Raw genomic sequence first — 52,557 nt, forward strand, 5'->3', positions numbered from 1 at the left:
AAATGAACCCTATATTAATCTTATGAAATATGCAGCTTAGGATTGTTGATAAATTAAAGTAGATATCCTTTTTTTAATCATAGAATACAGGCGGATCAGTCGATTACAGCTAGAAGTATCCAGTTGTTTCCAGGTAATAATGATTTGGTCACTTCTTGTGAATTACAGGCCTTTGTTGGGAATGAATTTGTTACGATAAAACAATTTGATTTTGATCGTCGTGATTTTCAGGGTCAAACAGGCCCATTATCCTATGGTCCATTAGCGGTTTCATTTCCTGAAGTAACTTCAAGCCAGTTTAAATTGATTTTTAAGGATATTCAAGCTTTAAATGCAGTCGATGTTTTGGCGGCAAAGCCTTCAGGTTTAGCAGAGATACGCATATCAGGAGCGGTGGTTTTGGATAATTATCTAGATAAAACACTTGGTAGGATGCATCCTACCCCATGGCCTAATGCTGAATCTTATGTTTGGCAGGCGCAACCTGAACTACACAACACACAATTGGTCATAGCCGACGACGGAGTGCTGGATATTTCTGAATATATGGATGAAAACGGAAATCTCGTTTGGGATGCTCCTGAAGGGGATTGGACTGTAATGCGATTTGGAATGACCCCAACAGGAGTGAAAAATGATCCGGCGGCACCAAGGGGTAAAGGATATGAAGTGGACAAGGCGAATCGTGAATTAGCGCGTTTCCATTTTGAAAATTTTATTGGAGAGTTTTTAAAACGAATTCCTGAGGAAAGTAAAAGTGCCTTCAAATATGTGATTGCAGACAGTTTTGAAAAAGGATCACAAAACTGGACAGATGGATTTGCTCGAAAATTTGAAGAACGCTATGGTTATGACCCGAAAAAATACCTGCCAGTATTCTCAGGTAGAGTTGTGGGTAGTGTGGCAGCATCTGAACGTTTTCTTTGGGATCTTCGCCGAGCAGTTGCTGATGATGTAGCTTATGAATATGTAGGCGGTTTACGGGAAATAGCGAATGAAAATGGTCTGAAATTGTGGTTGGAAAATTACGGCCATTGGGGCTTTCCTTCCGAGTTCTTAATGTATGGTGGACAATCGGATATGGTCAGTGGAGAATTTTGGAATGAGGGTACCTTGGGTAATATTGAATGTAAAGCTGCTTCTTCGGCAGCACATATCTATGGTAAGAAAACTACTTCAGCTGAAAGTTTTACAGCCGGACAAAGATCATTCGTAAGGCATCCAGCTATGTTGAAGAGGCGTGGTGATTGGGCTATGACGGAAGGAATAAACCATCATGTGCTTCATTTGTATATTCATCAACCAGATAATGATAAAGCGCCAGGAGTGAATGCATGGTTTAGCACTGAGTTCAATAGACATAATACCTGGTTCGAACAAGGAAAAGCCTATTTTGATTATTTAAGAAGATCTCAACATCTGTTACAACAAGGAAATTATTCTGCTGATGTGTGTTATTTTATTGGAGAAGATGCCCCTATTATGACTGGTGCTACTAACCCACCTCTACCAGATGGATATTCCTTTGATTATATTAATGCGGAGGTCATATTAAGCAGAATGACTGTCAAAGAGGGAAGGTTTGTATTGCCAGATGGAATGAATTATGGTATGATGGTGTTGCCTCCTATGGAAACTATGCGCCCAGAATTATTGGCTAAGTTAGAACAATTAGTATTGGAAGGAGGTAGGATTTATGGACAAGCGCCAAAAACATCTCCTAGTTTACAGAATTATCCTCAGAGTGATGAAAAGGTTAGTACTTTGGCATCAAAATTATGGGCAGGAGATTCGAAAATTAAGACCTACGGTAAAGGGGCTGTGATCGTAGATATTCCTTTACAAGAAGCATTAAATGCCTTCGGCATCCATAAGGATGTTGAGGTTAGTGATGACGTCTTGTGGACGCACCGAGAACAAGAAGGTCTTGAGATTTACTTTTTGACCAATCAAAGCGGAAAGGATATTGAAGTAAATCCTTCGTTTAGAGTAGATGGATTAAAACCGCAGCTTTGGGATGCTGTGACCGGTGAAATTAAAGCGATTTCAGAATATTCAGTCGTGAATGGAAGAACTATTATTCCTCTAAAAATGGAAATAGATAGAAGTTGGTTTATTGTATTTAGTAACAATTCAAGTGATTTAATCAAAAAGGGTAGTATTTCAAATATACCTGAATATTATGTAGCCCAAACTATTGATGCCTCCTGGGAGATTGATTTTGAAGCTAAGAATATTGCTCCAAAAACGATTGTGACAACCGAATTGATGGACTGGTCCAAAAGTGAAGAAGAGTGGTTGAAGTATTATTCAGGAAGAGCTAATTATACAACCAGTTTTAATTACCAAATACCTGACGATAAAGAGATATTCTTGGATTTAGGTGACGTAGGGGTAATGGCAACTGTCATGCTGAATGGGGAAAATGTGGGTACTTCATGGATGCCACCATATCGCTTAAATATAACCGAGGTTGTGCAAGAAGGAAAAAATAAGCTGGAAGTAAAAGTAGTTAATGTTTGGCGCAACCGATTAACTGGAGATAAGAGATTGCCGTTAGAGAAACGTACAACCTCAGTGTTGATAGATCAAATTACGCCAGAAGAGGAAATGATATCTTCTGGGTTGATAGGGCCTGTAACTATTAAGACTACTGCAAATTAGAAAGGAGGGGGTAAATTAAACTCTGTCTGAATTAAGTATAATTAATACTATTCAGACGGCATTATGACACGCGAAGAACAAAAAGAACTGAAGAAAAGACTCTTGCCCAATTTATATCGGGCAAGAGTCTTTTCGGCAAGGATAGCGCCTTTGCACCTATGCTCAAGAATTTCATTAAGAAAGCTCTAGAGGCCTAATTTGATGGTCATTTGAACGCATCTGAGAACTCCATTGGTAACAAACGCAACGGTAAGGGCAAGAAAATGATCAAGAGCGGCTTCGGTACTTTCGAGATCGATACCCCTCATGACCTATTAAGCAGTTTTAGTCGGATTACCGTTAGAATCATCCCAGATGTGAAAGACTGGCAGAACCGGCCCTTGGAGTCGGTCTATTGCATCGTATGGTTTGATGCCATGCATTATAAGATCAAAGTGGATGGAAAGATAGTGCACAGAGCTCTTTACAATATTTTAGGGATCAACAAGGAGGGATATCGGGAAGTCTAGGGAATATGCATCTCCGAGAGCGAAGGTGCTGACTTTTGGCTACAAGTACTCACTGATTTCAACCAGCATGGACTAGAGGATATACGGTTTGCTTGTAAGGATAACTTCAAAAGCTTTATTAAAGTTATTGATGCATTTATCCGAAAACCCAGGTATAACTGTGTAGCAATATCTTATAGAAGTAGGCATATGAAAATTCACATATTCTTATCCCTTAGAAGCACTGGTCTATAGCACACTTTAAATAGTGGAATACCATACTAGGACATTTAGCTCTACGGAAGAGTTTTGGCCTTTATTAATGACAAAAGAAACAGCATAATTAGTAATAAATATATAACAAGATTAATCTTGTTATATAGGAGCAAACCAACTAAGCATAAAAAAATATCAATTAGTTATTTAATTTAAACACATTTACGAATGAGCAACAGTCCTATTTTTGATAAACCTATTTTCTTATTCGAAAAAATTGCTATCTACTTATATATAAATTTATTATCATTGACATAATAAATATGCGGAAATGATTCCAAAGGATTTGAAAGGTTTTTTTAGTAAGTTCGAGCCTATTAATACAGCCTCAGGTTATTTCAAGCGCCCTATCGACCGACTATTAATTCTTAACTAAAGGAGCTCAGGTCACTGCGGTAAGCAACCTACATTGTAGGTGCGGGTATATTCGATCCAACCACGGGGTCAAGGAGGGGCGACTTTATGTTTGCAAGGAATGTGGGAAGAGTTTCAGCGAGATAACTAGCAGGTTCTGGTTCAACGTCAATAATATAGAAGTGCGTTTGAAAGTATTCATGGATATTATTAATGGTGTAGCTATCTGAATATAAAATTATTTGAATAGGCTCTTTACCCTGTATAGGTAGAAGACCACATGCGATTTTATGTCATTGATTATTTCCATGGCTGTAAGTCTAATACGACATGGACGAAATGCAAGAATATCGTACTGAACAATATGTTAATTGGGTCATTGCGGAAATTGTAGAATGCTAGGTGTTTGAATGGCAAGATTGGTGAGTTTATTGTTAACTTATAAATTATATTAATAATGGAAATGTTTAAGTATATTGAGATTGATGAAAATTCGCGTATACCCAAATATAGGCAGATAGTAGAATCCATCATCAATAATATATCACATGGACACCTGAAAATAGACGATAAAATACCTTCAATAAATAGTTTTAGCGAGGAGTATATCCTTTCTCGGGACACAGTTGAAAAGGCTTACCAAATTCTTAAAGATAGAAATATCATCACCTCAGTAAGAGGGAAAGGATATTATGTAACAAGAACAAAATTAATATCAAAAGTCAATATTCTGTTCCTTGTCAATAAATTGAGCACTTATAAAATGCTTATTTACAATTCATTTATTAACAATATAGGTGGTAATTCCCATACCGATCTTCACATTTATCATTGCGACAATTCATTGTTCCTAAATTTAATCGAAAAGAATATCAATGCATACGATTTCTATGTTATTATGCCACATTTTAAGACGGAAGGTCTTAATCATGTTAGCTATACCGAGGAAGCAATCAAGGCTCTGAATAGGATTCCCAAGGATAAGCTTGTTATCATGGATAACAACGATCTTAAACTTGAAGGACATGTCTCTGAGATATACCAAGATTTTGAAAACGATATCTATAATGCTCTAAAAGAGGGATTGGATAAGATATCTAGATATAAAAAGCTGATATTAGTATATCCACACAAATCGGTTTATCCATACCCAAAAAAAATTTTATATGGTTTTAGAAAATTCTGCGTGGCATACAATATTGATTTCGAAATACTGGATGAAATCATAGATGATATTGTTTTAAAAAAAGGGGATTTGTTTATCACTATAGAAGAAGCGGATCTTGTGAATTTAATCAATCAAATTCGTGAAAAGGAATTTATAAAGGGTACGGAAATTGGGGTGATATCATATAACGACACGCCTTTAAAGGAATTGCTGGGAATTACTGTTATTTCAACGGATTTCAAGGTGATGGGGGAGTCGGCTGCAAGGATGATCTTAAATAAGGAGAAAGGGAAAATTAAAAACCCCTTTAATTTTATCGATCGGAACTCCTTGTAAATTGTAAAAAAGGATAATGCCAAGTTGTATTGTTTTATCGTTGACTCTGGTAGTATAGGCAATCTGAAAATCCAATTCTTTTACATTTTAAAGCAAGTATCTATTCCTAATTGCGATTGACAACGAGATAAATAATTGCAAATTGTTTTGCATTTATCTAACCCCTCAAAAATATGTAAGGTAAAAAGGTGGCGAAGGTATTATATTGAGTAAAAAAAACATTGATCTTAGTAATAGAGCGCATCAAATAAATGGTTTTCAGATTGTTGATTCGAGTTTTAATCTGTTACCAGTATTTTATAAAGAGTGAAACATCGAAAACAAGCCCATGGTTCATGAATCAGAGTTTTAATTTAATTTTTAAATTCAAGATACAATGCATCAAGAATTTTATTTCAGTACACTTTTACATTTTCATTGAGTATTTCGGTTCGTTTTGTGCCACTGGCTTTAAATCAATGGGCTGCTTTGCTTCATTAAGCTTTTGGCCATAATCGAAGCATCGGTGATCAGCCAATAGCATTCTGCAACATTGGCAAGATATTTTATTCCTTCGGTATATCTGGTATCTGTCAATGGGATATGGTATAGCATTTCCGAACCGTGAAAATGTTTCAATCCACTTAAAATTTCAATGATTTGCGCTCTCATTGTGATTTTGTTTTAGAGGATAATAATGAAGAAAAGGACGCAACTTTCTGCAGATACGCCCTCTTTAATACATTCTAACCGGCATCATTGCCGTTATTGGTTCCCAACAAAAGGATTTCCCTTGCTTCTACTTCGGTGATGTACCGTTGGTTTCCGTCGTTCGTTGTGTATGTACGGGTCTTTAATTTCCCTACTACACCAATTTCCTGCCCTTTACCGGCATATTTCTCTATGATCTCGGCGGTCTTTCCCCAGGCCACGATAGAATGCCATTCTGTATTCTGGGTTTTCTCACCTTTTACATTTTTGAAAAATTCATTGGTGGCGAGCGAAAAACGGGCTGCTTTTCTCCCGTTTTCCAAAATGGTTACTTTTGGGTCCTCCCCAAGGTTTCCGATTAACTGAACATGATTTCTGATAGTACTCATAATACAAGATTTAAAAATTAATAATTGTCTACCCGAACCTCGTCAGAATGAACTGTCGGACCGGCCTTCGGATGGTTTACGTTTATATTTTTTTAATTGATTTACTTATTATATCCGGAGCGTTTTCCTTTTTCTGTCTTTTTAACTTTGGTTCTGCGATTTTGTTGATGATTTCGTAAGATTTCATAAGAATCTTTTTAGATTTACTTCCCATAGAGCGGTTGCTGTTACCTTTTTTTGTTGCTTTCGGAAGTTCAATATTCAGGCTAGGTTAGGCGTATAAAAAGTGGAACGTAGGGAAACGGTTTATGCCGCTGCCCTAGAATGAATGTTGTTGTTTTGCTGTCAAAAAAAGGTGGGGTCAGTGGAGGTTCGGGAAGTGTGTGTAAAAGCTCTGTGAAGTAGGAAAACTTTGGAAGCGGGACCAAATGCAAAAATGATTTTCTGATTTGGCGGACTCCGTTTCCAGTTTCGTCTTAAAGAGAAGTGTGCTTCCCAGCAGAGCGGGAAGGGCTAACGAAACGGAAAGAAGAAATAGGGGACGGTGTCCAAGACCATTCTAGAGAAGCTCTTTGTCCGTAATGGAGGGTAACGCAATGAAGTGGCAATGTGTTGAACGGGAGAAGAAAATAGATTGTTATTCTGAGTAGGATTATAAGCTGAATTACTTTTAATGATAGTTGAGATTTAAGGGGTTATTTATGAGCTATTTTTGATAAATTAATTATTTTTAGATTATTCCTCCGTTTCGCGAAATTATAATTTCAAGGAATGGCACAATCAATGATCTAATCTGGCAATAGAAGATCCATAAAGTGGAAGTAACATTGATCTCCATACGTAGAAAAGATTTGGACGTCAATTTTTTTAAGGTAAGAAATGGTAACTTAAATGTATCTCTTATTATTTCTATGTAGGAGATTATTCTAATCGATAAATTAATGAGTCGCTATATCTTATGGTTTGGCCCCTATAATACAAGTGTATTTTTTATTGACAAATACATATTTGACTTTTGGGCTCGATTGTAGATTATTAATTTAAACAAATAGTTTATTAGGATAATTCCATTTAATTTTCGCTACAAAAACGCTTCCATCACTTCCGTATTTTTCAACACCTTCTGGTTGCATCCATTCTGAAACTGTAACCCAAGTTTCATTTTGAGACACGTCAGTTATACCAAAATTACCTAATCGTGCACCTCGTTCTGGAACAAGAATCCTCTCTGTAGATCTAATTACACATAAATTTTCTGAATCAACCTCGCCAATAAATAACGGTGCCCTATTACGGAATACATGATCGTTACCTGCGCCTTTGCGTGTATATGCTAAAAATAAGGCTTTGCTATGTGTTATCCAATGTTGTTGTGTATTGTAACTTCCAAGTTCAGTTCCATCATCAAATTTCCATGGTCGATATTGGTCAAAATGCAATCCATCTTTACTTCGCGCTACATAAGCTTTTTTATCATTTCGCATTGTTAAAAAATAATCATCTTTGAATTTTGTCAAAGAAGGTTCTCCTAATCCTCGGGTTTCATCATTTAATTCTAATTCTGTTCCATGTGAAAGATAAATTAATTTTTTCCCATCAAAAGAACATCTACTAACAATAACTCGCGAATTTTTTCCTTCAGGATTAAAATAAATAGGCAGTAGAATTTCACCATTTTTTAAGTCATAGCGTTGAACAGAACCTGCTCCGGAATTATAAAATTTTACTTTATCTGGCATTTCTAATTTTCGCCAATCACTCCATTTTCCCTGGCGTATGTCATAAACTGAGTATCCTGTGCTTCGTGGTCTAGGATTTGTTACTTTCCAATTTGGCGTATATGCAACAGTATGTCCCAAGCCTAATAAAGTTTTTGTAGCAGAATGCCATTTTAATGAGAAATCACTTAAGGCTACAGGGCGCTCAACACCATCTATTAATTCGATACGGGGCGCTAAAGTTTTTAACTTTTGTGGCTTTGTCCAGTTTTTAGCGAGGTTATTTGTATTCAATCCATACATTCCATAGAAAACGTCACTTCCTTCTAGATTTAATTTGTTCATGGTCATTACTACCTTCGGCATACTATTTTCACCTGCACCTGGTACAATTCCAGCCCTTGGATGACACCAGCAACTTTTTCCATCAAACAATTTTGTGGGAACCTGTAAGTCTATGAGATAACCTAAATTCTCTTTTTTAAAGTTGTAATGCGACGGAATAAAAGCTATGGTAATCCCACCAATCAAAGTTGATTTCAGGAAATTCCGTCGGTTTAAATCACAACCCTCGATTCTTTTACCCATATTTTATAAAATTTTTCAAAATCTCAACTAATTTTAATGATTCGTTTATTAAAGTAAATTAGAAAATAAATATGGAAAAGAAAATTTAAATGATTTTAGTTAAAAATCTACATCTTAATTTCTATAAATTTTTCATTTAGATTGAGCTCCGTTTTTATATGATTATTGATCTGAAGTTTTTTATAAAAATTACTATTGATAAATTTCGTCGTTATATATGTTTCTCTTTGGCTATTAGATTGTGATAATGTTTAGCAATTCCAATTACATTTCTGAAATAAGTTTTGTTACTTTATGTAAATTTTAAATTCATATATTGAGAGTTAGGATATAGCTTTGTGCAAATTAAATATGGGTATAGGTATGAATTTTACTTAAAATGAGTTAATTTCTAAGTTCTATTTTATACAAGTTTGAGACTTGTAAGTAACCGATGACCGATATAAGAATAATTATTTCAATTATATTTGAATTTAAAGATGTTATTAAAGCATTTGATTCAATACTTATAATTGTAAAGAATGAATGCGCTTTTAATACCAACTTTTTTAAAATTTTAGGGCGCTAAACTATTTATTAATGTTAAGTGTTTTCACATATCCCTTATAAAGGAGTCTTAGCAAAATGAACTAATCTGCCAATGGATATTAAGATAATATCTTATTGCAAATGAATTAAATTAATGAATATAAATCTAATACACATTATTTAATGTAGTTTGTTTACTTAAGGGTATGAAAGGTTGTTTTTAATATATTTAATCATATGGTTCTCCAATTTTTAAATTGAAGTATAGATTTAGATGTTTACCCACTTCAAATTTCGTTTATTATTTGGAAGGTGGATTTAATATTAGATTAACGAAACGAATCTAATATATCAGATTTAAGGTTTATAGAAGATGAATAAAACTGTATTAGTAACTGGAAGTACAAGTGGAATTGGCTTAGTAATCGCTAGTCAATTCGCTAAGGAAGGCTATCAAGTAATGTTTCATGGTTTAGAAGCTAATGGTAATGAGATTGCAAATGAAGTAGGAGAAAGGTATAATGTAAAGGTGGCATTTTCTAGTTCCAATTTACTTAGATCAGAAGACGTGGAAGGCTTAATAGAGGAAACGATAAGTATTTTTGGATACTTACATGTTTTAGTCAATAATGCAGGTATTCAATATGTGTCACCAATAGAAGACTTTCCTAATTCAAAGTATAAAAACATTATAGCTATCAATATGAATGCTGTTTTTTATGCGTCAAAAGCAGTTTGGAGTCAAATGAAACGACAGCAATTTGGAAGAATAATTAATATTTCCTCAGTTCATGGTTTGAGAGCATCAGAATTTAAATCTGCTTATGTTGCAGCAAAGCATGGGGTTATTGGAATGACTAAGGTATTGGCATTAGAAGGTGCACCATATAATATTACTTGTAACGCAATTTGTCCAGGTTATGTAAAAACTCCTTTGGTTGAAAGTCAAATTGATGACCAAGCAAAAGTACACAAAATGACAAAGGAAGATGTGATAGAGAAAGTAATGCTTAAAAAACAAGCAGTCAAACAGTTTGTATCTGTTGAGGCGATTGCAGAAATGGCTATTTTATTGGCCAAAGATACTTCAACGACTATTACAGGTACATCGTTTGCTTTGGATGGAGGTTGGAGTGCTCAGTAAACCATTCCATATGACACGTATTTCGTCTGTTTGTTATCCGTTTTAGGGTATTAAAAGAATAACGACAAATTTGCTACTAATATTAACACCTCTAGTTTATGAATGTTATATGCTACCCTTAAATATACAGTATAATGCTCCGCATTAGTCATTATTACGGCCTAGAACAAAGTTTTTATTAATTGCTTACGGCATTATCCTTCACTATTTTCACATATATAAATATATTCTCCTGTTAGCAATAGTAATATTGCACTAAAAGCATTTAATTATCGATAATGATGTTGAAGGTGACGCTTCAAATATCAAAATTAACTCAATGAAGTTTAGACTTTGATCTAGGTTTACATAAGTAGTCTTTTTGGAATTTCTAAATTACAACTTCTTTTTCTTTCTTGGTTTTTAGAGCTTTACTTTTTTTCCTAAATCAATCTTGAACTACGCAAAAAAGATTGAGAAATGGATTTTTTATATTAAAGTTTTATACGGTTAAAATATTTTCAATTATATAATATATAATTGAAAAAATATACATATATTGCAGTACACTTGTCCTACAAGTGAACGTGTGACATGCAGCTAGTGATTATTTTTGATTAACCTTAGTATGAATAAAATTTTCTAAGCAGGTTTGTGAAATAAAATATATTAAATAGGAAATACGACTAAATGAAATTAATCAAGAACCAAATATTTATGAAAAACCTAGTCTTTAGCTTGATAATCTTAACTTCAATTATAACCCATGCACAAGAAATTGAAGCAATTTCGAATGCAGATTTAATTTCTATAGAAAAAGTTTGGGGTATAGAACAGAGTGGGAAACCACATAATGCATTTACTGATTTAATCCGTTTCAAAGATTATTGGTATCTCGGGTTTCGTGAAGCACTTAAACATCATGGAGGTTTGGAAGGTAAGGGGCGATTAAGGGTTATTCGTTCAAAAGATGGCGAGAATTGGGAGTCCTGTGGAATATTCGAAATATCAGAAGGAGATTTGCGTGATGCTAAACTTTCAATAACAGATGATAATCAATTGATGCTAAATTCTGCAATTCAAGTTTACAATCCAAATCCCTATAAGCATAAAAATTTCGCTTGGTTTAGTAATAATGGTGAAGATTGGGGGGACCCCATACAGATTGCTGAAAACAATGTATGGATCTGGAGTGTCACCTGGCATAATGGAGTAGCATATGGTGTTGGCTATCACACTGTTGGTCCTACATCCAAGACTCGATTATACAGAAGCGAAGATGGTATTAATTGGGAGACTCATGTGTCAGAATTTTATAAAGGTAATGAATCATCTATTGTGTTCAAGCCTAACGGTACGGCAATATGTCTTATGCGTACTGGTAATGCTATTGGTATGTCAGAACCACCATACAAAGAATGGAACTGGAAACCGACTATCAATCTTGGAGGACCTAAGATTATAATGCTAGACGATGGGCGGTTCATTGCTGGTGGTAGAACACAATGGGGGACTATGGTACTTTTTGAGATAGATCCTGAAACTGGCGAATCAACAGAGTTAATTAAACTGCCAGCAAATGGAGATAGTAGTTACCCAGGAATGGTGTATCATGAAGGTATTTTGTGGGTTAGCTACTATACAAGCAGTGATAATGCGAGTGAAGGAGGGCGTTATTTGATGCCAACCGAGATTAGGCTAGCTAAGGTGAAATTGTAATAGATTAGAGTGTTTCACTTAATTTGAGTTATGATTTCAAGGTGGATTTATATAAAAAACACTGAAATAATATAGATTAGAAAGGGTAAAAATATATTACTTAACATCAGGAGCGAACCTTGTTGGTGTTACTGTAAGTAACCTTGGTAAAATAAAGGAAATTTGAAGGTTGGCAAGATCAATTTGTCTTTACGAATGACGATGGTCAAGAAATCACAAATATCCTTCTTTATTAAATAATAATATTTAATAGTTCATTGCTGTTGAAAAAATCATTGTTACGTATGAATGCAAAATTTTAAAAGTTCTAAAATGAGAAAAAGTATTTTGGTTTTTATTGCAATGTTAAATTTATTGTGTTCACAATCTATTTTTGCTGAGGTTAAACTTCCTGCTATTGTTTCATCAAATATGGTTTTGCAACGGAATTCTACAATTGATTTATGGGGGTGGGCAGATGTAGGTGAGAAAGTTTCTATTAGTGCTTCTTGGTTAGAGGATACATTAGAGATTGTTACTGATTACAAAGGAGAGTGGCGAGTTATGGTTGAAACGACCGGTAGTAAAAAAAAACAGTCTCTAGTAATAGAAAGTAAAGTATCACATATTGTTTTAGATAATATATTATTTGGTGAAGTTTGGTTGTGCTCTGGCCAATCTAATATGGCACAGCCCCTAAATGGTTATCCTGGTCAACCTACCTTTGGTGCGTCATTAGCTCTTGTAAACTCGTTGAATCCTAATTTGCGTCTATTTCAATTAGATAGAGTTGGTTCCAAAAAACCGTTAAAGGATATTGAAAAGTATAGTACTTGGTTGCAAGCTAGTCCCGAAAATGTATTGGATTTTAGTGCAATTGCCTATTTCTTTGGTAGACAGTTGCAAGATTTTTTGGATGTTCCTGTAGGTATTATACATGCTTCATGGGGTGGAAGTAAGGTAGAAGCTTGGGTTAGCAAGGAAGTAATTAGCAATTATAGAAATTTTAATCTTGAAAAAACAGATATCACAGATAATACTCATAAAATTCCCACCGCTTTATTCAATGGAATGATAAATCCGTTAATTCCCTATACAATTAAAGGTGTCTTGTGGTATCAGGGGGAATCTGATAGAACGGAGCCAGAGAATTATAAGATGTTATTTCCAGCTATGGTGAAAGATTGGCGTGAGCGGTGGGGACTTGGTGATTTTCCATTTTATTACGTTCAAATTTCTCCTTATAAATATGGTGATAGAAGTGCATTTCAGACTGTTGATAATTCTGCTTTTTTTCGTGAAGCTCAATTACAATGTTTGGACTCCATTAATAATTCGGGTGTAGTTATTACAATGGATCTTGGTGAGGAAAACTTCATCCATCCTCCAAAGAAGAAAGAAGTTGCTGATAGGTTATTGTTTATTGCACTTAATCAAACCTATGGGTATAAAACTATAGATGGAGCTGCTCCTATTTTTAAATCTCAGAGGATAAGGGATGGGGGATTAGTTTTGGAGTTTAAAAATGCTGAAACTGGACTTTATTCATATGAAAAGCTAGACGGATTTGAGATTGCTGGAGATGATAAGATCTTCTATCCTGCCAATGCAACAATTGTAAAGGGCAAAGAAGTATTTGTAAAGAGTGACAAGGTAACTAATCCTATCGCAGTAAGATATGCTTGGCGAAACTGGGTTGTTGGAACTTTATATGACAATAATCTCTTGCCAGCGTCATCTTTTAGGACAGACAATTGGAAAGAAGCTAGACGAGTTGGAGAATAATCTTATAGTCTTTTTTTATTATAGATAAATCTTCTGATACTTTCTATATTTAATATGAATAAGAAATGATTATGAAGCTAAGTTATGGATTGAGGGACCATTCGATATTTTTTTTAAAATAATTATTAGATATTTTGTTCCTCTTTTAACCATTACACTAAGTTATTATTTAGAATATTAGAGAAAATGGGTAAAGTATGTTTTAGCTTCTTTATTTTTATTCATGTATTGATTACTGGTCATGCACAGTTCAATGACCGTGAGATTTCGGAGAAGTCAGAAAGAATAGATTCTATCCTCACGTTGGAGCAACAGTTGGAATTATTGGTATCTCATTCTGAAATCTTAAGATATCGTAGACTACGAGAAGAAAAAGCAGATGATCCCTACCGCCCATTATATCATTTCTCCACTCCTGAGGGGGCGTTAAATGATCCAAATGGTTTTACCTTTTGGAACGGGTACTATCATTTATTTTATCAATTATGGGGAATCGGTAGAGGCGGTATGGAATGGGCTCATGCTTATAGTAAAGATCTTGTTCATTGGAAGGATTTGCCAATGGCCATAAAGATAGATAGTGGGCAAATATATAGCGGACAGGCTTTGGCGGAAGATAATCGGGTAATAGCGATGTATCATAATACAGCAGGCGGTAACTATTTGGCAATCGGAAATGACCCGCTACTACTGCAAATGAAAAAATATTCAAAAAAACCTGTTATTGCTGAAGGAATTGTTTCAGGGGAGGGATTTCAACCCCCATTTGATCCAAATATATGGAAACAAAATGATGGTTATTATTATTCAATCAGTGGAACAAAAAAGAATGGAAAGCTTGGTGTGGATGGTTTTCCTGTAACCGATTTATTCCGTTCAAAAGATTTGCTTCAGTGGGAATACATTGGCCTGCTAATAGAAGATGAAGACTGGGTTAATATGGGCCTGGGCCCTGGAAACGATGCTGCCGTACCAAATTTTCATCCTATTCAGACTAGAAATAAAACAGAGGAAGTTATTAATAATGAACAAGAGTATTGGATGTTTAACTTTTTTAGTCATGGGCATGGAGGTCGTGCTTTGATTGGAGTTTACGATAGTAAAAAAGTGCGTTTTCATCCGAAAAAATTTTATCAAATGAATTTTGGTCCGGTTTACAAAGGAACATTACACGCTCCCTCAGCTTTTGTAGATTCAATAGGACGATTAATTGTAATTTACAATATTAGAGAAAGCCTAACGACAGCTAGAGAAGCAATTTCTTCTCAGTCGGGTAAATTATGGTATGGTATTATGTCTCTAGTTAGACATTATTGGCTTTCGGAAGACGGAAATTTACGGATGGAGCCTGTAGGAGATTATCAATCCTTGCGATATGATCATAAGAAAATTACGAATATTAACCTTAATAAGGATGAAGAAATTGTTCTTGAAAATTTCTCTGGGAATTCACTCGAAATTAGAGCTGTTATTAATCCGATGCAGGCGGAAAGAGTCGGCATTGAAGTTTTACGTTCACCAGATGGAGTGGAAACTACGTTAATAATATATGATCCAAAGGAGAAGACAATAACTTTGGATGTTTCACATGGTTCTAATCACGATAAAGTACCTCTTCGTGAACCTGAAAAAGGGCCTTTAGTTTTGAAAAACGATGAATTATTGGAGCTACAGATATTTATAGATCGTAGTGTAGTAGAGGTGTTTGCTAACAAGCAGCAATGTCTTATAGCGAGAGTTTATCCTATAGGGAAGAATAGTAATACCATTTCTATCTTTTCTAAAGGTGGTAAAGCTAAATTACAATCTCTAAATGCTTGGAAGATGAAAAGCATTTGGGAAGATTTGGAATAGAGACATATTGTTTAAAGTCCAACTTTATGTGTGCTAAATTTATTTATGTTCACAAGGATGGAAAAGTGCGGGTAATAATTTTGTAATATTATTTTAAAAAAAATGTTTGTTTATTAATAAATATATACATATGTTTACAGTATACTTGTAGGACAAGCGGATAGGTATATGTTTGATATATAAATAATAGGTTTAAAAACATAATAAATTTTATGGAATTATCCGCTTGGAAATAATACTCATCGTAAACATTATAGCTCTGAATAACTTACCAAATGTTAATTATATAGATTCAACCATGAAAATCAATCAATTATGACAAAAAAACCAAGAAAAACTAGTGTATTCATTTGGCCCTATAATAGTTGGTCAATGTTATTGGCCGTGCTATTTGTCAATGCAACAATTGCTAACAGTAGTTTTCATGACGCCAAAAAATTAACAAAGAGATCTGATATAAACCATTTTGTATCGGATGAAGAGTTGGTGAGTCAAGATGTTATGGTTAGTGGTAATGTCGTTGACGAAAATGGACAGCCAATTCCTGGAGTAAATGTTGTAAATAAAGTTACATTAAAGGGTGCTATTACGGATTTTGATGGTAACTTTTCCATAAGTGTTGGGGCTGGGGATGTGGTTCTTAGCTTTAGTTTTCTTGGGTTTAAAACTCAAGATGTAATAGTAGATGGTCAAACAGTGATAAATGTTGTGCTGGTAGAAAGTGCAACCAATTTAGATGAAGTGCTTCTTGTTGGTTATGGTACACAATCAAGGAGTCAAGTGACTACAGCAATATCTAAATTGGATACTAAAGTTATGGAAAATGCGGTATTTGCAAATGCTGCCTCTGCCTTACAAGGTTCAATGCCAGGGGTAAGGGTACAAAGTCTATCCGGGCAGCCTGGTGTAGCTCCCAGGATAATAGTTAGAGGTGGTACTTCTATTAATAATCCTAATGGGGCAAAACCTTTGTATGTGGTAGATGGAGTGCAGCGCACAAATATGGATAATATCGCTGCCGACGATATTGAGTCGGTTCAAGTTCTTAAAGATGCTGCATCTACTTCTATTTACGGTGCATTAGGCTCCAATGGAGTGGTGCTTATCAAAACAAAATCGGGGAAAGCAGGTAGGCTGGCGGTAAGTTACCGTACTAATTCTGGAATATCAGAGGTGGGAAGAAGGTATGAATTGGCAAATGCTCGTGATTACTTAACTCTTTCAAGATTAGGAATGTTATCTCGTTCTGGACAACCAGATAATTTATTTCGGCTCGATTTAGCTGATGCCTATGGAACTGGGAATGATTTAACGAAAGCTACAGCGCATACTACACAGTACCTGACTTCTGAAAATGAACATAAACTAAATGAAGGTTGGGATAGTATGCCGGATCCGGTTGATCCTACTAGAACTCTTATATTTAAAGATACAGATTGGCAAGATGTTATGTTTAGGACTGGTATGATTACCGATCATCATCTTTCTGTCTCTGGGGGTACTGAAGTTGCTAGAGTGAACGCAAGCGTTGGGTATTTACAGCAGGAGGGGACTGCAATTACATCTGATTTTAATAGGTTTACTACTAATTTAAATGGGAATTTAAAAATTAATGATAAGTTGGATGTTTTTGCTAATATGGCTTTTGCTAGAACAGTGTCTAATCATCTTTCTAGTTTTTCGAATTCATTCGCAAGAGCTATGACTCTTCCTCCGACAACAAAATTTAGATTTGAAGATGGGAGCATGGCCCCAGGTGTTGCGACAAGTGAGGCTAATCCTGCTTATCTTTTGAATTTAGAGCAAAATGAAAATGTAATGGAGAATCTAACCTTAGTTGGAGGTTTTCATTATGAAATATTGCCTGGATTAACCTTTGATCCACAGGTTTCGCTCTATAGTACCACTGCGAATAATGCTTTTTTTAGACCGTCATTTATGAGTGGTCCTAATAGTTTAAATACAACTCGTACATCTGTTGCGTGGAACAATAGAACGCGGAATACTCAAGCTGATGCCGTTTTTAATTATAAAGCGAATGTTAATTCTAAACATAATTTTGGTTCTACTTTAGGGTATTCTTATGTTAAAAGAACCAACTATGCTTTAAGGGCGGATGGTTCTGGAGCTGCTACGGATAATATTCCAACTTTAAATGCTTCTTCTGAGCCTGTTAATGTTAGTAGTTCAGTTAGTAACCGGGTAATAATGGGGTACTTTGGAAGATTAAATTATAATTACGAAAACAAATATTTTTTATCCGTAAATGCTAGATATGATGGTGCTTCTAATTTAGGAGCTGAGAATAAATGGGGGATATTTCCGGGTGTCTCGTTGGGGTGGAATCTGCATGAAATGAAATTTTGGGATGTATTCCCAGACGATATGTTTAGTTTGAAATTAAGAACTAGCTACGGAGTTAATGGAAATATAGGTAATCTAAGTGATTATGCGGCACAAGGTCAATATAGTGTTGGAAGTAGGTATTTTGGTAGTTCTGCGTTGCGATTAAGTGAATTGCCGAATGATGATTTGCAATGGGAAGAATCTAAAACCTTTGACATAGGTGGTGATATTGGACTTTTCAATAGAAGGGTAAATATAATTGTAGATTATTACAGAAGGGTAACAGACAATCTGATTACGAATCTTGTCTTGCCTCCTTCCACTGGTGTTGGTGGTGTGCGAACAAATTTGGGATCTTTAGAAAATAAAGGATTTGAAATTGAATTAACTACGCAACTATTATCAAATGCCTCAAAACTACAATGGAGTTTATCCTTTAATGCAGCGCACGTTAGAAGTACTGTGTTGAGTTTACCAGATAATGGGACAGAAAATAACCGGATTGGTGGTTTTCTTGTATGGGACGATGCTTCTGGTGATTATAAGTGGAAAGGGGGGATACAAGAAGGCGGTAGAATAGGCGATTACTATGTGTATAAACATTTAGGAGTTTATGCTACAGATGAAGAGGCTCAAGCGCCTGGGGAGCCTGTTGATCAGCTTGTATCTACTCCTTCGAAGATGAAATTCGGTGGAGATAGTAAATGGCAGGATACTGATGGTAACGGCTTAATAGATTCTAGAGATAGAGTTTATGGAGGTAATATTTTTCCAGAATGGACAGGTGGTTTTACTAATTCATTTGAATATAAGGGTTTAAGTCTTACTGCTCGGTTTGATTTTACAACTGGTCATTCTATACATAACTATGCAGGGCAATTTATGGATGGTGGATGGAAGACAAATGTTAATATGACGCAACGTATGGTGGATGAGTCTTGGAAAAAACAGGGTGATATTGCGACAAGACCAGTATATGGCTGGGAGAGTGAAAGGTCACAAAGGAATTTATTTGGAATTAATGATGGGTTGAGAAGGAACACCTTGTATACTCAATCCGGGAGTTTCTTAGCCTTTAGAGAAATGACCATTGCATATAATTTTCAATCTGTTTTTTTGGAAAAATTAGATATTAGTAGTTTAAGATTGAATCTAACTGGAACTAACCTTGGTTATTTTACGGATTATGAGGGGCTAAATCCTGAAGACGGTGGACAGGATAATGGGCGCTACCCAAATCCAACAAACTTTACCTTAGGTTTAAATGTTACATTTTAACTTATAAATAAAAAACATGAAAAATTTATTTCTTTTAATAGTTTTATTCACTGCGTCTTCGGTAATTATTTCTTGCTCCAGTGAATTAGATCAAGAACCTATAAGTATAATTTCAAATAATTCATTTTGGAAAACTAAAGATGATGCTGAAGGTGCCATTTTAGGGGCGTATGTAGATTTGAGGACGACAGCTAATACTGATTTATATATATTGGGTGAGGGTAGAAGTGATATCCTCGGAATTGGGCTTGCGGGTGATGGAGGCTATCGAAAATATTATGAAAATACTGTGAATGCAGATGATGCTGGGCCTTCTTGGAGGAATTTTTATAAAATCATTAATAGTAGTAATTTAATTCTGAAATATGTCCCTGATATTGATTTTTCTGGAGATGAGAATGCTAAAAGTCGGATTTTAGCTGAAGCTTATACTATGAGGGCATTTACCTACTTTGTTATGGTAAGAACTTGGGGAGATTTAATAATTCATACAGAGCCAATAGAATCTTCTAATCCTAATTTAACAAATATAGAAAGGTCATCAAAGCAAGAAGTTTTTAATTTAATTAAATCAGATTTGGAAATGGCGATACAGCTCTTTCCTGATAATGAGATTCCAAGTGGTCGAAATAGATGGTCTAAAGTAGGGGCTAAAGCATTAAAAGGAGATGTATTTTTATGGACAGGAAAAATGCTCAATGGGGGAGAGGAAGATTTCAAAATAGCGCTGAATGCGTTCAACGACGTGGCTAACACAGGTGGCTTAGAACTATTGCCTAATTTTTCTGATGTACATGATTTTGATAATAAGGGGAATAGTGAAATTATAATGTCAGTTCGTTATGATGAGCATGAAAGTGGCTCTAATTACATTAGGGATATGTATATTATGGATATGCAAATTCCTACGGGTATAGATTCAGAAACAAGAGAAAAAATAGGTCAAGGCGGAGGTAACGCAATTGTTGTCCCCACGAAATACATAGCCGATAAATTTTTATTAGATGACTCTAGAAGAAGTGCCACATTTTTAGAAATCTTTTCGCAAGGTAAGTTATCCACTATAATAGCGAAAAAAAACTCAGGTGTTGTTATAAATGGTAATCGACAATTTATAAATGATGTTGTTCTTTATAGGTTAGCCGATATTTTTCTTATGAGAGCCGAAACACTGAATGCACTAAATATGGATCCTTCAGATGACATTAACAGAATTAGAAAGCGCGCTTATGGAGACAGTTATACCGATCATATTTTTATAAATAGAACCCAGTCATTAAATGATGAAGAAATTTTAAGCGAAAGACTCTTTGAACTTATGTTGGAAGGAAAAAGATGGTGGGATTTAGTACGATTTAACAAGGTTTTTGAATTGGTGCCAAGCTTACAAGGAAAGAGTGATGATAAATATTTATTGTGGCCAATTGATAATGAGATTTTGAGTTTGGAACCTAAAGTTAATCAGAATCCAGGTTGGGGATTCTAATAATACTCAGAAGGGTTGTTTGTTTTGAGTTGGTTAAATTGGAGCACAGGTTGTCCAACCTGTGCTTTTACCTACATTATAAATTAACTGGAATTTAGATTTATTAAGTAAAATACTTATATAAATATTGTAATTTTGTTATTAACTTGTACTACAAGTGTATATGTTTATAGTTGTTTTTAACTATAGATAATCACTTGATGATGTTACGAACGATTAATAAATAACTAAAATACAAATTCATGGGAATTTCTGAAAAAGAGAATTTTAAGTCAGTAACCAGAGTAAAGAATTTAAGTGGACAAATAGAGGAGCAACTTATCATCGCTATTAATAAGGGCGTTTACTCCAGTGGAGAATTGTTGCCTAGCGAAAATAAACTAACTGAGATTTTTGATGTGAGTAGAGGAGTAGTTAGGGAAGCATTGTTAATGTTATCTGCTAAAGGCATAATTGAAATAAAAAAAGGAAAAGGTGCAGTGGTTTTAACCCCTTCTGTAAAATCACTTTTTGAACCGCTTACTGCACTTATCAATTATAAATGTGGAAATCGTGGGTTTGAAAGTTCTCAACAAGTCAGAAAAAGTATTGAGCCTTTTATAGCTGGACTTGCAGCAGAAAATAGGACTGCTAAAGATTTGAAACATATGCAACAATGTATTGATAATATGGAGAAATATTCGAACAATAAGGAAAAGCTAACTTTTTATGATGTTGAATTTCATAAATCTATTTCTCAGGCGAGTGGAAATCCAATGTTTTTAATCATTATGGAACCTATATATAACTTTATAAGGACGTACCATTTTTCAGAATTTGAAAGCACTTCTACTTATAGTGTCACACGTGAGTTCCATAATATGATTTTTAATGCGATTAAGAGTGGGGATAAGGAGAAAGCCTGTAATGCCATGTTAAGCCATTTAGAGGTAGGAGAGAAAAAATGATTTAAACCATTTAAAAATAGACCCTGAAAAAAATTAATAAATAAAAAATGATGAGAAAAAGTAGAGTTCTTAAAAAACTAAGATCGGGTGGGGTCGTTAGTTGTTTGAAAGTTAATCTTGATGCTCAAGCAACTGAGATAGCTGGAATAAGCGGTTTTGATTGCGTTTGGATTGATCGTGAACATTTAGCAGACGACTGGTCATCCTTAAGGTCACATATTTGGGCCGCTAAATCTAATGATATGGACATTGTTGTTCGTACGACTCGTGGTTGTTACAGTAATTATATTAAACCTTTAGAATTGGATGCTAGCGGTGTCATGATTCCACACGTCATGAATTTAGAGGATGCTAAATCAATAGTTAAGATGACTAGGTTTCAGCCTTTAGGTCTGCGTGCAGTTGATGGAGGTAATGCAGATGGCAAGTACACTATGCTAGATCCAAATGAGTATGTTAAGCAGGCCAATAATGAAAGATTTGTGATTTTACAAATAGAAGACCCTGAGCCTCTTGAAGACCTTGAGGAGATAGCGAAATTAGAGGGGATTGATATGCTCTTTTTCGGTCCTGGGGATTTTAGCCATGCGATTGGGGATTTAGGGAATTGGGAAAATCCTAGAATAATTGAAGCACGTAAAAATATAGCGGAAGTATGTATTAGAAATAACAAATTTGCGGGAACAGTAGGAAGCATCAATAATTTAGAGGAATTAATTGGTTTAGGATATAAATTTATTTCTCTTGGAGCCGATGTTGTGGGTCATGCTAACTATTGTAGACAGATTATAAACGATTTTTCTAATAAAACTTAGAAAGTAAAGCATTTCAATAATTTGAATTGATATAAGAACTTAGATAGTTAATTTAAATAATATAAAAATGAGTAAAGATTGGTGGAAAAAAGAAGCTAACGGAATACCGCAAATAATTACGGAGTTACCTGGCTCTAAGTCTAAAAAAATGCACGATAACACTAGTAAATATGTGCGTGGACTTTCTTCACAAGTAAAGTTATTTCCGGTAGCCTTTAAAGAAGGGTCGGGAATTACGTTAACTGATGTTGATAATAATAGGTATCTAGATTTTTCATCTGGGATTTATGTGGCCTCTCTAGGTCACTGCCATCCAAAAATATCTGAGGCTATTTCTAAATGGGCAAATAAATTAATGAATTGCCATGATTTTGCTACACCGGTTAAAGAGAAGTTACTCGAGAAAATGTCTGATGTGCTGCCTAAAGGACTTAATTCTATTCAGTTGTATAGTGATGGGACTACGGCGGTAGAAGCAGGGATAAGAGCTGCTAGGGCGATTGGAAATAAACATGAATTTATTTCCTGTTATAGAGATTTTCATGGTAAGACGATGGGAGCTGTTAATTTGGCTCAAATGATTAGAGGAGATGTTTTTAGTTACGGGCCTACGAGATCTGCTGGTTATTACATGGTTCCGCGTCCTGATCCATATCGTCCTGTTTTTAAAAAGCCAGATGGTACAATAGATACTGACGCTTATATTGATTTTTATAGACAATTTATTCAAGAAGCTACAGTAGGAAATGTTGCTGCATTTGTTTTAGAACCTGCTCAAGGTTGGGGAGGGTCTATTTTCCCACCAGAAGACTTTTTCCCAAAACTCCAACAATTATGCAGTGAAAAAGGAATTCTGTTTTTTGCGGATGAAGTTTTGACCGGTATGGGTAGAACAGGAGAATGGCTATGCATGAATCATTGGGATGTGGTTCCAGATATTGTAACATTGGGCAAATCATTTGGTAATGGTTTTCCGGTTACTGCTATGGTGGTTAAGGAGGAGCACGCAGATGCCATCGACAGAATTTCGGCATCTTCTAGTTACGGAGGTAATCCAATGGCCTGTGCTGCAGCATTAGCTTCGATTGAGGTTATTGAGGAAGAGAATATCTTAGAGAATGTACGAGAGGTTGGTTCCTATTTCATGCAAAGGATGAAAAAGATGAAAGAAAACCATCCTATTATTGGGGATGTTAAAGGAAAAGGATTTTTACTAGGAATGGAATTGGTTAAGGATAAAACCACAAAAGAACCATTTGATGAGGCTGGTAAATTGGTCTATCAAAAAGCATTTGCGAAGGGGCTTGCATGGATTCCTGCTGGTCATATTTTAAGAATGTCCCCACCTCTTATTATGGATAAAAAATATGCGGATATGGGATTAGATATTATAGAAGAGTCTATTACAGAAGTTGAAAAAGAATTTGGTTACAGATGAAAAAATATCGTTTAAATAGGTTATTTAATGAAAAATCAAATCGTTGTCTAAATGTGGCAATTGATCATGGTTTCTTTAATGAAATTGGATTTTTACAAAGTATAGAGAATTTGCAATTAGCTGTTGAAACTGTTACGATGGCTGGACCTGATGCTATTCAACTTACTGCAGGTCAATCCCATTATTTACAATCGATGCCGGGTAAAAATAAACCCACCTTGGTTATGAGAACAGATATAGCCAATGTATATGGTAAAGAATTACCTAGTCATTTATTTAGTAGAATGATTGAAGATCCAGTAGAGCAAGCAATTAATCAGGATGCAGCGTGTGTTGTCGTTAACCTTTTTCAGATTCCTGGGCAACCCATTGTAACCGACCATTGTATTCAAAATATACTGAAAATTAAGCCACTTTGTGAACGTTTTTCAATGCCACTGATGCTAGAGCCGTTGGTGTTTCAGCCAAATGAAATAGCTGGAGGCTATATGGTTGACGGTGATCCAAACAAGGTTCTCCCTTTGGTGCGTCAAGCTGTGGAACTAGGAGCTGATATTATTAAAGCAGACCCGACTACAAATGTCGATGATTATCACAAGGTAGTTGAAATTGCTGGTAAAATTCCAGTGATGGTAAGAGGAGGCGGAAAAGTATCCGATAAGGAGATCCTCACAAGAACAAAGGCGATGATTGAGCAAGGGGTCGCGGGAATAGTGTACGGTAGGAATATTATACAACATGAAGACCCAGAAGCTATAACAAAGGCTCTTATGGGTATTGTTCATGATGATCTTACAGTAGATGAAGCTTTGAAATTTTTAAATAAATAAATCAGAGAGTTGAAAGAGGAAGTTTTTATAGTATTGGATATTGGCACTAGCAATATAAAATGTGGGTGTCTTAATTCTGCTCAGCATATTTTGATTGAGAAACAGGAGAAATTTCCTATGATTCATAATGAAAATACATATGAGATCGATGTTGTTTTACTATTTGAAACTGTCAAAACTTTAATTCATAATTGTCTTTCAAACAAACTCTTGCAAAAAAGAAAAGTTGCAGCTTTACTTATTACTAGTCAAGCAAATACATTTGTTCCAGTTACTAATAATTTTATACCATTACGTAACGGAATCGTTTGGTTGGATGAACGAGCGAAGGATGAAGCTGAGTATTTAAAAGAGCAATTACCCGAATTTTCAAAATACTCAGGCTTTGGAGAACCTTTAGCCGCTTTATTTGTTTCAAAACTATTATGGTTGAAGAAAAATGAACCAGCTGTTTTTAAAAATGCGAAATATTTTCCTTTGATCAATGAATATGTGGTTTATCAACTTACAGATAAATTCTATACGGACAGTACAAGTTTTGGGATGAGTGGAATGTATGATTACGTAATAAAAGATATAAATAGTAAGCTGTTACAGATTATGGGACTTACTAAAGATAATTTCCCGCAAATTAAAAAGTCTGTAGAAAGTAGTGCGCTGATTTCAAACGAAATTTCAAAGGATTGGGAAATATCATACAGGTTTCCTGTTTATTTCTGTGGAAATGATCAATGTGCTTCTGCCTCAGGGGCCGGTTTGAAAGGTGCAGGTGATATATCAATAAATTTTGGTTCTGCGCTTGTCATATTTTCTATAACTAAAGAATTTTCCAATAATTTAGAATTGCATCAAATAGCGGGTAAATTCCCAATATCTAATGACTATTTTTTACTTAGCTATGAACCTGATTTTGGTATTATTGTTAGGGAATTAAAGGAAAAAATGTTTGAAGCAGGCTCCTATGATCAACTTTTTCAGACCTATTTAGATTATCCAGATATAGAAGAGAGAATACCCAATATTTCAGTTAATGATCTGGAGTTCAATACCCATAGCGAAGCTCATCAATTATGTGCTGGTATAATCAAATATTATATTAATCAATTTAATAAGCATCTAACTAGCATAGCTCAAAAGGTGAGTATAAATAAGGTTTATTTATCAGGAGCAATGACACAGTCAAACGTGTTACTTAAAATTATAAAAAAAGAAGTTAAACATATGATAATCATTAACAATCAAGAAAATGCTGGATTAGTTGGTGCTTTGAATATTTATTTATTAGAAAAATGAAAAACTTAGATTTTAATTACGAGCCTTCGAAGCATGTTCCTTTTAGAGATGAAAAAATACTGGAAAGGGTGAGGAACATTAAACGGGAGGATATTACAAATCATAAAAATCCAGATTTTAAGATTCATGTAGTTCCTGATGCGGATATGGGAGTTATAATGCTTTTTGATATTTTTCATCGAATAAAGACTGCTTCAGATGCTAACGAACCAATAGTGTTAATAATGCCAAATCCATGGCCTCATTTCAGAATGTTGGCACATATGCTCAATAAGTTTAAAGTGGACTGTAGTAAATTGTATACGTTTAATATGGATGAGTATGCAGATCAAGATGGAAACATTGCTCCTGAAAGCTGGAAGTATGGTTTCGGTTACGCGTTTAAAAAATACTTTTATTCAAACTTAGATAAAAAACTTCGTCCTGATGAGAAGCAATTACACACTTTTACCAATAAGAATATCAATGATTACGGTAAAATGATTTCAGATCTTGGCGAGGCTGACATGGTCTATAGTGGCCCAGGTTGGACAGGTCATTTGGCTTTTATTGAGCCAGACGCACCAGAATTTAAAGCTGATTCAATGGCGGAATGGATGGAAATGGATGCTCGAATTGTTACACTCAGCCCATTTACACTAGCTCAAAATTCTCTCCATGGAAGTTTTGGAATGAGTGGTGACTTAGCTATTGTTCCTCCAAAGGCTGCGACTATTGGGCCTGCTCAGGTAGTAAGGGCGAAAAATAGGATGCAATTCTGTGGAATAGGTATACATGGTACCACTACCTCTTGGCAAAGATTGATAACTCGCCTTGTTTTACATGGAGATCCATCTCCATTAGTTCCTGAATCTGTACATCAACTTTTACGAACAGATTCTTATGTTACAGAAACAATAGCGATGAATATTGAATCAGATTTTGAAAAAGGATATTAATGAACACCGATACAATTAAACGAGGTTTATATAAAACCGAGGCTGTTATTGACATTCATACCCACGTTGGTATTGCTCCCAAGTTTTACTATCAGTTTGGGTATCCCTATGCACTTTCCGTAGAGGACCTTGTGATCCGTATGAACCAGCTTGGCATTGATTATTCCGTAACATTTCCTTTTGTGGATTCTGCTTTTTACGTTAAAGATAGTAGCTCACCAAAGATTAAAACGACGAAACAATTTTGTGATTTTCCATTTGAATTAGAAAACCGGAATTTATTAAATGAAGTAAATGAAATATTTCCTGAGTATACAAATAAAATACTTCCTTTTTTAATGTTCGACCCTTCCAGAGAAACTGAGAAACAGGCTGATTTTATGGAAGAAATTTCAGAGAAATATCCTGTTTTTGGAATTAAAACGGCAACCACTTATATACAATCTTATGTAAATGACCTAGAAACCATAGGAAAGCCAATTTTAGAGTTTGCGCGTAAAAAAAATTTACCCATTATTTTTCATTCCTCAGTTCATCCTGAGGATCCTTGGGCCTCGGCATCTGATATTGTGAATTTAGCAGAAAAACATCCTGATATTCGTTTTTGTATAGCTCATTGCGCTCGTTTTCTAGAACCAGTCTTGGAAAAAGCTGCAACTTTAGATAACTGTTATGTGGATTATTCAGCTTTTGTAATTCACTGTAAACTAGCAGTGGAAAACTCACCAAGTATTGCTGCCAAAAACCATCGGTTTAAAGCTAATTATAATGATCCACTCTCTGTGATGGTTAAAATGGCGGAAACTTTTTCTAACACAATGCTTTGGGGAAGTGATACACCTTTTAATTATTGGATTCAAAAGTATTATACAGGTGATGGTAAATTAGTAGAAAGTAGATTAGACTGTGAGTATAGGGAAGAAACGGACATCTTACATAAATTACCCAAGGCCTTAAAAACCAATATTAGCTACAAAAATAATTTACAATTTTTATTTGGAGAACAAGTATGAAAAAGTTATATGCAGGAGCAGCCATAATCGACGTAACACCACAAAAACCAATGTTTTTACACGGTTACCCACATGTGGAGCGAACAAGTGAGGGTACTAATGATCCCTTATACGCCTCTGCTCTAATAATAGATAATGGAGAGAACCTAATTGGACTTTGTGCAGTAGACGTAATTTTTATAAGCAAGGAAATTACAAAAAGGGTTAGAGAGCTAGTTCAAAGGTCAATAAGTATAAATGGTGATAACCTTATGATATGTGCTTCCCATACACATTCAGGCCCTTTAATTGTAGCTGATATTTATTATGACCCAATAGTGCCAGAGGTTGACTCTGAGTACATCACCTATTTGGTGAATAAACTTGCGCAGGTTTTTATAGAAGCATATAATAGAATCAGACGATGTAAAATTGCTATCACGTCAGCCGATAGTACTGGTGTAGGAGGAAATCGACATGATATTGATGGAGCTATAGACCCTGAAGTACCTATAATAGTTGTAAAAGATTATGAAACCGATAATATTTTCGCGTTATCAATTATTCATTGTATGCATCCAACAATTTTGCATGAAGACTCAAAGCTGTATTCAGCAGACTTCCCAGGATATACAAGAGAGTTTATAAATAAAAAATTAGGGAAGGATGTGGTTTTGTTATACCAGACAGGACCTTCTGGTAATCAATCTCCGAGACATTTTATTAATTCAAATACTTTTGATGAGGCGAAACGACTTGGATTTATGTTAGGAAAACGAATTGCAGAAAGTGTTTCGCAACTTAGTGATTCGGAATTTAAGGACTGGCATTCGCAAAATATTCGGAAGTCCTTTTTAGACCTACCTAGAAAAAAATTTATGCCTCTTGAGGATGCTGAAAAAAAGGTTGATTCTGTTAAGAACAAATTAGACTTAATGCGGCTTAATAATGAATCAGCAACAGAAATTAGAACAGTTGAATGTGATTGGTTTGGTGCAGAAGAAAATTTAAAACTTACTAAACTATTAGTTAATGGAGAACTTGAAAAAGCGTATAAAACCATTTTGCCAATAGAAATTAATTGTATTACACTAGGTGGAGTTCACTTTGTTTTTCTTCCGGGAGAGTTATTTGTGGAATACTCTTTAAAAATAAAGGAGAAATTATCAGAGAAGGTCTTTGTGTGCAGTTTATCTAATGGTGTCTTAGGAGGTTATATTGTTTCAGAAGAAGCAGAAAAGGAAGGTGGATATGAAGCATGCAATAGTGTTTTTTCTGCTGAGGGAGGGGAGTTAATTGTTGAATTAGTTCATGAAATGTTGAGTTAAACCTATTGAATAATAATTACTTTAAGTGCTATGATAATAACCACATTAGATTGGATAATAATAATTGGATATGCTGTTGGAATGTTACTATTGGGTTTTTATTTCTCAAGTAAAAATAAGAGTTCGGATGATTATATGCTTGGTGGAAGAAATATGTCTCCTTGGAAGGTAGGCCTTTCACTTTTTGCTACAATGTTTAGTGCCGTATCTTACTTATCAATGCCGGGAGAAATGATTAAATATGGACCAATGATTTGGTCATCCTTATTTGCCTTACCTTTTATATATTTCATAGTGGCTTATTATTTTATTCCTTATATAATGAAGCTCAAAATATCAAGCGCCTATGAATTATTAGAAACAAAGTTAGATATTCGAAGCAGAATAATCGCAGCCGTTTATTTCTTAACAATGCGTATCGTTTGGATGGCGGTTATTATTTATATGGTTTCTGAAAAGGTAATTATTCCAATTATGGGTTGGCCAGAGGAGACCGCTTTATTTGTAAGTATTATTATGGGGGTGGTAACTGTAATTTATACTTCTTACGGTGGTTTAAAAAGTGTTGTTTTCGGAGATGTTGTGCAAACATTTATTTTATTTGGAGGATCAATTGTTGCTATCGTTCTAATTGTGAGTGATCTTGGGGGTGTTTCGAATATCATACCAAAAGAATGGCCAGACCAATGGGCTGAATTAAAATTTTTTGATGCGCAGGCACGTTTAAGTTTTTTACCTGTTGTCTTAACAACTTTTGGATGGTATGTCTGTACGGCAGGTTCAGACCAAATGGCCATTCAACGATATCTGGCGACTAAGAATGTTAAAACAGCTAGGAGAATGTATTTACATTCTATTTTGGCCAATGCGCTTGTGACTTTGCTATTAGCTGTTCTAGGAATTGCATTATTTGCATATTTCAAGATGAACCCTGATTTGCTTTCAAATGGAAATTCTATTGTCGATGATGCAGATTTACTATTTCCAAAATTTATCGTAATAGGATTGCCATCTGGATTTTCAGGTCTTGTTTTAGCAGGACTACTTGCAGCTTCTATGTCAAGTTTATCTTCTGGTATTAATTCCTCAGCCATGTCCATTATCAATGATTTCATTTTAAGGTTTAGTAAGAAAGTTATAGTAGAAAGGAATCAGGTAAAGATGGCGAAATATATATCTTTCGGAATTGGCTTTATAATTGTTTTATTGAGTTTGGTTGTAGGTAACATTAAAGGGAATTTGTTGGAAATTACATACAAGACAATCAATCTATTGGTAGCCCCATTATTTGTACCCTTTTTTATGGCCATGTTTGTTAAAAGACCAAATCCTACAGCTACTTTTATTGGAACATTATTAAGTGGCTTAGCTGCAGTTTTAATTAGTTTTTCACAGGAACTTTATGGAGAAACAATTTCCTTTCTTTGGATAATTCCAGGTTCATTTATAGTAGGGATAGTAAGTAGTTTTATTTTGAGCTTATGGGGGAGAAATAAATAAAACATGAAGACTTTCAGCTCGAGATTTCTTCTTAATTATTCTTTGTAATAAACATGTAGAGCGTCAATATTTAAATAACCATAACCAACAATTTAAAATTAAACATTATGAAACCAAAAAGTCTTTTTTTCTTGTTTTTTTATCCCTGGCTTAGTTTTGCTCAAACGAACAGTAGTAATAATTTGGATTCAATCCAGGTAACTAAAATTTATGATACAAAGGAGTACAGTGCTTTTACAGATCTTCTAAGATTCAACAATGCTTTTTATTGCTCTTTTAGGGTCGGAGCTAAACATGCAGGTTACGAAGACTATGGAAAGGTAAGAATTATTAAATCTTTGGACGGTAATAACTGGGAAAGCATTGCAGAATTAAACATAAAGAACCTGGATTTGCGTGACCCCAAACTTTCGGTTACTCCAGACGGACGGATTATGGTAATAATGGCAGGAGCCCGTTTTAATTCGGATAATTTAGTAAATGATTTGTATCCAATGGTATCCTTTTCCAATCAGAGAGGTGAGGACTTTGAGGATCCAACAAAAGTAGTCTTAGATCCAAATATTAATCCATCGAAGGATTGGTTATGGAGAGTAACCTGGAATAACAATGTTGGTTATGGCATAAATTATCAATTAAAAGAAAATAGCAGAGATTGGTCAAAACTTGATAAGGACGCGTGGCTATTATATTTACTTAAATCTAATGACGGAAAATCTTTTGAGAGCGTCTCGCAATTAGATATTGACCATTTACCCAATGAATCTACCATTCGCTTTGATAAGAATGGAACCATGTATGTGTTAGTCCGTCGTGAATCAGCAGGCAAGTTAGGGGTTTTAGCAAAAAGCAGCTATCCATATACCAACTGGAGTTATACCAATTTGGATTTTAGGTTAGGTGGACCAAACTTTTTGTTTTTGAATGATAATAATTTAGTAATCGGAACAAGAAATTATATCAAAAAAGCATCTACATCCCTTTTGGTAACAAATTTGGATGGAAAGGTTTTAAAAAAAATTGAGTTGCCGAGTGGAGGTGACACTAGTTATCCTGGAATGTTAGTTCATGATGAAAAATTATGGGTATCCTATTATTCCAATCACGAAGGAAACTCTAGTATTTACTTGGCTCAAGTTCCACTAAACAAATTAAAATAATTCCAAATTGATTATATAATGGGACTACTTAACTTAAGTGGAAAGAGTATATGGGTCATTGGAGGAGCTGGCTTTCTTGGACAATCAACTGTAAGAATGCTTTTAGAATCAGGTGCAAATGTTTTATGTGCCGATCTAGGAAATAAGGCTGTCGAATTTGGATCTTCAATAGAAGCTATTGATCAATTCAAGCCAGTTTCATTAGATGTAAGGGATGAAAAGGAAATAGATTTATTTATTGTCGAAAATATTCAAAAATATGGCATTCCAGATGGCTTGGTAATTTTAACTTTTGGTTCTTCTGGGAAAACTTTGGAAGAAATTTCAGGTGAAGAATTTGATATTGTAAATCATATAGGTCTAACATCTACATTTTTACTAGCCAGAGGTATCGGGAAAGAGATGGAAAAGCCAGGAAAAGGAAGTGTTGTTCTTTTTTCAAGCATGTATGGAATGGTATCTCCCAATCCTAGTAATTATAAAAAGCCTATGGTGGTTAATCCGATAGAATATGGAGTTGGAAAAGCTGGTATTGTTCAAATGACCCGATATCTTGCAGTGTTCTATGCAAAAAATGGAATTCGTTTCAACTGTATTTCTCCTGGACCATTTCCGAATCCTTCCGTTCAAAAAGAATTTCCTGATTTTATTGAAAAATTAAAACTAAATGTACCCATGGGAAGAATTGGACAACCAAAAGAGGTTGCAGGTGCAGTAACATTTCTATTATCAGATTTAGCTTCTTTTATTACCGGACAAAACCTAGTAGTCGATGGAGGTTGGGTATGTTGGTAAAACGGAAGATGTAGAGTTGTTTGGATACTTTACATAAGAATGGAAATCGTCATAGATATGTTTCTTATTATTATTTAAATTAATGATGTGAGAACCCACAATCTGAAAATTTAATATAAACTGTTATTAAATAAGGTAAGTAAGAGTCTAGTATAAAGTATTTCACTTTAACCGTGTTAACTATATGTCTTAACGAAAGTCACGTAAGGGCTCCTCTTTATGTATAGAGGAAGGCAAATTTTAGCCTAATGCTAATTTGAAATTAATTCAGATATTGAAAGTGAGTAAAATAACGCCAGTATGATTTCCTTTTATAATAAGATGATTAGTGAAGCATGCTTTGGAGAATTTAGAAATATAATTTATAAATACAATATTATCAATGAAAACAAGAGAACTAGGTAAAACTGGTATTATGGTATCAGAAGTCGCTTTTGGAGGTGTTGAAATAGGGATGCCATATGGGATTGGAATTAAAAGTCAAGCCGATATGCTTTCTCATGAAGAAGCAATTCACCTATTGCATGAAGCCATAGATAGAGGGATTAATTTTTTTGATACAGCCCGTATGTATGGTGCTAGTGAAGAGATTATGGGACAGGCTTTTCGATCAAAAAGAAATGAAGTGGTGATTAGTTCCAAATGCTGTAAACTACGCGATAAATCAGGAATTCTACCTTCATCACATGAACTAAAAAGAATAATTGAAAAGTCATTAGAGGAGAGCCTTATGGCCTTGCAAACCAATTATATTGATGTGTTTATGTTGCATCAGGCTGATCTTGAAATTTTAGATAATGATGAGATTGCTCAAACCTTTCTAAAGTTAAAAGAAGAAGGAGTGATCCGCGCCACTGGAGTTTCTACTTATTCTGTTGAAGAGACAAAAAAATCAATTGAAAGTGGTAATTGGGATGTTGTACAATTGCCATATAACTTAATGGATCAATCACAAGAAGTTAACTTTTCATTGGCAGAAAAGAATAAAGTTGGGATTATGGTCCGGTCCGTTCTATTTAAAGGAATTTTGAGCAACAAAGGAAGGTCACTGCATTCAAAGTTAAAAGATGTTGAAAAACACATTCAATCATATAAAGAACTTTGGAGTCAGCTTGGTTGTGATCTGGCCGCATTAGCTTTGAAATTCGCATTGTCATCTGAGCAAATATCCTCAGTACTTGTGGGCATGGATCGATTAGAATATTTAGAAAATTCTTTAAGTGTAGCAAATGGCAAGTACTTAAATAAAGCTCAATTGAAAAGAGCGAAAGAACTTCAATATTCTAATATTGAGTTTTTGGATCTGGTTAAGTGGGAAAGAAAAGGGTGGTTAACATAACTATTACTTTGATAAAAATTCAAAGAGAATGTAGTGTAGTAACAATTAATTAAAAATGTAATTATTATGAGACGTAAATTAATGAAATTTAGTTTGTTAGGATTTATCTTGATGCTTTCCGTGCAATGTGTAGATAGGAATTCTAGCAAAACCAACTCAGAAGCAAAGTCAGAAAGCGCATTAATGGCATTAAATGAAAATGCTCAATTTTTAGGAGATAGTACAGTAGGTTTACGTAAAATTAAGGACATTGTCATTTATTCAGATTCTTTATTTTACTCAACATTTCCATCTGTAATAACTCGACCTGACGGAGAGGTATTAGTGTCATTTAGGCGTGCACCTGATCGTAAAATATTTGGAGAATCTGGATCGAACCATGTTGATCCAAATAGTTATTTGGTAATGGTTAGATCAAATGATAATGGGGAAACATGGACAAAGACCCCTGAATTAATTTACTCTCACCCTTTTGGAGGTTCTCAAGATCCATGTCTGTTGCAATTGCAAGACGGAACAATTCTTTGTGCAAGTTATGGTTGGGCTTTTCTTAGACCGGAAGGTATGGCTAATTTAAAAGAGCCTTCTTTCGTTAGTTCGGATGCTACTTTTTTAGGGGGCTACCTGGTTCGTTCCTCTGACGGTGGAAATACATGGGGGGATGTTATTTACCCACCACATATAGAGCCAGAAGTTCTTAATAATGCATTTGGTAATCCGGTGCCGGCATATAATAGAGGAGCATTATATGAGGCAAAGGATGGTAGAATTTTATGGATAGTTGCTGCTCATGATACTCCCACTAAAACCTCAAATCATCTTATTGTCTCTAAAGATAAAGGATTAACTTGGGATTACGTTTCTCCTGTAGCGGTTGACAGCAGTGTTTCTTTTAATGAAGCCTCAATCATTGAAACTCCTAAAGGCGATCTTGTAGGATTTTTAAGAACAGCGGGCTTTGGAGATCAAGCAGTTATTTCTCGTTCAACAGATGGTGGAAAAACGTTTAAATGGGAATCCATGGGTTTTCAGGGTCATCCATTAAATGCATTGAGGCTAAAGGATAATAGAGTCCTATTAACTTACGGATATCGTCATAAACCATATGGGATTCGAGCCCGTATATTAAATCCAGAATGTACAGATTTTGCCACAGCTCCAGAGTTCGTACTTCGAGAAGATGGTGGTACAACAGATATCGGTTATTCATGGCCAACCCAATTAGATGACGGTCGTATTTTAGTCGTTTATTATTTTAATCAAGATAATGGCACTCGTCATATTGCAGGGACTATTTTAGATATACAGAACAAAATAAAGTAGGTACTTATGAGGTGTGTCAACATTACTAAGTACATAGCACTACTATTAGGGGGTATACTTTTTTTATGTTGTGGAGAATATAAAAAACATACTGTTTCGGAATCTATAAGGGAAGAAGCTAAAATAAAGCTGCAATATGCTTTAGAAAATTCCTCAAAGTGGGAAAAGGTTCATGCTGCGGAGTACATTCTAAATCTTGATTATTCTAATAACGTGTATGATCTTTTTCTTGAGGAAGAGAAGCAAAATAGGAATGAACCTTATTATCGTATAGGGGTGTGGCGTGTATTAAATCAGGCAGCGATATCTTTGGAAGAAAAAACCCAATGGTTAGATTCAATTTCAAGAGTGTATAAAGGATATTCTTCTTTAGATAGAATTCACGCTGCTGAATCTTTGGCCAAATTGAGGGTATCTCCATATACTATTTCTACTGACATTACAGATTCAATTCTGGGTGGTGATCACAATCCAATGTGGGCTTATACATATTGGGGTACAGCCTACACTTCAGAAAAAGATATGGATTTAGTGATAAATAATTTACTTGAAATAATCCTACAATCAAAGGAAACAGTTTTAATCAAGAAAATAGCTTTATATGCATTACTTAAAATGAAAAATTTAAGTGTTGACAATTGGGATTTATTGATTTCTAAAACACTGAACGAACCTAAGAGTTCACCATTATATACAAGTTTGCTAACCTGTACACTGGCAAATACACCAAAAGATTCTTTGATGTCCTCTCGTGTAATTAAATGTAGGGAAAAGTTGAGAAGACAAATAGACTCATTAGATAACGATGAGATTTATTCATTATTGGCTGTATATGAAGATATTGCAACTGAGGAGGATTTGTCTTTTCTAATTGCGAAAATGAATAAGGGAAATGATTTAGGCAATACGGAAAATGTAATGGCAGCTGCCAACGCAATATTAAAAATTGACAAGAAAAGATGAAAGATTTTGACTAAAGTTTAAAGTTATGATAAAATTAGGAATAATTGGGATGAGTGAAGGAAATGCTCACCCTTACTCTTGGTCAGCCATAATTAATGGCCACTTCAATGCAGAGGAAATTGATAGAGTGGGTTATCCAGCTGTTTCCAACTATTTAAAGGCTAACGATGATACTTTGGGGATCATTGGTGCAAGGGTTACCTGTATTTGGACGCAAGATATAAAGGTTTCAGAAAGTATTGCTAAAACTGCAAAAATTGAGACCATAGCAATTAGTTTGGAAGAAATGGTAAGATTGGTGGATGCTGTAATATTGGCACGAGACGATGCAGAACACCATGTTGATATGGCAAAACCTTTTATTGATGCTGGGATTCCAATTTTTATCGATAAACCACTCGCAATAACAAGAGAAGATTTGAAATATTTTTCAGACCAAGTTGCTATGGGTAAGTTTATAATGTCTTGCTCATCTATGCGATATGCTAACGAATGCAGAATTGTTAAACAGGAAATATCTGCATTAGGAAAGTTGGAGTTAGTTACAGCAGTAGGCAAAAAGGATTGGAATAAATATGGTGTACATCTACTTGAAGGTCTATTTTCATTGTTGAATGATCCGAAGCCAGTTTCTGTAAAACATGTAGGAAAATCTGGAAAAGATATTGTCTATATTGAATTTCAAGGTGGACTTTTGGCAACTGTTCACCTTTTTATGGACATATCCCCAACCTTTCAAGTCTCCTTATTTGGACAAAAGGAATGGAGGATAGTGGATATTAAAAATTCGTATTCTATGTTCCGGGACAATATGATAGAATTTGTCCGGTCTGTAGAGCAGGGTAAGCCTAGGCTCCTTTTCGTAAAAACAGATATGATTATTAAAACGCTGATTGGTGCTGTTGAAAGCTTAGAAAAAGGAGGCGAAACAATTTATTTAACATGATAGGCTTTCTTTTATAGAATTAAATGAAGAGAGTATAGAAATACTTTATTCAAAGATGGATAATTACTATAGTAAGGCAATATGTTACTATTAGAAACAAATAATTCTAAATAGATGAATGTAAAAGATTTATTAAACTTAAAGGGGAAAATTATCGCAGTGTCAGGTGGTGCTGGATTTTATGGTAAAAGTATAGTGGAAGGGCTGGCCGAAGCTGGAGGAACTGTTATAATAGCTTCACGAAATTTAAAAAATGGACAGGATGTTGCTAACGCATTTCGTTTAAAAGGACTTGATGTACATTCTATGCAGGTTGACCAGGGGGATCATAAATCCGTATTGTCACTTAAAAATAACATTTATGATACATTTGGGAAGTTGGATGTATTCGTAAACAACGCTGTTGCTCGTCCAATGAAAAAATATGATGATCCGATGCAGAATTTTTCAGAATCTATGCGCATTAATGCAACTGGGATGATGGATATTGTGCGTGAAATGTGTGATCTTATTGGGGAAAGTGGAGGAGGAAGTGTAATCAATATTAGTTCTATGATGGGTATGTATGGTCCTGATCTTTCCAATTATGAGGGAACCGATATGGGAAATCCTCCCCCTGATTATTTCTTTCATAGGGCAGGAATAATTAACCTTACCCGATACCTTGCAAGAGTTTTGGGTAAAAAGAATGTAAGGGTAAATTGTGTAAGTCCAGGTGGGCTATTCAATAATCAACCAGAACGATTTTTGGAAAATTATTGTAAAAAGGTTCCAGTTGGACGGATGGCAAACAATGATGATATTAAAGGTATTATGGTACTACTAGCTTCGGATGCAGGTGCCTATATTAATGGAGAAAATATATTGATGGATGGTGGGATGAATGCTTGAACAAATTTAATTAATTCAAATGAAATTATAAAAGTTGGAATTTACAATGACATTACTGAAGCAGGATTATAAAATAATCGTATCCAAGCTTGAAGGCTTTATTCCAGATGAAATATTTGATATTCATGCTCATCCCTTTAATCCAGCACATTTTGCTTCGGATGCCTGGCCTTTTTTGCATGATGTTGGTGTTTTGGGCTGTAATGAACATCGGAGCGCATTGTTACGATATATGCCGACTAAGACCATTCATGGGCTCTATTTTGGAATGCCTCATAGAACTGCAAACCGAGATGAAATGAATAGATGGGTTAGAGAAGAAACCCAATTGAATGGTACATCTTTAAGTCGAGCATTAAAGGTAGTATCTCCTGTAGACGATCCAAAGAAAACTTTAATAGAACTCCGGGATGGCCTTTTTTGCGGTTTGAAAGTCTATCATGTTTATGCTGAACGACTAGATTCAATGAACGCATCTATAACGGAATACGCACCTGAGTGGATGTGGGAAATATTAAATGAAACGAATGGAATCCTACTACTTCACTTGGTTCTTGATAAAGCAATAGCGGATATCGGTAATCAGAAGGAAATAATTCGGTTATGTGCTACTTATCCAAATGTAAGAGTTGTTCTTGCCCATGTTGCCAGAAGCTTTAATTATAGAAATGCTCGGAATGGTTTATGTTCTATGTCAGAAATTAACAATGTTGTTGTAGATACATCTGCTGTATGCGAAACGGAGTCTTTTAGGGCAGTATTTAAAGCTTTAGGGGCGCGTCGTATTCTTTGGGGTTCAGATTTTGCTATAAGTGAGATGCGTGGTCGATGTGTCTCTACAGGCTCGACGTTTTCTTGGCTTCATCCTGAGATCATAGGTTCTGATTCTAAGACTTCTAATAAAACTGATATGACCTTAGTAGGTATTGAGTCACTGTTGTGCTTGCAAGAGATGTGTGAAGATGAAGGGTTGACAGCTGAGGACGTAAAGGATATTTTCTTAAATAATGCACTACGCTTACTTAGCCCACATCTTCCTCCTCCAGTAATTCCTACTGAAATGGATGGCCCAGGGTTATGGGAAAGTGCGCGATCAGTGATTTCAGGTGGTACTGGATTGCTGTCTAAACGCTCAGAAGGATTTGATTCTAATTCTTGGCCTTCCTTTTACTCGCGTTGCTCTGGTTGTGAGGTATGGGATACGTCAGGGCGGAAATATATTGATTATGTAGGAGCTATTGGTGCTGTTCTACTTGGTTATGCTGATCCAGAGGTAAATGCGGCAGTCAGTCGCCGAATATCTCTAGGCTCATATTGTTCATTAGTAAATCCACAGGAAGTTAATTTAGCTGAAATACTCCTTAAGTTGCACCCATGGGCTGGTAAGGTACGTTATGCCCGTACAGGAGGTGAGGCAATGGCTATAGCAGTGCGTATTGCAAGAGCATCTACTGGTAAAAGTGGTATAGCTTTTTGCGGTTATCATGGTTGGAGTGATTGGTACTTTGCTGCAAATTTAGGTAACGATAAGGCGTTAGATGGACATTTACTACCAGGTTTAGACCCAAGAGGTGTGCCTCGAGAATTAACTGGTACTTCGGTACCTTTTAAATATAACGATTTAAATTCATTGGATAATGCACTTAAAAAGCTGAATGGAAATTTTGCCGCAATAGTCATGGAGCCAATGCGCTCACAATTGCCTAATAAAAATTTTATAGAGGAGGTAGCCAAAAAATGTAGCGCTGCAGGCGGGGTTTTAATTATCGATGAGATTACGAGTGGTTTGCGTTATGGCTTTCCAGGAGCACTTTCAAAAATTGGGATTGTTCCAGATATTGTTGTCTATGCGAAGGCTATGAGTAATGGTTATCCATTTGCAGCAATTATCGGTCGCGAAGAAGTTATGCGTAAATCCAATAATAGCTTTATTTCGTCAAGTTATTGGACGGATGGTATTGGAACAGCTGCAGCTCTAGCAGTTATTGAAAAAGTTCAACGCCTAAATGTTCAGGAAGAAGTTTGGAAAAGAGGTCAAAATTTTCAAATTTCTTTGCGAGCTGTTACTGATCGTTATCCATCCTGTAAAATTGCTATTGGAGGTATGCCTGCCACACCTACACTTAACTTCCAACTGGGAGACAAAACAAATGATGCCAAAACTTTATATGTCAGAAAAATGCTTGGTCACGGTTTCCTAGTATCATCTACCTTTTATTTAATGTATGCCCATAAGGAGGAGCATCATAATAAATTGATTGTTGCACTTGATATTGTCTTGAAAGAAATTGAGGAAATCATTAAAAGTGGACGGCTTAAGGAAATGGCAGGAAATAATCGGAACCAATTAGGATTTGCACGTTTGACTTAATTTAAGTTAAAACATTTTAATTTGAATGAAGAATATAGGAAAAATAGCATTTTCTAAATAAAAATTAATTTAGAATGTTTATGGTAGGTGATATTATCAGACGCTTTCCTGAGACAAAAAATTAATAGTCCACTTTTATTATGATAAAAGTAATTGGTGATAAAAGAAATAGGACTGTAGATATTTAAAAATTATTCATTAATTAGAATATAAACTAAGTAAAATAGGAAATGGAAAAACTTGCCATTATAGGATGTGGAACCATGGGACATACGATTGCATTAAGTGCAGTTATTTCTGGGATACAAGTAAAAATGTATGGTGTAAACGATGAGGATATAGAAGGAGGAAAAGCGGGTATTCTCAAAAACCTTAAAACTTTGTCCAATCATGGTTTTATTGATAGAGATAAGATTTTGCTATTAAGTAGTAAAATTATCACAACTTCCTCAATAAATGAAGTCATAAAGGATGCTACTTATGTGATAGAAGCTATTCCTGAAAATTTAAACTTGAAAATGAATCTTTTTAAAGATTTGGATAATCTTTGTGATGAAGACGTAATTTTAGCAAGCAATACATCTGGGTTAAGTCCTAACTCCATTGCATCTTTAACAAAATATTCTCATAGAGTAATTGTAACTCACTTTTGGAATCCCGCACATCTTGTTACTTTAGCCCCACATAAGTTCGGAGTGATATTTTAAATTTCAAATTTATACATTTGAGATATGAAATATAAGAAATGGACCTTAGCGCAGAAGTTGGAGATATTATCCAGTTCCGAAGAAATAGGTATTGTAGAAACCTGCCGTAAATATGGGGTCAGTACTGGCACTTTTTATTCATGGAAGAAGAAGTTCGACCAGAAAGGGGAAGCAGGTTTAAAAGTGCCCTATGACACTAAAAGCAAGGAACTGAAAGAAGCAGAAGAGGAAAATCGTGTGCTTCGTAAGTTACTTGGTGATAAGGAAATTGAACTGGAAGTGCAACGGGAACTTCTAAAAAAAAAGTTTGGGACATCCGATCCAAGAAAGATTTAGTGGATAGGATGCACGCCAAACACAAAATCAGCAAGACCAAACTAATAGATATGGTGGGAATGGTTCATAGCAGTTACTATAGAAAGCCCACCAATGGCAAGAAGGGGAATAAACCAAGCAAGTTTACCTATCACAGCAAAAAAGGCCCGGTTAGCCAGGATAGTGTTATTGAGTCGGTAAAATCAATATTAAAACATCCATTTATTGATTGTGGATATCGGTTAATGACTTCATACCTAAAGCGGGATGGCTATACTATAAACCACAAAAAGCTTTATAGAATAATGAAAGAAGCAAACCTATTAAAACTAGAAGACCGGATAGATAGAAGTGGTTCGGGACGCAAGTTTGTTAAGTTTAGAAAAGTAAATACCTCTAGACCTTTTGAATGTCTGGAGATGGATATAAAGATGGTTTGGATTCCTAACGCCGGTAAAAACGCTTATTTGCTATCTGTAATAGATGTACACACCCGTAGGATCTTAGCCGACTTTTTTTCCTATTCCATTAAACAGAAACAGGTTATAGAATTGCTTTCCCAATTGATTATGGACTACCAATACCCTGATAATATTGTAATAAGGAGTGATAACGGGAGCCAGTTTATAGCCAAAAACGTGAGGGAATACCTTGAGTTAATAGGCGTGAGCCAAGAATTTACCCACATTGCAACACCGGAGGAAAATGCTCATATAGAAGCTTATCACGGAATTTTAAAGAAGGAAGTTTTTAATCGATATGAATATAGAACCTTTGGTGAAATAGAGAGAATCTTAAAAGAATACGTAGTGTTTTATAACAATGAAAGGCTACACGGACTCTTGGGAAGAATTACCCCCATGGAAAAATGGAACACTGAAAAACATAAAATTGTAACTGAAAAATTAACCGCTTAAATTAATCAACGAAATTTAAAAGAATACTCTTGTTATATAGGGGTCAAACCACTTGTTCCGCTTGTGGAAGTGGTTAGAGGGAAGGAAACTAATGATAAAACTGTTCGTCGAACATTTGATTTATTAAAAAAGATGAAAAAGAAGCCTATTGAAGTGAAAAAGGAAATCCCTGGTTTTGTCGCCAATCGACTTCAATTTGCTTTGTTCCGAGAGGCTTTATTTTTACATCAGGAGGGTGTAGCTACAATGGAAGATATCGATAAAGCTGTAGTTTATAGCATAGGGAGAAGATTATGTGTTACAGGACCATTGGTCTCAGCGGATATGGGAGGACTGGATGTGTTTTCTTCGATATCAGATTATTTGTTTAGTGATCTATGTAATTCTAGTGAATCTTTTTCTTTATTAAAGGAAATGGTTCGTGATGATAAATTGGGGAGTAAATCTGGACAAGGTTTCTATAATTGGGATAAGTCATTTACTGAAAAAATACATAATAAAAGAGATAAAGAATTAATTCGATTATTAAAACTTGATTCAGAATACTAGTTTAGGTATGAATTGTGACAACTCCATTTATGTTTTCTTATTCATATATACCTACTCAAAGATTTTATATATAGCTTAGTTTTATAGCTGAAATAGTGCTTATCCTTCCCCGACACCTATGTTGATTTTCCTAAACAATTCATGATAAACAGTAAAAAGAAGAATTTGACTAAAGCAAAAGAGCACTTGCTTCATCTATAACTGAACTATCAAGTTCTTTTAAATAAGCTTGGGTGATAGCCATATTCTGATGTCCTAAAGACTCACTAATAATATCCGTAGCAACCCCTTTCTGCTTTAAGCTATTGGCGAAACTATGCCTAGCGACATAGCTGGTCAAGGTTTTTTCAATATTGCAAATTGAGGCAATCTCTTTTAAATCCTTGTTATATTTGGCTAATGTTTTCTTCTTGCGATTTTCAATTTGAATCGGGGTCATATTATCACGTAAGAGTAGGGGGAATACATACTTGGTTCCATTTGAATTGTCTTGAAAATAATTTAAAATATCCCTAACTGGTGGCAGTATGGTAATATTGAAACTACCTTTAGTTTTGGACCTTACATAAAACAGTTTATCGCCTTTTATTTGTGACCATTCCAAACTCATTTGGTCTGCAAAATTCATTCCACGTGTATAGAAACTGAAGACAAAATATTTATGACTATTGATAAGGTGAGGATATTTGGAAATGTCCATTTTAATTATTTTCGTTACCTCTTCAAAATCTAGGGCTCTTTTAATAGGCTTGCTCTTTAGCTTAGATATTTTGTATTTTTTAAAAGGATATATTGCTGGCGTAATTATATCTCTAGTGATAGCTATGTTGAACAACGTCCTTAACGATCTCATGCGTATACTGATTCCTCCATCAGTACCATGACAGGATCTTAAATAGCCTTCAAACTTTGACAGAAATGTTACATGAATATCTGAAAATTCCAATTTTGAATTTTTTGTATATCGCTTTAATGCTTTAAACGCTTCACCATGAATCCTTGCACTTCCCGTTCTACCAGAAGTGTTTAATTCTTCCATTATTTCCTGCCAAAAACCAAATACATCTTTCTTATGGGGATTTGAAGTTATTCTAAAAGCATTTTCGAAATCTTTTAGAGTGAAATGCTCATTTTTAATTTTTAATTCAGAATAAACCGTATAGGCCCTATCCTTCATCTTAAGTAGTACTCTATTTTGCTGAAGGTACTTGGAGTTATTCTTGAAAAGTCCCAAATTATCATCCCAATTACTTGAACTGCTATTATAAAGTGTAGTAAAATATTTTGATTTCCTATCTTTAGTGACACGTAAGCATATGGGAAATGTACCATCTAATAGTGGCTTTCTTCTAAGAACCAATCGTATAGTTGCCATAATAATAGTTTATCGGGTACAACATAGGTACAACATTTTGTCTAATAAAGGTACAATAATTACAATTAGAAGAAAAGCATTATTTTGTAAATACATGAAAATCAGCTAATAAGAAGCTAAAAGTAGATATATGAAAAATAAAAATCTGTGCCTGGGGGGCGTGGGGTCGCAGGTTCAAATCCTGTCATCCCGACTTAACTATTTTATATAGTTGCATTTAGCTGTTAATCGACTGATTAGCAGCTTTTTGCGTTTTTAGGAGTATCATAAGAAATCACATGAAACCACCTAAAAACGACTTCAACGTGTTGAATACGGGATTTTATAAACCTCCTAAATGTCGTATCTTGAAGTAGCTTCTGAGGGTATTTACTACGTGTTTTTACTTTCTAATTTCACTAATCTAAATGCTACTTAATATGTTAGAATATAGCAAGTTATACATTTTGTTCTTCACTAGAAAGCACAAGAAAAAAAGCGATACATTAAAATTATATGCTCGGTTGACAGTTGGAAAAACACGGTGTGAATTCAGTTTAAATCGGGATTTAACAGCCAGTTTATGGGACAATAACCGGAAAAGAGGAAAGGGATTTTCTAAATATGTGCTGTCTCTGAACAAATATTTAGATCAGATTTTCGCGGGATTGTATGAGGCGCATCGCCAACTTTTAGATGAAGGCAAGGTTATTTCTTCTGCCTTGGTAAAGGCCAGGTATTATGGAGAAGAGGAGGATGAGGGAAAAACCTTGCTTGATTTGATTACCTATCATAACTCCACTATGCATACATCCCTAAAGCCGGGGACTATGAAAAATTATTATAGTACGGAGCGATGCATAAAAAAATTCCTTGAGGACGAATATCAGATGGAAGACATTCCCCTTAAAAAGCTCAATTATCGTTTTATTGTAGATTTTGAGCAGTATGTAAGGGAATATAAACCCGCTACCCGCATGGGCTGCGCCAATAATGGAGCCATGAAGCATATGGAGCGTTTAAAAAAGATGTCTAGGTTGGGGGTCCGATTAGAATGGATGGACAAGGATCCTTTCATCAATTTTAAACTTAAATTTAATAAAACAGAACGACAGTTTTTGACCGAGCGGGAGATAAAACTTATCCAAGAAATCACTTTCAGGGAGTCTAGATATGAAAACATTAAGGACCTATTCATTTTTGCCTGTTATACGGGACTCTCCTATATTGATGTAAAGGAATTGAAGGCAGATCATTTAGTGATTGGTCGTGACGGAGGAGACTGGTTATTCACCAAAAGGGAAAAGACCGATGAACCTTTAAAAATCCCCTTGCTGCCCATAGCAAAGGGAATTATAGAAAAGTATAAGGACAACGAGGATATTAAGGCTAAAGGTAGATTACTCCCTGTTTACAGCAATCAAATTATCAATCAGACTTTAAAAGATATAGCTGAGGCTTGTGGTATTCGAAAAAATTTGACATTTCACGTTGCTCGGCACACTTTTGCTACTGCAATAACACTGTCCAATGGTGTACCCATTGAAACAGTTTCTAAACTATTAGGGCATTCTAAATTGTCTACTACTCAGATTTATGCAAGGGTTTTAGAAAAGAAGATAGGGGAGGATATGCATAATTTGATGATACGGTTACAGGAGAGGTAAGGATTTATGGCTATAGGAAAGGAATAAATGTAAGTAGCTTGCGGTAGGATAATTAACCCCAAATCTTACCCAAGAACTTTGTGCCTGGTTCCTGTCCGATTTTTGTAGTGTTCGGGCAGATAAGCGTATAGCAAAAATCGGATAGGGCGCACTTGCTTAAGTAAATTGGAGAGGTTTTATATTTTATCCATGGCAATTAATTGTGCGCTGGCAAAGATAAAGGCATGAGGTGTTTTTCTACGCTCCATGCTTTTATGAGCGATCCTGAGGAGGTTTAAAAATTCAGCGGTTTTTCAACTTCCACAAGGACTGGATTCGTTTTTCGGGATCATCCAATAGCGCTATCCTAGTGCAATTCTTTTTCTATTTTTATTTTAAGTATTTCAAAATCTGCAGGGGTCATATCCAATTGTAATCTCGGCTTCCCAAAACTGCTCTTTACCAAGTGTAACTTTTTGAGCACTATATAAAACTCCTCCCTGTTTTGCCTTAGGTCTCGTTTAAGGTTGGTATTTTCCTTTTCCATAACAAGGGCCTGCTCCACCTTTTTAAAGAACATATCCCTTTCCGGATCACTATCCTGACCGTATAGTAACAATGGAGCTTGTTCTTGTTTCTTTTTGGGCGAGTGCTCAAATAAAAGTTCTAGCATTGCCTTGGTTGGGAGTATCCCTTGTTTTTCAATATTTTTCATCATGGCCGCCATCGCATTAAACCTTTTTTTGATCAGGTTAGTTATGGTCCTCCCATTGGGTCCAAGGGATTCCTTTGGGGAAATCTCGTTATAGAGGAAAAAGTCCAGCATAGCCTGTAGCGCCTCCGTATGCGTCTTAAAAAACTTCCTCGAAAAGGCTTGGAAATCCTTGACTGTTTCTTTCTTAAAGCGTATACTTTGAAATGACTTCATAATTTTCTGTTTTGTCGCAAATTCTTCCTAAAAGGTTGGGGTTTACAGGGTGTTTGTCGCAAATTAATAAAATTGGAAAAATCATTATTTTTATAAACGCTTAATAATCACCATGTTGGTGGTTAGAATATATATGTAACGCGGCTCTGCCCGTTACCCTCTTGCTATACCATTGTTTTTGTTTCATCTCGGTTTAGAATACCTTTGTTAGAACCAAAACATTGAACCTATTGAAATTTCCTTTTTTTTCTCAAGCTATTTTCTTCGGCTAGGGCCATCCAACTTTAACTGGTTGAACATTCTGATAAACCGATCCGAGATCTGTGTTCCGTAGCGGTTCTCTATTTGAGCAAAACTCAAGTTGGTCGTTATGTGGGTCTTTGTCCCCAAACGTTCAAAGTTCCGATAGCGGTTTAAAAGTATCCTGACAAATACTTCTTCCTTTCCGTATTGGTATACATTGTTTCCCACCGTTTCAGTACCTAGGTCATCGAAGAGAAAAGTCCCCTTAGAATAATATTCTATAATCTCGTCCTTGTTTCTTACGGCATTATATTTCGCTACTACCTCTTGCGCTGCAATGATGGGAAACCACAATTCTGGAATTCGATATTGTTGAGACATGTTCTGGATGATCTTAAAGCTCGTTGTCTTGCCGGTTCCGTAAGAACCAAAAACCAACAACCCTTTTCTAAGCGATATGTTCTCCAAAATTTCAAATTGGGGGTCACCATTCCAATACTTACAGAAATGCCTTAAGAAGTTCTTATTTGTAGCGTCTACCTCGAAATTGATCTCCAAAGGGGCGTAAAACTCTACTGCCGACTTAAAAAAAACTTTTTTAAAAAGCGCTGGGTTGCAAAGCTGTTTGCGCACTGTTTGATGTTCCGAAATTTGATTTAGCCATCCCTTTTCCATATCGTCTATTCTAAGATTGGACTTCTATTTTCTTTTTCTTCTTTTAAAAAGGTAAATTGTTTTATCCTTTGTTTTGTAACTGGTTTATTATGGTAGACATTTTTATCTATGCAGCCTGGACTATACTGTCTACGCTGTTCCGACGCTTTTGTCCTGTCAGCCTTGCCATTATAAATGTTGAAACGCAACAAACTTTTCAGATAACGCTTCCTACCGTCAAAGGCCGTTTCCTCTATCCATCCCAATTTCTTTAGTTCGGTTACGTACCTAGAGACTTGCCGTTCTGAAATATGCAGAAAAGATGCAATGTGCTTGTTGGACATATAGCATTCCTTATCATTTTCGGTAAAGCTATGTATCTCCAGGAATAAAATTTTTGCATACCAGTTCACCTCAGAGTTCAAGTAGATCGATTTCGGAATCCAGATTCCTTTAAAATTTCTATCTAATTTTTCCGTAGCCATAGGCTTCAATTATTTCCTGTTCCTCAACAAGGACCTATTAAATTGCTCCTCCAAGGTTTCATCCGAAACATCGGGTTCCCCCAATAGCCAACTATCTATCGTATCCTTGTTAAAGAATTTCTGACGTATATGGGGGTTGTTGCCCATAGGGATGAGTTTTAGCTGGGTAAGTTTGTAGATTTTGCTCTTGGACAGGCCTGTGTACAGTGCCAAATCTTCCACGTTCATTGTTTTCTTGTTGTGTGCAAGTAGCCCCTTGATTTCCGTTAAGAGATCCACCACTTTTTCTTGTTCTTCCATGATATATGCTTTATGGTTTCCTTCAAATTAGAGAAGCAAATGGCACTGAAAATCAATCGAGAAAATTTTAACTTATAAAAACACTGTTTTTTGTGGGATTGACAACGATTCTTAGAAAAAGGCTAGAATATCGCAACACGCAATTTTCTTATGACCCTATTTGATGGAAGAGTGGGGGATTAAGTAAAGTAGGATTTTAGCATTCTCGTTGTTTTAGTATTTATCAATAAACATATTCTTATCTGGTACACCTCGTACTTTTCTTTCTATTTTATTAATAAACCAACTTTTAAAGATTTACAGTTTTTTAATTCTAACTGGTCAATGCTTGCAAGTATTATTGAGTCAGTTATTTCTCACTACCTGTATTACGGAAAATGACTACTAAATTCATTTTTAGCTTTAGGTTATAATTTAATTTTGCTAAAAACCAATGACTTTAAATTTATAAAGCAGTTTAATAGAAAGAGATTATAAATTTATAGTGTTTTAGTTGATTTTTATAAATCAAATCATACCTACTTAATTTTGGTTCTGGTAAGATTTTGTAAGTCGATTAAAAGATGAATTGGAATAAGGTGAGCTAATAGTTTATCATTTATCCTGAATCTTCTTATTGGTATAGAAGTCTAGTATTCTGTATGAAAAATTATAGTGATTAATCATTAATACGTGTTCAATTTACGATAAAAATAAATTCATGCTATTAACGAATTAAGTTCATAAAAGAAATCAATTATAATAGTAAATTTTCATGAATGTTAATTAACAAATACCATCCATTACTTAATAATCAACTTAATAAAATTAATTCGAAAGGGTTGAGCTATGCAAGTATTTTATCTTTTTTAAAAGATGTTAATCAGACCTATATAAAATTTGATAATGAAATCAACACTTTTGAACATAATTTGGAAGATAGCTTTAAAGAGCTTTCCATAGCCAATAAAAAATTAAAACAGGAAAGAGATGTAACCAAATCTAAATTAGAGACTATAATTGATAATGTAGAAGGGATTATTTTTGAGACAGATTTGGAAGGTAATTTCGTATTTTTAAATAATGCATGGACAAATTATTCCGGATTCTCTATTAAGTCCTCCATAGGTAAAAGTTTCAAGGATTTTCTTAGAAAAAATTCAATAGAGTTAAATGGAGAGGGAGCCAAATTATGGAATAAAGAAAAAATGCAAATTAAATTTGTATTTAAGCATGAGAAAGAAAATGATTTTATATGGTTTGAGGTAAAAGCTAAGCTAGTTACTGATGATAAGGGGGATGCAAAAGGATTTATAGGAACAATTATAGATATTACAAATCTAAAAACTACGGAGATTGAACTAAAGAGAGCAAGCGAAACAAAGGATATGTTCTTATCTACTATGTCTCATGAGATTAGAACACCATTAAGCGCAGTTATAGGTTTAACAGACATTCTATTTTCAGAAGAATATTTACCTCACCAAATGGAGAATCTTAAAGCTTTGAAATATTCGAGTGAACACCTATTAGGATTGATGAATGATTTATTGGATTTTAATAAAATTAAATCTGGCCAACTTAAAATTATTGAAAAGGATTTTAGTCTACAATCATTTCTGGAGAATATTAGAGTTCAGTTTTCGATAGAAGCACAAAAAAAAGGAATCGAATTTAGTATCGTAGAGGAGAATAATGTTCCAAATATTATAAAAGGGGATAAATTAAGACTTTCTCAAATAATAAAAAACCTATTAAGTAATTCTTTAAAGTTTACTGAAAAGGGAATAATTATATTAAGGGTTATAAATATAGGTATTAATAGTAATGAAATTTCTCTCCAATTTAACGTTGAAGACACGGGAATAGGAATTTCCAAAAGTCAGCAAAAGACCATTTTTGATAGTTTTGTGCAAGCTGACCCTGAAACTAGTGTTCGGTATGGAGGTACTGGTTTAGGTCTTTCTATAAGTAAAAAGTTATTAAAGATGCAGGGGAGTGATTTATTTGTAGAAAGTGATTTGGGCAAGGGTGCTACTTTTTCTTTTATTATCACCTATAAATTATGTAATCGGCTTAATATATATAATCCTGAAAAAATTATACAATTGCCAATATACACCCCTCTAAATATAAATGTTTTAGTAGCTGAAGATAATAGAGTGAATATGCTGATATTAAAACGATATTTTATTAAATGGCAGGTAAATTACACCATAGCTGAAAACGGTGAAGAGGTATTAAAGTTGTTATCTAGTCCAAATAATGATTATGATTGTATTTTGATGGATTTACAAATGCCTATTTTAAATGGTTATGAAACAACTAAGATTATAAGAAATTTGACAGATCCAGAAAAATCCTTTACTCCTATAATAGCTTTAACAGCATTTAGTCCTACGGAATTAAAAAAGGAAATGGAACATTATAAATTTAACGGTTTAATAAGCAAACCATTTAATCCAAAGGAATTGTATACGGTATTAAAATCATATTCCAAGGAACTTTGTCACATGTAAGGGATTTCAACCCCATTAAATGATATTCATTAAATTTTATTTCTAGTGTGTTGAGATAAAGAGATGTCATTATTTAAAATGACACGACCTAATGTTAAAAGATTATTAGAGAAGAGAGCTTTATACTTTAATTAATTCAATTCTGAAATTTACTCTCATTAAATTTTAAGCATTATTAATTGTAAATAGAATATAGATTAATTACATCCATACTCTAAACCTGATTTATAGTGTTCCGGCTAGTTTATTAATCTAGGTATTATATTCATATAATATTCGCTTCAATGGACCTTATTATTCCCATTCGAAAACATGAATCATTTTGCTAAGATTTACGTATGTTTTGTTAAACAATTAAATGACAGGATCTAAACTTGATATATCCTATACTTTTAATTTAATCCATTTTTATTAATAGTACTTGAGTAGTATAATAGTTTAACAAAGAATATTAACTTTGTTATTTGACTATTATTTACTAAAAGGCTTGCTATTATCAATACTCTCACGATTACTTTAATGTTTTTTTTCTGCCTGCAATGTAATTTATTGCTAGCATCCGATAGTATAGAACCAAAGAATGAGTTGTCTCATATCAATGCATTAACAGATAAAACAGCAAAGAGTCATATTATTGAAGCTCAAATTTTGATTGATTTGGGAGAATATGATAAAAGTATAACATATTTAAATGTAATAGCTGAACGTTACAAAGGTAATAGTAAGGAGGTGAAAGCTCGCATATTAGGTGGTTTAGCGAGAAATGCCTTTATGCTGGAGCTGTATGAAAAGGCTGTAAAACTTTGGGAAGAAGCTATTGAAGTTATCGATGATGCAGATAAATACCCATATCTCTTAGCTGTTTTTCGGAATAATATAGCTTCGGCTTATTTAAATCTAGGAAACACTGATGATGCACATCGCTATTTACTTAAGTCTATAGACGGTTATCCCTTGAGTCAAACTTATCAAATGCTTTCTAAGCTTGTTTGTATGCATCCCACCAAACACATATTGTTAACTTAATTTCCTGCATCTAGCTTTGCCCATAAATTAGTATATAATGAGCAAGGAAGAGAAAATGTTTGCCCTTATCGAGGAATTTGAGGACAGTTCCCTTAACGGTAGAGAATTTTGCAAGGAAAAGGGCCTTTTGCCCTCCACCTTCTATTACTGGAAGAAAAAGAAAGCACAAGAGGAGACATCCGTGAGCGGGGGATTTGTTGCCATCCATCCTAAATCGGAAATAACGGGAAACTTAGAATTGATTTACCCTAATGGGGTCCGGCTACGATTGGACACCTCACAACTTCCATTGATCAG

At 34.8% G+C, this 52,557-nt stretch carries 41 protein-coding genes and 1 pseudogene; 34 read left to right on the forward strand and 8 right to left on the reverse strand.

The window, feature by feature from the left end:
* Positions 1-123: 123 nt before the first annotated feature.
* The 3 genes and pseudogenes from H344_RS20155 to H344_RS0112060 all read left to right on the forward strand — a co-directional run bounded on the left by H344_RS20155 (position 124) and on the right by H344_RS0112060 (position 5,286).
* Entirely contained in the window at positions 124-2,664 is a 2,541-nt protein-coding gene (locus H344_RS20155; RefSeq protein ID WP_051254290.1) for a glycosyl hydrolase, read from the forward strand.
* 263 nt (positions 2,665-2,927) lie between these two features.
* Positions 2,928-3,407: pseudogene (locus tag H344_RS22130) on the forward strand (transposase).
* Between the two features lie 838 nt (positions 3,408-4,245).
* Positions 4,246-5,286, forward strand: coding sequence for a GntR family transcriptional regulator (locus H344_RS0112060; RefSeq protein ID WP_034256545.1), 1,041 nt, complete (start codon positions 4,246-4,248; stop codon positions 5,284-5,286).
* A 450-nt stretch (positions 5,287-5,736) separates the two neighbouring features.
* Here H344_RS0112060 and H344_RS20165 read toward each other — a convergent pair whose 3' ends face one another.
* The 3 genes from H344_RS20165 to H344_RS0112075 all read right to left on the reverse strand — a co-directional run bounded on the left by H344_RS20165 (position 5,737) and on the right by H344_RS0112075 (position 8,671).
* Positions 5,737-5,937: a DUF6876 family protein gene (locus H344_RS20165; protein ID WP_051254291.1), complete on the reverse strand. Its 201-nt coding sequence runs from the start codon at positions 5,935-5,937 to the stop codon at positions 5,737-5,739.
* Between the two features lie 74 nt (positions 5,938-6,011).
* A complete protein-coding gene (locus H344_RS0112070; protein ID WP_026810562.1) occupies positions 6,012-6,365 on the reverse strand; it encodes a single-stranded DNA-binding protein in 354 nt (117 codons plus the stop codon).
* Between the two features lie 1,040 nt (positions 6,366-7,405).
* On the reverse strand, positions 7,406-8,671 hold the full coding sequence (locus H344_RS0112075) for an exo-alpha-sialidase (RefSeq protein WP_051254292.1): 1,266 nt from the start codon (positions 8,669-8,671) through the stop codon (positions 7,406-7,408).
* A 901-nt stretch (positions 8,672-9,572) separates the two neighbouring features.
* On the opposite strand from H344_RS0112075, the gene H344_RS0112085 reads away from it, so the two are divergent.
* The 27 genes from H344_RS0112085 (at position 9,573) to H344_RS20205 (ending at position 43,126) form a co-directional block, all read left to right on the forward strand.
* A complete protein-coding gene (locus H344_RS0112085; protein ID WP_026810564.1) occupies positions 9,573-10,343 on the forward strand; it encodes a 3-hydroxybutyrate dehydrogenase in 771 nt (256 codons plus the stop codon).
* A gap of 696 nt (positions 10,344-11,039) precedes the next feature.
* The gene (locus H344_RS20170; RefSeq protein ID WP_157378258.1) at positions 11,040-12,041 is read left to right on the forward strand and encodes a sialidase family protein; all 1,002 of its coding nucleotides are present in this window, start codon (positions 11,040-11,042) and stop codon (positions 12,039-12,041) included.
* A gap of 312 nt (positions 12,042-12,353) precedes the next feature.
* Positions 12,354-13,805: a sialate O-acetylesterase gene (locus H344_RS0112095; protein WP_026810565.1), complete on the forward strand. Its 1,452-nt coding sequence runs from the start codon at positions 12,354-12,356 to the stop codon at positions 13,803-13,805.
* A gap of 186 nt (positions 13,806-13,991) precedes the next feature.
* The gene (locus tag H344_RS20175) at positions 13,992-15,659 is read left to right on the forward strand and encodes a glycoside hydrolase family 32 protein (RefSeq protein ID WP_051254295.1); all 1,668 of its coding nucleotides are present in this window, start codon (positions 13,992-13,994) and stop codon (positions 15,657-15,659) included.
* 315 nt (positions 15,660-15,974) lie between these two features.
* Positions 15,975-19,283 (forward strand): SusC/RagA family TonB-linked outer membrane protein, encoded by a 3,309-nt coding sequence (locus H344_RS0112105; protein WP_205667170.1) that lies wholly within the window; start codon positions 15,975-15,977, stop codon positions 19,281-19,283.
* Between the two features lie 16 nt (positions 19,284-19,299).
* Entirely contained in the window at positions 19,300-20,769 is a 1,470-nt protein-coding gene (locus H344_RS0112110) for a RagB/SusD family nutrient uptake outer membrane protein (protein ID WP_034256534.1), read from the forward strand.
* 242 nt (positions 20,770-21,011) lie between these two features.
* Positions 21,012-21,716 (forward strand): FadR/GntR family transcriptional regulator, encoded by a 705-nt coding sequence (locus H344_RS21085; RefSeq protein WP_026810568.1) that lies wholly within the window; start codon positions 21,012-21,014, stop codon positions 21,714-21,716.
* Between the two features lie 47 nt (positions 21,717-21,763).
* The gene (locus H344_RS20185; RefSeq protein ID WP_034256535.1) at positions 21,764-22,531 is read left to right on the forward strand and encodes an HpcH/HpaI aldolase family protein; all 768 of its coding nucleotides are present in this window, start codon (positions 21,764-21,766) and stop codon (positions 22,529-22,531) included.
* Between the two features lie 67 nt (positions 22,532-22,598).
* The gene (locus tag H344_RS0112125) at positions 22,599-23,969 is read left to right on the forward strand and encodes an aspartate aminotransferase family protein (protein ID WP_026810569.1); all 1,371 of its coding nucleotides are present in this window, start codon (positions 22,599-22,601) and stop codon (positions 23,967-23,969) included.
* Positions 23,966-24,799 carry a class I fructose-bisphosphate aldolase gene (locus H344_RS0112130; protein ID WP_026810570.1) on the forward strand — a complete coding sequence of 278 codons (834 nt, stop codon included), beginning with the start codon at positions 23,966-23,968 and terminating at the stop codon, positions 24,797-24,799. Before H344_RS0112125 ends, H344_RS0112130 begins: the two co-directional genes overlap by 4 nt.
* Positions 24,800-24,808: 9 nt before the next feature.
* The gene (locus tag H344_RS0112135) at positions 24,809-26,092 is read left to right on the forward strand and encodes a xylulokinase (RefSeq protein WP_026810571.1); all 1,284 of its coding nucleotides are present in this window, start codon (positions 24,809-24,811) and stop codon (positions 26,090-26,092) included.
* Positions 26,089-27,030, forward strand: coding sequence for a 6-phosphogluconolactonase (locus H344_RS0112140; protein ID WP_034256536.1), 942 nt, complete (start codon positions 26,089-26,091; stop codon positions 27,028-27,030). The genes H344_RS0112135 and H344_RS0112140 overlap by 4 nt, the downstream gene beginning before the upstream one ends.
* Positions 27,030-28,043 (forward strand): amidohydrolase family protein, encoded by a 1,014-nt coding sequence (locus H344_RS0112145; protein ID WP_026810573.1) that lies wholly within the window; start codon positions 27,030-27,032, stop codon positions 28,041-28,043. The genes H344_RS0112140 and H344_RS0112145 overlap by 1 nt, the downstream gene beginning before the upstream one ends.
* Positions 28,040-29,350, forward strand: coding sequence for a neutral/alkaline non-lysosomal ceramidase N-terminal domain-containing protein (locus H344_RS0112150; protein WP_026810574.1), 1,311 nt, complete (start codon positions 28,040-28,042; stop codon positions 29,348-29,350). Before H344_RS0112145 ends, H344_RS0112150 begins: the two co-directional genes overlap by 4 nt.
* A 30-nt stretch (positions 29,351-29,380) precedes the next feature.
* Entirely contained in the window at positions 29,381-30,850 is a 1,470-nt protein-coding gene (locus H344_RS20190) for a sodium:solute symporter family transporter (RefSeq protein ID WP_051254296.1), read from the forward strand.
* Positions 30,851-30,957: 107 nt separating this feature from the next.
* Positions 30,958-32,010 (forward strand): hypothetical protein, encoded by a 1,053-nt coding sequence (locus tag H344_RS0112160; protein WP_034256538.1) that lies wholly within the window; start codon positions 30,958-30,960, stop codon positions 32,008-32,010.
* A gap of 18 nt (positions 32,011-32,028) precedes the next feature.
* Positions 32,029-32,805 carry an SDR family oxidoreductase gene (locus H344_RS0112165; RefSeq protein WP_051254297.1) on the forward strand — a complete coding sequence of 259 codons (777 nt, stop codon included), beginning with the start codon at positions 32,029-32,031 and terminating at the stop codon, positions 32,803-32,805.
* Positions 32,806-33,187: 382 nt separating this feature from the next.
* Entirely contained in the window at positions 33,188-34,144 is a 957-nt protein-coding gene (locus tag H344_RS0112170) for an aldo/keto reductase (RefSeq protein ID WP_026810577.1), read from the forward strand.
* A 66-nt stretch (positions 34,145-34,210) separates the two neighbouring features.
* Entirely contained in the window at positions 34,211-35,467 is a 1,257-nt protein-coding gene (locus tag H344_RS0112175; RefSeq protein ID WP_034256540.1) for a sialidase family protein, read from the forward strand.
* Positions 35,468-35,473: 6 nt separating this feature from the next.
* Entirely contained in the window at positions 35,474-36,430 is a 957-nt protein-coding gene (locus H344_RS0112180; protein ID WP_026810579.1) for a hypothetical protein, read from the forward strand.
* Positions 36,431-36,455: 25 nt separating this feature from the next.
* On the forward strand, positions 36,456-37,376 hold the full coding sequence (locus tag H344_RS0112185; RefSeq protein WP_026810580.1) for a Gfo/Idh/MocA family oxidoreductase: 921 nt from the start codon (positions 36,456-36,458) through the stop codon (positions 37,374-37,376).
* Positions 37,377-37,490: 114 nt separating this feature from the next.
* Complete coding sequence (locus H344_RS0112190; protein ID WP_026810581.1) at positions 37,491-38,267, forward strand: SDR family oxidoreductase; 777 nt, start codon at positions 37,491-37,493, stop codon at positions 38,265-38,267.
* 46 nt (positions 38,268-38,313) lie between these two features.
* Positions 38,314-40,638, forward strand: a complete 2,325-nt coding sequence (locus H344_RS21090) for an aminotransferase class III-fold pyridoxal phosphate-dependent enzyme (protein ID WP_051254298.1) — start codon at positions 38,314-38,316, stop codon at positions 40,636-40,638.
* Positions 40,639-40,868: 230 nt separating this feature from the next.
* On the forward strand, positions 40,869-41,345 hold the full coding sequence (locus H344_RS20200; protein WP_051254299.1) for a 3-hydroxyacyl-CoA dehydrogenase family protein: 477 nt from the start codon (positions 40,869-40,871) through the stop codon (positions 41,343-41,345).
* A gap of 24 nt (positions 41,346-41,369) precedes the next feature.
* Entirely contained in the window at positions 41,370-41,681 is a 312-nt protein-coding gene (locus tag H344_RS0112205; protein WP_026810582.1) for a transposase, read from the forward strand.
* An 8-nt stretch (positions 41,682-41,689) separates the two neighbouring features.
* A complete protein-coding gene (locus H344_RS0112210) occupies positions 41,690-42,577 on the forward strand; it encodes an IS3 family transposase (RefSeq protein WP_157378260.1) in 888 nt (295 codons plus the stop codon).
* Between the two features lie 36 nt (positions 42,578-42,613).
* A complete protein-coding gene (locus tag H344_RS20205; protein WP_262482284.1) occupies positions 42,614-43,126 on the forward strand; it encodes a 3-hydroxyacyl-CoA dehydrogenase family protein in 513 nt (170 codons plus the stop codon).
* Positions 43,127-43,295: 169 nt separating this feature from the next.
* Here H344_RS20205 and H344_RS0112220 read toward each other — a convergent pair whose 3' ends face one another.
* On the reverse strand, positions 43,296-44,501 hold the full coding sequence (locus tag H344_RS0112220) for a site-specific integrase (RefSeq protein ID WP_026810584.1): 1,206 nt from the start codon (positions 44,499-44,501) through the stop codon (positions 43,296-43,298).
* 419 nt (positions 44,502-44,920) lie between these two features.
* Between H344_RS0112220 and H344_RS0112225 the strand changes: the two genes are divergently transcribed.
* On the forward strand, positions 44,921-46,147 hold the full coding sequence (locus H344_RS0112225) for a site-specific integrase (RefSeq protein ID WP_026810585.1): 1,227 nt from the start codon (positions 44,921-44,923) through the stop codon (positions 46,145-46,147).
* A 346-nt stretch (positions 46,148-46,493) separates the two neighbouring features.
* On the opposite strand, the gene H344_RS22360 is transcribed toward H344_RS0112225, so the two are convergent.
* The 4 genes from H344_RS22360 to H344_RS20220 all read right to left on the reverse strand — a co-directional run bounded on the left by H344_RS22360 (position 46,494) and on the right by H344_RS20220 (position 48,736).
* Positions 46,494-47,054 (reverse strand): BfmA/BtgA family mobilization protein, encoded by a 561-nt coding sequence (locus tag H344_RS22360; protein ID WP_205667174.1) that lies wholly within the window; start codon positions 47,052-47,054, stop codon positions 46,494-46,496.
* Between the two features lie 255 nt (positions 47,055-47,309).
* Positions 47,310-47,972, reverse strand: a complete 663-nt coding sequence (locus tag H344_RS0112235) for a P-loop NTPase family protein (protein ID WP_026810586.1) — start codon at positions 47,970-47,972, stop codon at positions 47,310-47,312.
* Positions 47,973-47,977: 5 nt separating this feature from the next.
* Positions 47,978-48,436: a helix-turn-helix domain-containing protein gene (locus H344_RS21095; protein WP_051254301.1), complete on the reverse strand. Its 459-nt coding sequence runs from the start codon at positions 48,434-48,436 to the stop codon at positions 47,978-47,980.
* Between the two features lie 9 nt (positions 48,437-48,445).
* Complete coding sequence (locus tag H344_RS20220; protein WP_034256542.1) at positions 48,446-48,736, reverse strand: helix-turn-helix transcriptional regulator; 291 nt, start codon at positions 48,734-48,736, stop codon at positions 48,446-48,448.
* 758 nt (positions 48,737-49,494) lie between these two features.
* Between H344_RS20220 and H344_RS20225 the strand changes: the two genes are divergently transcribed.
* The 3 genes from H344_RS20225 to tnpA all read left to right on the forward strand — a co-directional run.
* The gene (locus H344_RS20225) at positions 49,495-51,234 is read left to right on the forward strand and encodes an ATP-binding protein (protein WP_051254302.1); all 1,740 of its coding nucleotides are present in this window, start codon (positions 49,495-49,497) and stop codon (positions 51,232-51,234) included.
* Between the two features lie 585 nt (positions 51,235-51,819).
* Complete coding sequence (locus tag H344_RS0112255; RefSeq protein ID WP_169514967.1) at positions 51,820-52,260, forward strand: tetratricopeptide repeat protein; 441 nt, start codon at positions 51,820-51,822, stop codon at positions 52,258-52,260.
* Between the two features lie 37 nt (positions 52,261-52,297).
* On the forward strand, positions 52,298-52,557 hold a 260-nt coding region (gene tnpA / locus H344_RS0112260; RefSeq protein WP_034256543.1), incomplete at its 3' end, for an IS66 family insertion sequence element accessory protein TnpA.

Source organism: Arenibacter latericius DSM 15913, from assembly GCF_000424985.1.
GTDB classification, from domain to species: Bacteria; Bacteroidota; Bacteroidia; order Flavobacteriales; family Flavobacteriaceae; genus Arenibacter; species Arenibacter latericius.

Coding starts and splice junctions, on each gene's coding strand:
- H344_RS0112170 (WP_026810577.1), top strand. CDS start 33,188: ATGAAAACAAGAGAACTAGGTAAAACTGGTATTATGGTATCAGAAGTC.
- H344_RS20200 (WP_051254299.1), top strand. CDS start 40,869: ATGGAAAAACTTGCCATTATAGGATGTGGAACCATGGGACATACGATT.
- H344_RS20175 (WP_051254295.1), top strand. CDS start 13,992: ATGGGTAAAGTATGTTTTAGCTTCTTTATTTTTATTCATGTATTGATT.
- H344_RS0112075 (WP_051254292.1), bottom strand. CDS start 8,671: ATGGGTAAAAGAATCGAGGGTTGTGATTTAAACCGACGGAATTTCCTG.
- H344_RS0112095 (WP_026810565.1), top strand. CDS start 12,354: ATGAGAAAAAGTATTTTGGTTTTTATTGCAATGTTAAATTTATTGTGT.
- H344_RS21095 (WP_051254301.1), bottom strand. CDS start 48,436: ATGGCTACGGAAAAATTAGATAGAAATTTTAAAGGAATCTGGATTCCG.
- H344_RS20170 (WP_157378258.1), top strand. CDS start 11,040: ATGAAAAACCTAGTCTTTAGCTTGATAATCTTAACTTCAATTATAACC.
- H344_RS0112130 (WP_026810570.1), top strand. CDS start 23,966: ATGAAAAAATATCGTTTAAATAGGTTATTTAATGAAAAATCAAATCGT.
- H344_RS0112185 (WP_026810580.1), top strand. CDS start 36,456: ATGATAAAATTAGGAATAATTGGGATGAGTGAAGGAAATGCTCACCCT.
- H344_RS21085 (WP_026810568.1), top strand. CDS start 21,012: ATGGGAATTTCTGAAAAAGAGAATTTTAAGTCAGTAACCAGAGTAAAG.
- H344_RS0112105 (WP_205667170.1), top strand. CDS start 15,975: ATGACAAAAAAACCAAGAAAAACTAGTGTATTCATTTGGCCCTATAAT.
- H344_RS0112235 (WP_026810586.1), bottom strand. CDS start 47,972: ATGGAAAAGGGATGGCTAAATCAAATTTCGGAACATCAAACAGTGCGC.
- H344_RS0112085 (WP_026810564.1), top strand. CDS start 9,573: ATGAATAAAACTGTATTAGTAACTGGAAGTACAAGTGGAATTGGCTTA.
- H344_RS22360 (WP_205667174.1), bottom strand. CDS start 47,054: ATGAAGTCATTTCAAAGTATACGCTTTAAGAAAGAAACAGTCAAGGAT.
- H344_RS20165 (WP_051254291.1), bottom strand. CDS start 5,937: ATGAGAGCGCAAATCATTGAAATTTTAAGTGGATTGAAACATTTTCAC.
- H344_RS0112140 (WP_034256536.1), top strand. CDS start 26,089: ATGAAAAACTTAGATTTTAATTACGAGCCTTCGAAGCATGTTCCTTTT.
- H344_RS0112180 (WP_026810579.1), top strand. CDS start 35,474: ATGAGGTGTGTCAACATTACTAAGTACATAGCACTACTATTAGGGGGT.
- H344_RS20190 (WP_051254296.1), top strand. CDS start 29,381: ATGATAATAACCACATTAGATTGGATAATAATAATTGGATATGCTGTT.
- H344_RS0112210 (WP_157378260.1), top strand. CDS start 41,690: ATGCACGCCAAACACAAAATCAGCAAGACCAAACTAATAGATATGGTG.
- H344_RS0112220 (WP_026810584.1), bottom strand. CDS start 44,501: ATGGCAACTATACGATTGGTTCTTAGAAGAAAGCCACTATTAGATGGT.
- H344_RS0112060 (WP_034256545.1), top strand. CDS start 4,246: ATGTTTAAGTATATTGAGATTGATGAAAATTCGCGTATACCCAAATAT.
- H344_RS0112145 (WP_026810573.1), top strand. CDS start 27,030: ATGAACACCGATACAATTAAACGAGGTTTATATAAAACCGAGGCTGTT.
- H344_RS20225 (WP_051254302.1), top strand. CDS start 49,495: ATGTTAATTAACAAATACCATCCATTACTTAATAATCAACTTAATAAA.
- H344_RS0112225 (WP_026810585.1), top strand. CDS start 44,921: ATGTTAGAATATAGCAAGTTATACATTTTGTTCTTCACTAGAAAGCAC.
- H344_RS0112175 (WP_034256540.1), top strand. CDS start 34,211: ATGAGACGTAAATTAATGAAATTTAGTTTGTTAGGATTTATCTTGATG.
- H344_RS0112165 (WP_051254297.1), top strand. CDS start 32,029: ATGGGACTACTTAACTTAAGTGGAAAGAGTATATGGGTCATTGGAGGA.
- H344_RS0112190 (WP_026810581.1), top strand. CDS start 37,491: ATGAATGTAAAAGATTTATTAAACTTAAAGGGGAAAATTATCGCAGTG.
- H344_RS0112205 (WP_026810582.1), top strand. CDS start 41,370: ATGAAATATAAGAAATGGACCTTAGCGCAGAAGTTGGAGATATTATCC.
- H344_RS0112070 (WP_026810562.1), bottom strand. CDS start 6,365: ATGAGTACTATCAGAAATCATGTTCAGTTAATCGGAAACCTTGGGGAG.
- H344_RS20185 (WP_034256535.1), top strand. CDS start 21,764: ATGATGAGAAAAAGTAGAGTTCTTAAAAAACTAAGATCGGGTGGGGTC.
- H344_RS21090 (WP_051254298.1), top strand. CDS start 38,314: ATGACATTACTGAAGCAGGATTATAAAATAATCGTATCCAAGCTTGAA.
- H344_RS20220 (WP_034256542.1), bottom strand. CDS start 48,736: ATGGAAGAACAAGAAAAAGTGGTGGATCTCTTAACGGAAATCAAGGGG.
- H344_RS0112150 (WP_026810574.1), top strand. CDS start 28,040: ATGAAAAAGTTATATGCAGGAGCAGCCATAATCGACGTAACACCACAA.
- H344_RS0112160 (WP_034256538.1), top strand. CDS start 30,958: ATGAAACCAAAAAGTCTTTTTTTCTTGTTTTTTTATCCCTGGCTTAGT.
- H344_RS0112110 (WP_034256534.1), top strand. CDS start 19,300: ATGAAAAATTTATTTCTTTTAATAGTTTTATTCACTGCGTCTTCGGTA.
- H344_RS0112125 (WP_026810569.1), top strand. CDS start 22,599: ATGAGTAAAGATTGGTGGAAAAAAGAAGCTAACGGAATACCGCAAATA.